General features: G+C 63.9%; 54 protein-coding genes and 2 tRNA genes (2 of these 56 running past the window's edge). 25 read left to right on the top strand and 31 right to left on the bottom strand.

Annotation, left to right across the window (positions count from 1 at the left end):
- From BLR75_RS10190 to BLR75_RS10180, 3 genes are all read right to left on the bottom strand, one after another.
- On the bottom strand, positions 1-1103 hold the 5' portion of the coding sequence (locus tag BLR75_RS10190) for a nitrate reductase subunit alpha (RefSeq protein WP_084310774.1). 2662 nt of this gene lie to the left of the window's left edge; only the first 1103 of its 3765 coding nucleotides appear in the window; the start codon lies at positions 1101-1103; its stop codon lies off the left edge, out of view.
- A 31-nt stretch (positions 1104-1134) separates the two neighbouring features.
- On the bottom strand, positions 1135-3783 hold the full coding sequence (locus BLR75_RS10185; RefSeq protein ID WP_084310773.1) for a nitrate/nitrite transporter: 2649 nt from the start codon (positions 3781-3783) through the stop codon (positions 1135-1137).
- Positions 3784-4174: 391 nt separating this feature from the next.
- Positions 4175-5188, bottom strand: a complete 1014-nt coding sequence (locus BLR75_RS10180; RefSeq protein ID WP_084310772.1) for a catalase family peroxidase — start codon at positions 5186-5188, stop codon at positions 4175-4177.
- 341 nt (positions 5189-5529) lie between these two features.
- On the opposite strand from BLR75_RS10180, the gene BLR75_RS10175 reads away from it, so the two are divergent.
- Positions 5530-6819, top strand: a complete 1290-nt coding sequence (locus BLR75_RS10175; RefSeq protein ID WP_084310771.1) for a dicarboxylate/amino acid:cation symporter — start codon at positions 5530-5532, stop codon at positions 6817-6819.
- A gap of 406 nt (positions 6820-7225) precedes the next feature.
- Here BLR75_RS10175 and BLR75_RS10170 read toward each other — a convergent pair whose 3' ends face one another.
- The 9 genes from BLR75_RS10170 to gcl all read right to left on the bottom strand — a co-directional run bounded on the left by BLR75_RS10170 (position 7226) and on the right by gcl (position 19494).
- The gene (locus BLR75_RS10170) at positions 7226-8617 is read right to left on the bottom strand and encodes an adenylate/guanylate cyclase domain-containing protein (protein ID WP_084310770.1); all 1392 of its coding nucleotides are present in this window, start codon (positions 8615-8617) and stop codon (positions 7226-7228) included.
- A gap of 377 nt (positions 8618-8994) precedes the next feature.
- The gene (locus tag BLR75_RS10165) at positions 8995-9993 is read right to left on the bottom strand and encodes a sulfate ABC transporter substrate-binding protein (protein ID WP_084310769.1); all 999 of its coding nucleotides are present in this window, start codon (positions 9991-9993) and stop codon (positions 8995-8997) included.
- 128 nt (positions 9994-10121) lie between these two features.
- Positions 10122-11366 (bottom strand): serine/threonine transporter SstT, encoded by a 1245-nt coding sequence (sstT, locus tag BLR75_RS10160; RefSeq protein ID WP_084310945.1) that lies wholly within the window; start codon positions 11364-11366, stop codon positions 10122-10124.
- A gap of 156 nt (positions 11367-11522) precedes the next feature.
- On the bottom strand, positions 11523-12392 hold the full coding sequence (locus BLR75_RS10155; RefSeq protein WP_084310768.1) for an urea transporter: 870 nt from the start codon (positions 12390-12392) through the stop codon (positions 11523-11525).
- A gap of 429 nt (positions 12393-12821) precedes the next feature.
- Entirely contained in the window at positions 12822-14240 is a 1419-nt protein-coding gene (gene pyk / locus BLR75_RS10150) for a pyruvate kinase (RefSeq protein ID WP_084310767.1), read from the bottom strand.
- Entirely contained in the window at positions 14237-15511 is a 1275-nt protein-coding gene (locus tag BLR75_RS10145; RefSeq protein ID WP_084310766.1) for a glycerate kinase type-2 family protein, read from the bottom strand. The genes pyk and BLR75_RS10145 overlap by 4 nt, the downstream gene beginning before the upstream one ends.
- A 242-nt stretch (positions 15512-15753) precedes the next feature.
- A complete protein-coding gene (locus BLR75_RS10140) occupies positions 15754-16644 on the bottom strand; it encodes a 2-hydroxy-3-oxopropionate reductase (RefSeq protein ID WP_084310765.1) in 891 nt (296 codons plus the stop codon).
- 149 nt (positions 16645-16793) lie between these two features.
- Positions 16794-17576, bottom strand: a complete 783-nt coding sequence (gene hyi, locus BLR75_RS10135) for a hydroxypyruvate isomerase (RefSeq protein ID WP_084310764.1) — start codon at positions 17574-17576, stop codon at positions 16794-16796.
- A 142-nt stretch (positions 17577-17718) separates the two neighbouring features.
- Positions 17719-19494, bottom strand: a complete 1776-nt coding sequence (gene gcl, locus BLR75_RS10130; protein ID WP_084310763.1) for a glyoxylate carboligase — start codon at positions 19492-19494, stop codon at positions 17719-17721.
- Between the two features lie 329 nt (positions 19495-19823).
- Here gcl and BLR75_RS10125 point away from each other — a divergent pair, with 329 nt between their 5' ends.
- The gene (locus BLR75_RS10125) at positions 19824-20255 is read left to right on the top strand and encodes a GlcG/HbpS family heme-binding protein (protein WP_084310762.1); all 432 of its coding nucleotides are present in this window, start codon (positions 19824-19826) and stop codon (positions 20253-20255) included.
- A gap of 640 nt (positions 20256-20895) precedes the next feature.
- Here BLR75_RS10125 and BLR75_RS10120 read toward each other — a convergent pair.
- On the bottom strand, positions 20896-21549 hold the full coding sequence (locus BLR75_RS10120; protein ID WP_084310761.1) for a TetR/AcrR family transcriptional regulator: 654 nt from the start codon (positions 21547-21549) through the stop codon (positions 20896-20898).
- A gap of 175 nt (positions 21550-21724) precedes the next feature.
- Here BLR75_RS10120 and moaA point away from each other — a divergent pair, with 175 nt between their 5' ends.
- From moaA to BLR75_RS10100, 4 genes are all read left to right on the top strand, one after another.
- On the top strand, positions 21725-22720 hold the full coding sequence (moaA, locus tag BLR75_RS10115) for a GTP 3',8-cyclase MoaA (protein ID WP_084310760.1): 996 nt from the start codon (positions 21725-21727) through the stop codon (positions 22718-22720).
- Positions 22721-22841: 121 nt separating this feature from the next.
- Positions 22842-23741, top strand: coding sequence for a formate/nitrite transporter family protein (locus tag BLR75_RS10110; RefSeq protein ID WP_084310759.1), 900 nt, complete (start codon positions 22842-22844; stop codon positions 23739-23741).
- Between the two features lie 122 nt (positions 23742-23863).
- Positions 23864-24259, top strand: a complete 396-nt coding sequence (locus tag BLR75_RS10105) for a PA2779 family protein (protein WP_084310758.1) — start codon at positions 23864-23866, stop codon at positions 24257-24259.
- The gene (locus BLR75_RS10100; protein WP_084310757.1) at positions 24247-25212 is read left to right on the top strand and encodes a PA2778 family cysteine peptidase; all 966 of its coding nucleotides are present in this window, start codon (positions 24247-24249) and stop codon (positions 25210-25212) included. The genes BLR75_RS10105 and BLR75_RS10100 overlap by 13 nt, the downstream gene beginning before the upstream one ends.
- Before the next feature lie 44 nt (positions 25213-25256).
- Here BLR75_RS10100 and BLR75_RS10095 read toward each other — a convergent pair whose 3' ends face one another.
- Positions 25257-26540 (bottom strand): NAD(P)/FAD-dependent oxidoreductase, encoded by a 1284-nt coding sequence (locus tag BLR75_RS10095; RefSeq protein ID WP_084310756.1) that lies wholly within the window; start codon positions 26538-26540, stop codon positions 25257-25259.
- Positions 26541-26726: 186 nt separating this feature from the next.
- Here BLR75_RS10095 and BLR75_RS10090 point away from each other — a divergent pair.
- Positions 26727-26803 (top strand) — tRNA-Val (locus BLR75_RS10090).
- A 266-nt stretch (positions 26804-27069) separates the two neighbouring features.
- Here BLR75_RS10090 and BLR75_RS10085 read toward each other — a convergent pair.
- The gene (locus tag BLR75_RS10085; RefSeq protein WP_084310755.1) at positions 27070-27279 is read right to left on the bottom strand and encodes a cold-shock protein; all 210 of its coding nucleotides are present in this window, start codon (positions 27277-27279) and stop codon (positions 27070-27072) included.
- 312 nt (positions 27280-27591) lie between these two features.
- On the opposite strand from BLR75_RS10085, the gene BLR75_RS10080 reads away from it, so the two are divergent.
- Entirely contained in the window at positions 27592-27960 is a 369-nt protein-coding gene (locus tag BLR75_RS10080; RefSeq protein WP_084310754.1) for a DUF2946 family protein, read from the top strand.
- A gap of 105 nt (positions 27961-28065) precedes the next feature.
- Positions 28066-30123, top strand: coding sequence for a TonB-dependent copper receptor (locus tag BLR75_RS10075; RefSeq protein ID WP_090416050.1), 2058 nt, complete (start codon positions 28066-28068; stop codon positions 30121-30123).
- Positions 30124-30216: 93 nt separating this feature from the next.
- Here BLR75_RS10075 and BLR75_RS10070 read toward each other — a convergent pair whose 3' ends face one another.
- Positions 30217-30441, bottom strand: a complete 225-nt coding sequence (locus BLR75_RS10070) for a hypothetical protein (RefSeq protein WP_084310752.1) — start codon at positions 30439-30441, stop codon at positions 30217-30219.
- A gap of 438 nt (positions 30442-30879) precedes the next feature.
- Entirely contained in the window at positions 30880-31230 is a 351-nt protein-coding gene (locus BLR75_RS10065; protein ID WP_084310751.1) for a histone-like nucleoid-structuring protein, MvaT/MvaU family, read from the bottom strand.
- A 254-nt stretch (positions 31231-31484) separates the two neighbouring features.
- Between BLR75_RS10065 and BLR75_RS10060 the strand changes: the two genes are divergently transcribed.
- The 10 genes from BLR75_RS10060 to BLR75_RS10010 all read left to right on the top strand — a co-directional run bounded on the left by BLR75_RS10060 (position 31485) and on the right by BLR75_RS10010 (position 40006).
- Positions 31485-32318, top strand: a complete 834-nt coding sequence (locus tag BLR75_RS10060; protein WP_084310750.1) for an alpha/beta fold hydrolase — start codon at positions 31485-31487, stop codon at positions 32316-32318.
- A gap of 248 nt (positions 32319-32566) precedes the next feature.
- Positions 32567-34489: a threonine--tRNA ligase gene (gene thrS, locus BLR75_RS10050; protein ID WP_084310749.1), complete on the top strand. Its 1923-nt coding sequence runs from the start codon at positions 32567-32569 to the stop codon at positions 34487-34489.
- A 17-nt stretch (positions 34490-34506) separates the two neighbouring features.
- On the top strand, positions 34507-35040 hold the full coding sequence (infC, locus tag BLR75_RS10045) for a translation initiation factor IF-3 (protein WP_084310748.1): 534 nt from the start codon (positions 34507-34509) through the stop codon (positions 35038-35040).
- A gap of 60 nt (positions 35041-35100) precedes the next feature.
- The gene (gene rpmI / locus BLR75_RS10040; RefSeq protein WP_084310747.1) at positions 35101-35295 is read left to right on the top strand and encodes a 50S ribosomal protein L35; all 195 of its coding nucleotides are present in this window, start codon (positions 35101-35103) and stop codon (positions 35293-35295) included.
- A 21-nt stretch (positions 35296-35316) separates the two neighbouring features.
- The gene (gene rplT / locus BLR75_RS10035; protein WP_003099086.1) at positions 35317-35673 is read left to right on the top strand and encodes a 50S ribosomal protein L20; all 357 of its coding nucleotides are present in this window, start codon (positions 35317-35319) and stop codon (positions 35671-35673) included.
- 97 nt (positions 35674-35770) lie between these two features.
- A complete protein-coding gene (gene pheS, locus BLR75_RS10030) occupies positions 35771-36787 on the top strand; it encodes a phenylalanine--tRNA ligase subunit alpha (protein WP_084310746.1) in 1017 nt (338 codons plus the stop codon).
- A 35-nt stretch (positions 36788-36822) separates the two neighbouring features.
- Positions 36823-39201, top strand: coding sequence for a phenylalanine--tRNA ligase subunit beta (gene pheT / locus BLR75_RS10025; protein WP_084310745.1), 2379 nt, complete (start codon positions 36823-36825; stop codon positions 39199-39201).
- Positions 39202-39204: 3 nt separating this feature from the next.
- Complete coding sequence (gene ihfA, locus BLR75_RS10020) at positions 39205-39507, top strand: integration host factor subunit alpha (protein WP_003090661.1); 303 nt, start codon at positions 39205-39207, stop codon at positions 39505-39507.
- The gene (locus tag BLR75_RS10015; RefSeq protein WP_084310744.1) at positions 39488-39844 is read left to right on the top strand and encodes a MerR family transcriptional regulator; all 357 of its coding nucleotides are present in this window, start codon (positions 39488-39490) and stop codon (positions 39842-39844) included. The genes ihfA and BLR75_RS10015 overlap by 20 nt, the downstream gene beginning before the upstream one ends.
- Positions 39845-39929: 85 nt before the next feature.
- Positions 39930-40006, top strand: a tRNA-Pro gene (locus BLR75_RS10010).
- Positions 40007-40079: 73 nt separating this feature from the next.
- Here BLR75_RS10010 and BLR75_RS10005 read toward each other — a convergent pair.
- Positions 40080-41279, bottom strand: coding sequence for a tyrosine-type recombinase/integrase (locus tag BLR75_RS10005; RefSeq protein WP_084310743.1), 1200 nt, complete (start codon positions 41277-41279; stop codon positions 40080-40082).
- A 35-nt stretch (positions 41280-41314) separates the two neighbouring features.
- Here BLR75_RS10005 and BLR75_RS26720 point away from each other — a divergent pair, with 35 nt between their 5' ends.
- The 6 genes from BLR75_RS26720 to BLR75_RS09975 all read left to right on the top strand — a co-directional run bounded on the left by BLR75_RS26720 (position 41315) and on the right by BLR75_RS09975 (position 45593).
- Positions 41315-41551 carry a hypothetical protein gene (locus tag BLR75_RS26720; protein WP_169720227.1) on the top strand — a complete coding sequence of 79 codons (237 nt, stop codon included), beginning with the start codon at positions 41315-41317 and terminating at the stop codon, positions 41549-41551.
- A 292-nt stretch (positions 41552-41843) separates the two neighbouring features.
- Positions 41844-43052, top strand: a complete 1209-nt coding sequence (locus BLR75_RS27020; protein WP_245726128.1) for a hypothetical protein — start codon at positions 41844-41846, stop codon at positions 43050-43052.
- 51 nt (positions 43053-43103) lie between these two features.
- Complete coding sequence (locus BLR75_RS09985; RefSeq protein WP_084310943.1) at positions 43104-43925, top strand: type IV toxin-antitoxin system AbiEi family antitoxin domain-containing protein; 822 nt, start codon at positions 43104-43106, stop codon at positions 43923-43925.
- Positions 43909-44088, top strand: coding sequence for a hypothetical protein (locus BLR75_RS27015; RefSeq protein ID WP_245726127.1), 180 nt, complete (start codon positions 43909-43911; stop codon positions 44086-44088). The genes BLR75_RS09985 and BLR75_RS27015 overlap by 17 nt, the downstream gene beginning before the upstream one ends.
- Before the next feature lie 57 nt (positions 44089-44145).
- Positions 44146-44397: a helix-turn-helix transcriptional regulator gene (locus BLR75_RS09980; protein ID WP_084310740.1), complete on the top strand. Its 252-nt coding sequence runs from the start codon at positions 44146-44148 to the stop codon at positions 44395-44397.
- Positions 44397-45593: a type II toxin-antitoxin system HipA family toxin gene (locus tag BLR75_RS09975; protein ID WP_084310739.1), complete on the top strand. Its 1197-nt coding sequence runs from the start codon at positions 44397-44399 to the stop codon at positions 45591-45593. The genes BLR75_RS09980 and BLR75_RS09975 overlap by 1 nt, the downstream gene beginning before the upstream one ends.
- 309 nt (positions 45594-45902) lie before the next feature.
- Here the strand turns inward: BLR75_RS09975 and BLR75_RS09970 are convergent, their stop codons facing one another.
- The 13 genes from BLR75_RS09970 to trbB form a co-directional block, all read right to left on the bottom strand.
- The gene (locus BLR75_RS09970) at positions 45903-46190 is read right to left on the bottom strand and encodes a HigA family addiction module antitoxin (protein WP_084310738.1); all 288 of its coding nucleotides are present in this window, start codon (positions 46188-46190) and stop codon (positions 45903-45905) included.
- 17 nt (positions 46191-46207) lie between these two features.
- Positions 46208-46486 carry a type II toxin-antitoxin system RelE/ParE family toxin gene (locus tag BLR75_RS09965; RefSeq protein WP_084310737.1) on the bottom strand — a complete coding sequence of 93 codons (279 nt, stop codon included), beginning with the start codon at positions 46484-46486 and terminating at the stop codon, positions 46208-46210.
- A gap of 94 nt (positions 46487-46580) precedes the next feature.
- A complete protein-coding gene (locus BLR75_RS09960) occupies positions 46581-46814 on the bottom strand; it encodes a DUF2274 domain-containing protein (RefSeq protein WP_084310736.1) in 234 nt (77 codons plus the stop codon).
- Positions 46811-48076, bottom strand: a complete 1266-nt coding sequence (locus BLR75_RS09955; protein ID WP_084310735.1) for a TraB/TrbI/VirB10 family type IV secretion system protein — start codon at positions 48074-48076, stop codon at positions 46811-46813. The genes BLR75_RS09960 and BLR75_RS09955 overlap by 4 nt, the downstream gene beginning before the upstream one ends.
- Positions 48077-48078: 2 nt before the next feature.
- Positions 48079-49065, bottom strand: coding sequence for a P-type conjugative transfer protein TrbG (trbG, locus tag BLR75_RS09950; RefSeq protein WP_084310734.1), 987 nt, complete (start codon positions 49063-49065; stop codon positions 48079-48081).
- Positions 49062-49769 (bottom strand): conjugal transfer protein TrbF, encoded by a 708-nt coding sequence (gene trbF / locus BLR75_RS09945; RefSeq protein WP_084310733.1) that lies wholly within the window; start codon positions 49767-49769, stop codon positions 49062-49064. Before trbF ends, trbG begins: the two co-directional genes overlap by 4 nt.
- 12 nt (positions 49770-49781) lie before the next feature.
- A complete protein-coding gene (gene trbL / locus BLR75_RS09940; RefSeq protein ID WP_084310732.1) occupies positions 49782-50942 on the bottom strand; it encodes a P-type conjugative transfer protein TrbL in 1161 nt (386 codons plus the stop codon).
- Positions 50939-51124: a hypothetical protein gene (locus BLR75_RS09935; RefSeq protein ID WP_371858114.1), complete on the bottom strand. Its 186-nt coding sequence runs from the start codon at positions 51122-51124 to the stop codon at positions 50939-50941. The genes trbL and BLR75_RS09935 overlap by 4 nt, the downstream gene beginning before the upstream one ends.
- 21 nt (positions 51125-51145) lie before the next feature.
- The gene (gene trbJ, locus BLR75_RS09930; protein ID WP_084310730.1) at positions 51146-51880 is read right to left on the bottom strand and encodes a P-type conjugative transfer protein TrbJ; all 735 of its coding nucleotides are present in this window, start codon (positions 51878-51880) and stop codon (positions 51146-51148) included.
- Positions 51877-54306: a conjugal transfer protein TrbE gene (gene trbE, locus BLR75_RS09925; protein ID WP_084310729.1), complete on the bottom strand. Its 2430-nt coding sequence runs from the start codon at positions 54304-54306 to the stop codon at positions 51877-51879. Before trbE ends, trbJ begins: the two co-directional genes overlap by 4 nt.
- Before the next feature lie 10 nt (positions 54307-54316).
- Positions 54317-54589 (bottom strand): VirB3 family type IV secretion system protein, encoded by a 273-nt coding sequence (locus tag BLR75_RS09920; protein WP_084310728.1) that lies wholly within the window; start codon positions 54587-54589, stop codon positions 54317-54319.
- Positions 54586-54927: a TrbC/VirB2 family type IV secretion system protein gene (locus BLR75_RS09915; RefSeq protein ID WP_084310727.1), complete on the bottom strand. Its 342-nt coding sequence runs from the start codon at positions 54925-54927 to the stop codon at positions 54586-54588. The genes BLR75_RS09920 and BLR75_RS09915 overlap by 4 nt, the downstream gene beginning before the upstream one ends.
- An 11-nt stretch (positions 54928-54938) precedes the next feature.
- Positions 54939-55653, bottom strand: partial view of a P-type conjugative transfer ATPase TrbB gene (gene trbB, locus BLR75_RS09910; protein ID WP_139207013.1) — the 3' portion only. It continues 278 nt past the right edge of the window; only the last 715 of its 993 coding nucleotides appear in the window; its start codon lies beyond the right edge, outside the window; it ends in the stop codon at positions 54939-54941.

Below are 55653 nucleotides of genomic sequence, written 5' to 3'. Positions count from 1 at the left end.
TGCGCGAGGTTGCCGTCGAAGTCGCTGGCGCGCAGCTGCTTGCCCGGCACCAGGCTGCCGTCCTCGCGCTGCTCCAGTTCCACCAGGATCGGCATGTCGGTGTAGCGGCGGATGTAGTCGGTGAAGTAGGCGCTGGGCTTTTCAAGGTGGAATTCCTTGAAGATCACGTGGCCCATGGCGATGGCAAGGGCCGAGTCGGTGCCCTGCTTGGCGCTCATCCACTCGTCGCAGAGCTTGGAAATCTCCGCGTAGTCCGGGGTGATGGCGATGGTCTTGGTGCCCTTGTAGCGCACCTCGGTGAAGAAGTGCGCGTCGGGGGTGCGGGTCTGCGGAACGTTGGAACCCCAGGCGATGATGTAGCCGGAGTTGTACCAGTCGGCGGACTCGGGCACGTCGGTCTGCTCGCCCCACACCTGTGGCGAGGCCGGCGGCAGGTCGCAGTACCAGTCGTAGAAGCTCAGGCAGACCCCGCCGATCAGCGACAGGTAGCGGGTGCCCGAGGCGTAGGAAACCATCGACATGGCCGGGATCGGCGAGAAGCCGGCGACGCGGTCCGGGCCGTACTGCTTGATGGTGTAGACGTTGGCGGCGGCGACCAGCGTCTGCATCTCGTCCCAGTCGGCGCGGACGAAGCCGCCGCGGCCGCGGATGGACTTGTACTGCCTGGCCTTCTGCGGGTCCTCGACGATGCTCGCCCAGGCCTCCACCGGGTCGCTGTGGGTCGCCAGCGCCTCGCGCCACAGCTGCACCAGCGCCTTGCGCACCATCGGGTACTTCAGGCGGTTGGCGCTGTACAGGTACCAGGAGTAGCTGGCCCCGCGCGGGCAGCCGCGCGGTTCGTGGTTGGGCAGGTCGGGGCGGGTGCGCGGGTAGTCGGTCTGCTGGGTTTCCCAGGTCACCAGGCCGTTCTTCACGTAGATCTTCCAGCTGCACGAACCGGTGCAGTTCACCCCGTGGGTGGAGCGGGCGATCTTGTCGAACTGCCAGCGCTGGCGGTAGCCGTCCTCCCAGGCGCGGCTCTCGTCGCGGGTTTCGCCGTGGCCGCCGGCGAATTCCGGCGGACGCTTGACCAGGTAGCGCAGGCGGTCGATGAAGAAGCTCATGTTTCTCCTCCTTGGCTGGGGGCTCTTACGGCTAGCAGCGCACCTCGGCGTTACTGCGGGTGTAGAAGAACCAGGTCAGCACGATGCACAGCAGGTAGAACAGGATGAAGCCGTAGAGCGCCCATTCGGGGCCCCCGGTGAGGTCGAAGGAACTGCCGAACGACTTCGGAATGAAGAAGCCGCCGTAGGCCGCCACCGCCGAGATGAAGCCCACCGCGGCGGCGGATTCCTTCTCGCTCTGCAGCGCCTGCTGTTCGGCGGGCAGGTTGGGGAACAGGCGCGGCGTCATGCTGCGGAAGATCGCCGGGATCATCTGCGTGGTGCTGGCATTGCCCACGCCGGAGAAGAAGAACAGCAGCAGGAACACCACCAGGAAGCCCCAGAAGGCGCCCGGCTGGTCCTTGCCGGCGATGAAGAACAGCACGCCGCCGACGCACACGGCCATGGCGACGAATACCCAGAGGCTGATCCGGCCGCCGCCGAAGCGATCCGCCAGGCCGCCGGAGAAGGCGCGGCTGAGGGCGCCGATCAGCGGGCCGAGGAAGGCGAACTTGAGCACGTCGACACCGGGGAACAGGTGCCCGGCCAGCAGCGGGAAACCGGCGGAGAAGCCGATGAAGCTGCCGAAGGTGCCGGTGTAGAGCACGCTCATCAGCCAGGTGTGCTTGCGCTTGAAGATCGCCATCTGGTCGGCGAACGAGGACTTGGCGCTGGCGATGTCGTTCATCCCGAACCAGGCGGCGAGGGTGGCGACGATGATGAATGGCACCCAGATGAAGCCTGCGTTCTGCAGCCACAGCGGGGTGCCCTCGGTGGTCATCTGAGGGGGGCCGCCGAGGCTGCCGAACACCGTCATGGTGATCGCCAGCGGCACCAGGAACTGCATGACGCTCACGCCCAGGTTGCCCAGCCCGGCGTTCAGCCCCATGGCGGCGCCCTTGGCCTGTTTGGGGAAGAAGAACGAGATGTTCGCCATGCTCGACGAGAAGTTGCCGCCGCCCAGGCCGCAGAGCAGCGCCAGGATCAGCATCACCAGGTAGGACGTCTGCGGGTTCTGCACGGCGAAGCCGATCCACAGCGCCGGCACCAGCAGCGAGGCGGTGGACAGCGCGGTCCAGCGCCGGCCGCCGAAGATCGGCACCATGAAGCTGTAGAAGATGCGCAGGGTGGCGCCGGACAGGCCGGGCAGGGCGGCCAGCCAGAACAGCTGGTTGGCGCTGTACTCGAAGCCGGCCAGCGGCAGCTTGGCCACCACCACCGACCAGACCATCCAGATGGCGAACGCCAGCAGCAGGTTGGGGATGGAGATCCACAGGTTGCGCGTGGCGATGCGCTTGCCGGTATCCGCCCAGAACGCCGGGTCCTCCGGATGCCAGTCGCGCAGCACGAAGCTGCTGGGCGTGGACAGTTCCGGCAGGTCGCGGGATTCCAGGTGCTCGGCCCATTCCACGCGCTCGGCCATGCGGATCGCGTAGTGCATCCACAGCAGGGCGCCGGCGGCGATCAGGAACAGCAGCATGAAGCAGCTCTGCCAGATGCCGACCACGTCGTTGAGCATGCCGAAGGTCAGCGGCAGCAGGAAGCCGCCGAGGCCGCCGATCATGCCCACCAGGCCACCGACCACGCCGACGTGGTTCGGGTAGTAGGTGGGGATGTGCTTGAACACCGCCGCCTTGCCCAGGGACATGAAGAAGCCCAGCACCGCGATGACCAGGGTGAAGCCGACCAGGCCGAGGGTCATCGAGAACTCGATCTCGCTGCGTATCCCGGTGACCGCGTAGCGGGTCGGCGGATAGCTGAGCAGGAAGGTGCACAGCGCCGATATGCCCAGGGTCCAGTACATCACCCTGCGCGCGCCGTAGCGGTCGGACAGCCAGCCGCCGAGGATGCGGAACACCGACGCCGGCACCGTGTAGAGCGCGGCGATGGTGCCGGCGGCGGCCAGGCCCAGGCCGTACACCTCCATCAGGTAGTGCGGCAGCCACAGCGCGAGGGCGACGAAGGCGCCGAAGACGAAGAAGTAGTACAGCGAGAAGCGCCAGACGCGCAGTTCGGTCAGCGGCGCCAGTTGCTCGGCCAGCGGAATGGCGCGGGCCTGGCGGGTAGCGGCCTGGGGATCGGTCTTGGCGAACAGGATGAAGCCGATGCCCATTGCGCCGAGCACCGCCGCGTACACCAGGGCGGCGCCGCGCCAGCCCAGGGCCAGCAGCAGGAGCGGGGCGGCGAGGTTGGTCAGGCCGGCGCCGACGTTGCCGGCGCCGAAGATGCCCAGCGCCGTGCCCTGCCGGCCGGGCTCGAACCAGGCGGCGGTATAGGCCGTGCCGACGATGAAGCCGCCGCCCGCCAGACCCACGCCCAGCGCCGCCACCAGCAGCATCGCGAAGCTGTCGGCGAAGGTCAGCAGGTACACGCAGACGGCGGAGGCCAGCATCAGGATGCCGAACACCCAGCGTCCGCCGTAGCGGTCTGTCCACAGGCCAAGGAAGATCCGCGAGACGGAACCGGTCAGCACCGGCGTGGCCATCAGCAGGCCGAGCTGGGTGTCGGTCAGGCCGAACTCTTCGCGGATCTGCAGGCCGAGGATCGAGAACAGCGTCCAGACGGCAAAGCAGAGGGTAAAGGCCAGTGTCGAGAGGCCAAGGGCCCGATACTGGTCACGGGCTGGAACCTTCGTTGTCATGAGCACTCTTCCCCTGGGTGCGTCACGCGACTTTTTTCACCAGCCGGGTACCTTCCCGCATCGACTCATGGATCGATGCACTCCCTGGGAGAGCGGTAGCAAGGCTGAATCACGGTTCGGTGTTGCTTTTGATAGTTATGGCCGCACCCCATGGGTGCGTCGTTTGAGCCTAGACGGGAAGATGTCGCGCTGCCAGTTCGACGCGGCTGGGCATGGTTCCTACAGGTCGAGGCAGTCATATCGTTCCCGCGCTCCTGCGTGGGAACCATGAAAGCGCATGCGGTTGCCACGACTGTAGGAGCGGGCCATGCCCGCGACCTGGCGCAACGCGGATTTCATATCGTTCCCACGCTCCTGCGTGGGAACGCCGCCCCCGACGCTCCCGCGTCTCCTACTGCCCACTCAACCGCTTGGCGAAGGACACCGCATAGGCCGGCGAGCGGAAGCGCAGGACCGGGTCGTTGGTAGCGGAGATGCCGTCGGCCATCACCATCGGGTCGAAGTTGATCTTCTCGCACTCGGCGCCCTTCTGTGGCATGGCCTGGGTCAGCGTCAGGGTGCCGAGCTGCACCTGCTTGCGGTCGTCCGGCCAGGATCTGGTCGGGTCGTCCTGCGGATCGCCCGGCTGGCCGACGGCGATCCACATGTCCCACTTGATCGGTCCCTGGCCGGCGCGTTCGATCAGGCGCTTCTCGAGGAAGTCGGCGGGCAGCGTCTTCATTTCCTCCGCGGTCAGCTGCTTCTCGCCATCGGCCGGGACGAAGCGCCAGCGTACCGGTGTGACCTCGCCCCTGGCATTGGTGAACCTGAAGGTGTGGATGCCGAAGTAGGCGGCGTTGGCGTAGCTCGGCGGCGGGTTGTGGCTGGCCATGAACTGGCCCAGGGCGTGGCTGTCCGGATGGCTGGCGGCGAAGGCCTTGAGCTTTTCCGGATCGGACTTGCCGGTCTGCGGATCGGGCACCAGCGCCTGCAGCTGGTCGAAGAAGGTCTGCGGCACCGCCGCACCGAACACCGGGACGTTGAGCATGGTCATGTGCTGCAGGGCGCTGTCCGGCAGGCGGAATTCCAGGGCCATGCCGCGCGGGCTCTTGCCGGCGTCCGAGGCCTTCGGGTTGCCGCCGCCGAGGGAGAAGCGCGCCACCACCGGCACCGGCTTGCCGGAGAACATCGCCGAGCGCGTGTAATCCGCCGCCGCAGGCAGGCCGACGAATTCGCCCACCGCGCAGGTGCCCTTGGTGTGGTTGCGCCGTTCGCCCTTGGTCACGCCGAACAGCTTCTCGAAGGCGCCGACCACCTGGTCGGGGGTTACCTCGTCGTCGGCGGCCAGAGCCTGGGGGCTCATGCCGACCAGCAGGGCGGCCAGCGTTCCGTACAGGATCGGGCGTGGACAGGGCTTGCTCTTCATGGCGGCTCCTCTGGCTCGTTCACGGAAAAGGCAAGCATAGCCAGCCGTTTCGCCCGGGCGGAAAAGCGGGTCGGCGAGCCTGGCGGATATCCGCCAACAGGCGGGAAATCCGCCGCCGGGCAGGCGGATATCCGCCATCCTTTTCCTCCCCGGAGCTTTGTGTTTTTTATAAGTCATTGAATTTAAATAAAAATAATATTTTGGCGAGTTTGGCACAGCGCTTGCCATAAGGGGTAAGGGCCTGCCTGCGGGCAGTCCCCAAAAACAAATTCTCCCAGCCAGGGAGATAACGCTTTCGGTGTCGCGCGGCCAACGCGCATACCCGTGAGGACCCAGCTGCCATGACCAAGCAACCCTTCTACAAGAGCCTTTACGCCCAGGTGCTGATCGCCATCGCCATCGGCATCGCGCTCGGCCACTTCTACCCGCAGGTCGCCGTGACCATGAAGCCCCTGGGCGATGGTTTCGTAAAACTGATCAAGATGGCCATCGCGCCGATCATCTTCTGCACCGTGGTGACCGGTATCGCCGGCATGCAGAGCATGAAGGCCGTGGGCAAGACCGGGGGCATGGCGCTGCTGTACTTCGAAGCCGTCTCCACCATCGCCCTGATCATCGGCCTGGTGGTGGTCAACGTCGCGCAGCCGGGCGTCGGCATGCACGTCGATCCGGCCAGCCTGGACGCCAGCAAGATCGCCGCCTATGCCGCGGCGGGCGAGAAGCAGAGCACCATCGACTTCCTGCTGAACGTCATCCCCAACACCGTGGTCGGCGCCTTCGCCAACGGCGACATCCTGCAGGTGCTGTTCTTCTCCGTGCTGTTCGGCTACGCCCTGCATCGCCTGGGCAGCTACGGCCAGCCGATCTTCCAGTTCATCGAGCGCTTCACCCACGTGATGTTCAACATCATCAACGTGATCATGAAGGTCGCTCCCATCGGCGCGTTCGGCGCCATGGCCTTCACCATCGGCGCCTACGGCGTCGGCTCGCTGGTGCAATTGGGCCAATTGATGGCGTGCTTCTACATCACCTGCCTGCTGTTCGTGCTGGTGGTGCTGGGCGGCATTGCCCGCGCCCACGGCTTCAGCATCCTGAAGTTCATCAAGTACATCCGTGAAGAACTGCTGATCGTGCTCGGCACCTCGTCCTCCGAGTCGGCCCTGCCGCGCATGATCGCCAAGATGGAGAAGCTCGGCTGCGACAAGAGCGTGGTCGGCCTGGTGATCCCCACCGGCTACTCCTTCAACCTCGACGGCACCTCGATCTACCTGACCATGGCCGCGGTGTTCATCGCCCAGGCCACCGACACGCCGATGGACATCACCCACCAGCTGACCCTGCTGGCGGTGCTGCTGATCGCCTCCAAGGGCGCCGCGGGCGTCACCGGCAGCGGCTTCATCGTCCTCGCCGCGACCCTGTCCGCCGTCGGCCACCTGCCGGTCGCCGGCCTGGCGCTGATCCTCGGCATCGACCGCTTCATGTCCGAAGCCCGCGCGCTGACCAACCTGGTGGGCAACGGCGTGGCCACCGTGGTGGTGGCGAAGTGGTGCAAGCAGCTCGACGAGAACACCCTGCAGGAAGAGCTGGCTGCGGGTCCGGTCACCGTCGAGGCGCAGGAGGCTGTCAGCTGAGGCGCCCCCTCTTCGGCAAATGCGAAGCCCGCTCGAAAGAGCGGGCTTTTTTGTGAACGGGGGCGGGAGCCAGCTTGGTGGCGAATGCTGGCTGGAACATTGCTTCGCGAGCAAGGACTGGGCGTCCCCCTCGGTCCTATGAAGAGCGCGATGCACCCTCCAGCGTTCCTCACGCTCCTGCGTGGGAATGCATCCATGGACGCTCCTGCGTCCGGACGCGGGCGGGAGGGTGGGAGCGAGCAGGGATAGGGCGAATGAAGCGGAACGCTTCATCCGCCGATGAGACCGTGCCGATGTGGTGGCGGATAACGCTGGCGCGTTATACGCCCTACCCGGATGGTTACGCCGAACCTGTAGGAGCGGGCCATGCCCGCGAAATAGCGCGCCTGGCGCGTTCCTGCCGGGATCAGAGAATGATCTTGTCCTTCAGTTTCTCCACCGCCTGCTGCAGCGCCTGGATCACCCGTTCCTTGTCGAAGTTCTGCACGTTGTTGGTATCCAGGTACATGGAGAACCCTGGCAGCTCGGTCTCGATGAAGCTGGAGCTGGCGCCCAGGTCGCGGCGGAAGTCGACCACCTGGTAGATCTGCACCGGCCGGCTGAAGCCCTTCACGCTGATCTGGCCCTTGTCGCGGCACATGATCACGTCCTTGGCCAGCGAGTAGGTCTCGTGGCTGATGAGGATCTCGCCGGCCTCGGCGGCGCTTTCCAGACGGCTGGCGAGGTTCACCTCGCGGCCGATGATGGTGTAGTCCATGCGCGTCGCCGCGCCGAAGTTGCCCACCGTGCAGTAGCCGGTGTTCACGCCCATGCGCACTTCCAGCGGCTTGGTGATGCCCTGGGCGCGCCACTGCTGGCGCAGCACCTTCATGTGCTTGCGCATGGCGATGGCCATGGAGACGGCGGCCACCGCGTCCTTCTTCGCGCCCTGGGTGGCCGGGTCGCCGAAGAACACCATCACCGCGTCGCCGACGAACTTGTCGATGGTGCCGCCGAATTTCAGGGCGATCTTCGACATCTCGTTCAGGTAGGTGTTGAGCAGGTCGGTCAGCGCCTCGGCTTCCAGCTCCTCGGACAGCTCGGTGAAGCCCTTGATGTCGGAGAAGAACACCGTCAGCTTCTTGCGCTGGGTTTCCAGGCGCACGCTCTTGCGCCCGCTGAAGATCGACTCCCACACCTGCGGCGACAGGTACTTGGCGAGGTTGTGCGCCAGCCGCGCGGCCTTTTCCTGTTCGCGGGTGATCGCCTCCTGGGCCTGGGCCAGGCGCAGCCCCTGCTGGTGGACGAAGTAGGCGATGATGCCGATGTACAGCCCCGAGAGCAGGATGCTGACCAGCGACACCAGCACCGGCGTCTCGCCCTTGAAGCCGGGCATGGTCAGCGCCCCGGTGAACATCGCGGCGCTCAGCGCGATCAGCAGGATCAGGCCGAGCGAGCGCAGGCCGCCGAGCACCAGCGCGGAAAAGGCCAGCACCAGAATCAGCATCAGGCTGGGCACCACCGAATAGCCGAGCAGCGCCGCGCTGGCGCCGGCATGCACGGCGTCGATGTAGAGCAGCAACTGGCGGGTGCGGTCGGGGTTTTCGGTCTTGAAGCGGCGGCTCAGGTAGTAGGCCAGGTGCGGGTAGAGCAGGGCGTACGGGACCATCCAGAGGATCTCGTAGCCGAAGTAGCCGCTCAGGGTGCCCGCGGCGATGCTGGCGGCGACGGTGATGTAGGCCAACACGCGGGAATGGTGCTCACCCAGGGTTACAGCGATATCGGGGCTGCCCGATTGTTCCGAGACGATGGGCTTCATGCGCTGAATATCCCTGTGGCGTGTTGGCAGTCGCGGACTTGCGACTCGAAGAATCTTAACCAAGCCCCAGCCGGCGAGCCAGCCGGCCGTCGCTGGAATCATGACGGTTGCGCGTCAGGGGTTCTCCGGGGACTGGATGAACAGCGGGAACGGCTCCGACCGAGCCTGGTGCAGGCGGCGCTGCGCGAGTCTGGATGGCGGGGTTGCAGGAGCGGGCCATGCCCGCGACCGTGACTGTCGCGCGCATGGCGCGCTTCTGCGGCCCAGTTGCTTCTCCGGGACGTGACGGCGTAATGCGCTTCGCGAACAAGCTCGCTCCTGCAAAAAAGCCGGAGACGCTGGGCATCTCCGGCTCTTGCCATTCCCGTACGGATGGATCAGTTCGGCGTGTAGATCTGGTCGAACACGCCGCCGTCGACGAAGTGGGTCTTCTGCACCGAACGCCAGTCGCCGAAGGTCTTCTCCACCGAGAAGAAGTCCACTTTCGGGAAGCGGTCGGAGAACCTGGCGAGGATTTCCGGGTTGCGCGGGCGCAGGTAGTTGTTCGCCGCTATGGTCTGGCCCTCGTCGGACCACAGGTACTTCAGGTAGGCCTCGGCCAGCGCGCGGCTGCCCTTCTTGTCCACCACCTTGTCGACCACCGCTACCGGCGGTTCGGCCTCGGCGGAGACGCTCGGGTAGACCACCTCGAAGCCGCCGCGGCCGAATTCGCGGGCGATCATCTCGGCTTCGTTCTCGAAGGTGATGAGAACGTCGCCGATCTGGTTCTGCATGAAGGTGGTGGTGGCGGCGCGGCCGCCGGTATCCAGCACCGGTACGTGCTTGAACAACTGGCCGACGAATTCCTTCGCCTTGGCCTCGTCACCGCCGTGCTTCAGCGAGTAGCCCCAGGCGGACAGGTAGGTGTAGCGGCCGTTGCCGGAAGTCTTCGGGTTCGGCACCACGACCTGCACGCCGTCCTTGAGCAGGTCCGGCCAGTCCTTCAGGCCCTTGGGGTTGCCCTTGCGCACGATGAACACGGTGGCCGAGGTGAACGGCGCGCTGTTGTTCGGCAGGCGCGTGGCCCAGTCCTGCGGCACCAGGCCGCCGTGGTCGGCGAGGGCGTCGATGTCGGTGGCCTGGTTCATGGTGATGACGTCGGCCGGCAGGCCGTCGATCACCGAGCGGGCCTGCTTGCTGGAGCCGCCGTGGGACATCTGGATGGTGGGCTTCTCGCCTTTCTCGGCCTGCCAGTGCTTCTGGAAGGCGGCGTTGTAGTCCTTGTAGAAGTCGCGCATCACGTCGTAGGAGACGTTGAGCAGGGGCTGGGCGGCCTGGGCAGCGGATGCCAGGGCCAGTCCGGCGGCCAGCAGCGAGGCGCTGAAGAGTCGTTTCACGGGAGCTTCCTTCGGGCAGTGTCGTAGGCCTGGGATTATGCCGTCAGGTTATATGTCGCTTAAATACTTTAAGGCTATTTGCTTATGCGCACCGCCGCCGCTGCCGGATGCAGCGGCGGCGGTCGGGCTCACAGGGCTTCTTCGCCAGCCACTTCGTCCACATCGCCGGCGGCCATGCAGGCCGCGGCGGTGAACAGGGCGTCGGTGGAGGAGTTCAGCGCCGTTTCGAAGGCGTCCTGCAGGATGCCGATGACGAAGCCGATCGCCACCACCTGCATCGCCACTTCGCTGGAGATGCCGAACAGGCCGCAGGCCAGCGGGATCAGCAGCAGCGAACCGCCGGCCACGCCGGAGGCGCCGCAGGCGCAGACCGAGGCGACCACGCTGAGCAGGATGGCGGTGGGCAGGTCCACCGGGATGCCCAGGGTGTGCACCGCAGCGAGGGTGAGCACGCTGATGGTGACCGCCGCTCCGGCCATGTTGATGGTCGCGCCCAGCGGAATGGAGACCGAGTAGGTGTCCTCATGCAGGCCCAGGCGCTCGCAGAGTTGCAGGTTGATCGGGATGTTGGCCGCCGAACTGCGGGTGAAGAAGGCGGTGATGCCGCTCTCGCGCAGGCAGGTGAAGACCAGCGGATAGGGGTTGCGGCGGATCTTCGACCAGACGATGACCGGGTTGACCACCAGCGCCACGAACAGCATGCAGCCGACCAGCACCAGCAGCAGGTGCAGGTAGCCGAGCAGGGCGTCGAAGCCGGATTCGGCGAGGGTGCTGGCGACCAGGCCGAACACGCCCAGCGGGGCGAAGGCGATCACCACGCGGACGATCAGGGATACGCCGTTGGACATGTCCTCGAGCATGTCGCGGGTGCTCTGCCGCGCATGGCGCAGGGCGATGCCGAGGCCGACCGCCCAGGCCAGGATGCCGATGAAGTTCGCGTCCAGGATGGCCTTCGCCGGGTTGCTGGTGACGCTGAACAGCAGGCTGTTGAGCACTTCGCCGATGCCGCCGGGCGGTGCCAGTTCCTGGGCCGCCGCGTTCAGCACCAGGGTCGACGGGAAGGCGAAGCTGGCGATCACCGCCACCACCGCCGCCGAGAAGGTGCCGATCAGGTAGAGCAGCAGGATCGGCCGGATATGCGTGCGCTGGCCTTGCTTGTGGTTGGCGATCGACGACATCACCAGGACGAACACCAGGATCGGTGCCACCGCCTTCAGGGCGGAGATGAACAGCTTGCCGAGCAGGCCGACCGACAGGGCCGCCTGTGGCGAAAGCCAGGCGAGGGCGATGCCCAGGAGCATGCCGATGAAGATCCGCATGACCAGGCTGGTACGCTTGAGTCGCTGCAGAAGGGTGGGGGCTGGAAGAGTCATGTTTTCCATCGCTGCAGGTGGAAGGGCTTCCGCCTTGTGGGCGAAAGAGCAGGGGGGCGGATTATGCCGGCAGCGGAGGCATTTGTGGGGTCGCTCGTCGCCGCGCCGACAGGTTTGCCGAGTATGCGCGGCGTCGGCGCGGACGACCTTGATCCATTACGGCAGGGCGCCGGATGAGCGGGCGCGCTGCTCCCGGCGCTCCAGCAGGCGCTGGCCGGCGATCACCAGCCAGCAGGCGAGGACGAACGGCGCGGTGAGCGGCGGCAGGCCGAGCGCGGCGAGACTGGGATGCAGCAGCACCGCCAGCGTCACGGCGCAGACGCCGCTCCAGGGCCGGGTCAGGCCGCGGCCCAGGGCGATGCCGGCGAGGGCGCCGTTCAGGCCGAGCAGCCCGGCCTGCGCCGACGCCTGCGGCAATCCGGCGAGATGGGCGATCAGCAGGGCGCCCGCCGAACCCGCCAGCGCCCAGCTGGCGCAGCGCCGGTCGGCCAGCAGCAGGCCGAGCCAGAGCAGCAGGCCGGCCAGCGGCTCGCCGAGGAAGATCACTTCGCCGATGCCCAGGGCCACGGCGTCCAGTTGCGGAACCAGGCAGCTCCAGCAGGCCGCCGCGGGCGCTTCCTGCAGTTGCAGCGCGCCGTCCAGCGCCAGCAGCAGCCAGCCGAGGCCGATGAAGGCCGTGGTGTAGGCGGGCAGGCGGCGCGCCTGGAGCAGGTGCTGCACGATCACGCTGGCCACGCTGGCGGCGAGGATCAGCAGCACCAGGGTGACCGACCACTGGAAGCGGAACGGCAGCAGCAGGCCGAGCAGGATGGCGTTGTAGCCGTACAGGCCGGCATCGATGTCGTCCCGCGAGCGCCGCAGCAGCCGCGCGGCCAGCGGACCGGCGACGGCGCCGAGCAGGGCGCCGGGCAGCAGGCGCGGAGCGGCGAGGGCGATGCTGGCGAGGATGACCAGGCCGAAGCGCTGGTCGGTCTGCAGGAAGATCTGGCTGAAGCCGAGCAGGTATCGGCGCAGGACGTGATGCATGGTGTGGTGTGGGCGGTTTCCGGAATAAAAAGAGGCTGCCAGTCGGCAGCCTTCAATGTCCATAGCCTGCGTGGGAGCCGTGTGACGGCGGCTATGGGCCGACAGCGTTCGTGGCCATTCAAGGCCAATCCCGGACGGACGGGGTCGCGGCCCCGTTTTCCCGGCCCCGTCCGTCCGGGAGTGACTCGGTTGAGGCTGCTGCCTGGGGCAGGAGCCTGTGTTCGTTGTTTCCTCTCTCACCCTAACCCTGGCTGCGCGCCCCGCTCCTGAGGGAGAGGGGACCGTTCGCTGTTGCCGGTTGGCACGGCATTCATCCCGACGCCGTGGCGCCCCCTCTCCCTCTGGGAGAGGGCTGGGGTGAGGGCTTCGGCGCGCCGCCGGCCCGCAATGGTGGATGAAAAAAGCCTCATCCACCCTGCGTCTGCCGATCTAGCTCGCCACCGTCTCGATCCGCAGCATGTTGGTGCTTCCCGGCGTCCCGAACGGCACGCCCGCGGTGATCACCACGGTATCCCCGCGTCGCGCCATGCGCTGGCCGAGGGCGATGTCCAGGGCGGTGGCGCAGATCTCGTCGACGTGGGCGAGCTGGGCGTTGACCACCGAGTGCACGCCCCAGGCCACGGTCAGGCGGCGGGCCGCGCGCAGGTTCGGAGTCAGGCTGAGGATCGGCGCGGTCGGCCGTTCGCGGGAGGCACGCAGGGTCGAGCTGCCCGATTCGGTGTAGTTGACCAGCACCGCCACCGGCAGGATGCGGCTGATCCGGCGGATCGCGCAGCTGATGGCGTCGGAGACGGTGGATTCCGGCTCCGGGCGGTTCAGTTCGAGCTGGGCCTGGTGATCGGGCTCGCCTTCGACCTGGCGGATGATCTTCGCCATCATCTCCACCGCCTCGCGCGGATACTGGCCGGACGCGGTCTCGGCGCTGAGCATCACGCAGTCGGCGCCTTCGCTGACGGCGGTGGCGACGTCGGTCACCTCGGCGCGGGTCGGCGCCGGGGAGAAGCGCATGGATTCGAGCATCTGCGTCGCCACCACCACCGGCCGGCCGAGCTGGCGGCAGACCTGGATGATGCGTTTCTGGATGCCCGGTACGTTCTGCGCCGGCACCTCCACGCCGAGATCGCCGCGGGCGACCATGATGGCGTCGGCCAGCCTGGTGATCTCCTCGATGTACTGCACCGCCGAGGGCTTCTCGATCTTCGCCATGAGGAACGCCTTGTCGCCGATCAGCGCGCGGGCCTCCTCGATGTCTTCCGGCCGCTGCACGAAGGACAGCGCCACCCAGTCCACGCCCAGCTCCAGGCCGAACGCCAGGTCACGGCGGTCCTTGGCGGTCAGCGGGCTGAGCTTGAGCACCGCCTCGGGGACATTGACACCCTTGCGGTCGGACAGCTCGCCGCTGTTCATCACCCGGGTCTCGATGGCGTCGCTGCGGGCTTCGAGCACCTGCAGGCGGATCTTGCCGTCGTCCAGCAGCAGGCTCATGCCCGGCTCCAGCGCGGCGATGATTTCCGGGTGGGGCAGGTTGACCCGCTTGTCGTCGCCCGGCGCATCGTTCAGGTCGAGGGTGAAGGTCTGGCCCTGCTGCAACTGCACCGCGCCGCTGGCGAAGCGGCCGACGCGCAGCTTCGGCCCCTGCAGGTCCATGAGGATGCCGATCGGGTAGCTCAGCTCCTGCTCGACCTCGCGCACCCAGGCGTAGCGCTGGGCATGGTCGGCGTACTCGCCGTGGCTGAAGTTCAGGCGGAACAGGTTGGCGCCGGCTTCCACCAGGGCGCGGATGTCCTCGCGGCTTTTGATCGCCGGGCCGAGGGTGGCGAGGATTTTTACCTTTTTATCTGGAGTCATTTTTCGCTGGCCTCGAGGATCAGGATTGCGCGGAAGTCGTTGACGTTGGTGCGGGTCGGGCCGGTGGTGACGAGGTCGTCCAGCTCGGCGAAGAAGCCGTAGCCGTTGTTGTCGTCCAGCTCGCGCAGCGGGTTCAGGCCGGATTCGAGGGCGCGGCGGTAGCTGCACGGGCTCATCAGGGCGCCGGCGTTGCTTTCCATGCCGTCGATGCCGTCGGTGTCGCCGGCCAGCGCCCAGATGCCGGGCTCGCCCTTGAGATCGGCGGTGAGGCTGAGGAGGAATTCGGCGTTGCGCCCGCCGCGGCCCTTGCCGCGCACGGTCACGGTGGTCTCGCCGCCGGAGAGGATCAGGCAGGGTGCCGCCAGCGGCTGTCCGTGCTTGCGCACCTGGCGGGCGATGCCGGCGTGGACCTTGGCCACTTCCCGCGATTCGCCTTCCAGATCGCCGAGGATGATGGTCTCGATGCCGGCGGCGCGGGCCTTCTCGGCGGCGGCGTCGAGGGCGCGCTGCGGCGTGGCGATCAGGGTGAAGTGGCTGCGCGACAGGCGCTCGTCGCCGGGCTTCACGGTTTCCGAGCGCGGGTCTTCCAGCCAGGTGCGGACATGCGCCGGCACGTCGATGGCGTAGCGCTTGAGGATTTCCAGGGCGTCGGCGGAGGTGGTCGGGTCGCCCACGGTGGGGCCGGAGGCGATCACCGTGGCCTCGTCGCCGGGCACGTCGGAAATCGCGTAGGTGTATACGCTGGCCGGCCAGCAGGCGCGGGCCAGGCGGCCGCCCTTGATCGCCGAGAGGTGCTTGCGCACGCAGTTCATCTCGCCGATGGCGGCGCCGGACTTCAGCAGCGCCTTGTTCAGCGCGCGCTTGTCGTCGAGGCTGATGCCTTCGGCGGGCAGGGCGAGGAGGGCGGAACCGCCGCCGGAGAGCAGGAAGACCACGCGGTCGTCTTCGGTGAGGCCGCTGACCAGCTCCAGCACGCGGCGGGCGACGCGCTCGCCGGCGTCGTCCGGCACCGGGTGCGCGGCTTCCACCACTTCGATGCGCTTGCAGTCGGCGCCGTAGCCGTAGGGTGCGACCACCAGGCCTTCCACCTCACCGTTCCAGTGCTGCTCGGCCACTTCGGCCATGGCGCCGGCGGCCTTGCCGGCGCCGATCACGATGGTGCGCCCGCCGTGCACGCGCGGCAGATGGCGGGCCAGCACCTGGGCCGGGTGGGCGGCGGCGATGGCGGTGTCGAACAGGTCGCGAAGGAAGACGCGCGGGTCGAGGGTCATGTCGGGCTCCTGTGATTTTTGTTTGGTCCCATGGCTCAGGCGCCTGTGGACAAGCGCCTCAGCGATGGCTTCGAACGCCCCGGCCGGCGAGGCCGTGAATCCCGCCGGCCGGGTGTTCGAAAACTCTTGGCAGTGCTTCATGCCTTCGTAGGATGGGTTGAGCCTGCGAAACCCATCATCCGGGTTCGAGCCTGGCTCGATGGGTATCGCTTCGCTCAACCCATCCTACGGAAGCCCCCGCGTTATTCCTTGCGGATCGAGAAGTTGGCCATGTGCTCCAGCCCCTTGATCAGGCCGGAGTGGTCCCAGTTGCTGCCGCCGATGGCCGCGCAGGTGCTGAACACCTGCTGGGCGTTGGCGGTGTTGGGCAGGTTCAGGCCCAGCTCGCGGGCGCCGGCCAGTGCCAGGTTGAGGTCCTTCTGGTGCAGGCTGATGCGGAAGCCCGGATCGAAGGTGCCCTTGACCATGCGCTCGCCGTGCACTTCGAGGATGCGCGAGGAGGCGAAGCCGCCCATCAGCGCCTCGCGCACCTTGGCCGGATCGGCGCCGTTGCGCGCGGCGAACAGCAGGGCCTCGGCCACCGCCTGGATGTTCAGCGCGACGATGATCTGGTTGGCGACCTTGGCGGTCTGGCCGTCGCCGTTGCCGCCGACGCGGGTGATGTTCTTGCCCATCGCCTGGAACAGCGGCAGGGCGCGTTCGAAGGTGTTCGGGCAGCCGCCGACCATGATGCTCAGGGTCGCCGCCTTGGCGCCGACCTCGCCGCCGGAAACCGGGGCGTCGAGGTACTGCGCGCCGGTGGCCTTGATCTTGTCGGCGAAGACCTTGGTGGCGGTGGGGGAGATCGAGCTCATGTCGATCACCACCTTGTTCGGGCCGACGCCCTCGGCGATGCCGTCCTTGCGGAACAGCACGTCATCGACCTGCGGGGTGTCCGGCACCATGACGATGATGAACTCGGCTTCCTGGGCGACTTCCTTCGGGTTGGCCAGGGCGACGGCGCCGGCTTCCAGCAGGGCGGCAGGGGCCTTGTCGTGGTGGGTGGAGAGGAACAGCTGGTGGCCGGCTTTCTGCAGGTTCTGCGCCATGGGCAGGCCCATGATGCCGGTGCCGATGAATCCGATCTTGGCCATGAGAATGTCTCCTGGTTTCGTGATGTTGTTGTGCCGGCGTGTGGCCGTAGGATGGGTTGAGCCTGCGATACCCATCACTGGGGTTCGGTTCAGGCTCGATGGGTATCGCTTCGCTCAACCCATCCTACGAACGGCAGGCCGTCGATAAGTCAGATGGCGTTGTGCGCCTTCAGCCAGCCCAGCCCCGCCTCGGTGGTGGTGGCGGGCTTGTATTCGCAGCCGATCCAGCCCCGGTAGCCGATGCGCTCGAGGTGCTGGAACAGGAAGCGGTAGTTGATCTCGCCGGTGCCTGGCTCGTGGCGGCCCGGGTTGTCGGCCAGCTGGATGTGGTTGATCGCAGCCAGGTTCTTTTCCATGGTGCGGGCCAGGTCGCCCTCCATGATCTGCATGTGGTAGATGTCGTACTGCAGGAACAGGTTGGCGCTGCCGACCTTCTCGCGAATCTCCAGCGCCTGTCTGGTGTTGTTCAGGTAGAAGCCAGGGATGTCGAGGGTGTTGATCATTTCCATGACCAGCGTGATGCCCGCGGCTTCGAGCTTGTCGGCCGCGTACTCCAGGTTGTTCAGGAAGGTGTTCTCGATGGTCGCGCAGTCATGGCCCTGCGGGCGGATGCCGGCCAGGCAGTTGACCTGGGTGTTGCCCAGCACCTTGGCGTAGGCGATGGCCTTGTCCACGCCGGCGCGGAATTCCTCGACGCGGTCCGGATGGCAGGCGATGCCGCGCTCGCCCTTGGCCCAGTCGCCGGCAGGAAGGTTGAACAGCACCTGCTCCAGCTTGTTGGCATCCAGCCGGGCCTTGATCGTCTCGGCTTCGAAGTCGTAGGGGAACAGGTACTCGACACCGCTGAAGCCGGCCTTGGCGGCGGCTTCGAAGCGGTCGAGGAAGTCCACCTCGGTGAACAGCATGGACAGGTTGGCGCAGAAACGGGGCATGTCAGGGGCCTCCAGTTGTGTATTCGGCAAAACTGTTCATTGGCCCCCCGCGTTCGCGGGGGCGACGTTGCGCCTGGGGTCGCCTGGGCTCCCGTCATCCCCGCGAACGCGGGGATCCAGAAAACATCAGTCCAGCAGCGGCTTAATCCAGGAGAGAGATTGCAGTCGGCGCGTCGGCGCCGGTCTTCGCCAGGTCCTCGAACTCGTTGATCGCGTTGATCTCGGTGCCCATGGAAATGTTGGTCACCCGCTCCAGGATGACTTCCACCACCACCGGAACCCGGTGCTGCTGCATCAGCTCGCGAGCCTGGGCGAGGGCGGCGCCGATCTGGTTCGGATCGAACACGCGGATCGCCTTGCAGCCGAGGCCCTCGACCACCGCGACGTGGTCCACGCCGTAGCCTTCCAGCTCGGGGGCGTTGATGTTGTCGAAGGCCAGCTGCACGCAGTAGTCCATGTCGAAACCACGCTGCGCCTGGCGGATCAGGCCCAGGTAGGAGTTGTTCACCAGCACGTGGATGTACGGCAGCTTGAACTGCGCGCCGACCGCCAGCTCCTCGATCATGAACTGGAAATCGTAGTCGCCGGACAGCGCCACCACCTGGCGGCTCGGGTCGGCCTTGACCACGCCCAGCGCTGCCGGAATGGTCCAGCCCAGCGGGCCGGCCTGGCCGCAGTTGATCCAGTGGCGCGGCTTGTAGACGTGCAGGAACTGCGCGCCGGCGATCTGCGACAGGCCGATGGTGCTGACGTAGCAGGTGTCCTTGCCGAAGAACTCGTTCATCTCCTCGTACACGCGCTGCGGCTTGACCGGCACGTTGTCGAAGTGGGTCTTGCGCTGCAGGGTGCGCTTGCGCTGCTGGCAGGATTCCAGCCAGGCGGCGCGGCACTTCAGCTTGCCGGCGGCTTTCCACTCGCGGGCCACTTCCAGGAAGGTATCGAGCGCTTCGCCAGCGTCGGAAACGATGCCCAGGTCGGGCATGAACACGCGGCCGATCTGGGTCGGTTCGATGTCGACGTGGATGAACTTGCGGCCTTCGGTGTAGACCTCGACGGTGCCGGTGTGGCGGTTCGCCCAGCGGTTGCCGATGCCGAACACCAGGTCGGATTCCAGCAGGGTGGCGTTGCCGTAGCGGTGCGAAGTCTGCAGGCCGACCATGCCGGCCATCTGCGGGTGGTCGTCGGGGATCACGCCCCAGCCCATCAGGGTCGGGATGACCGGAACGCCGGTCAGCTCGGCGAATTCCTGGAACTTGTCGGCGGCGTTGGCGTTGAAGATGCCACCGCCTGCGACCAGCAGCGGGCGCTCGGCGTCATTCAGCATCGCCAGGGCCTTCTCGGCCTGTACGCGAGTGGCTTTCGGCTTGCTCACCGGCAGCGGCTCGTAGGCGTCGATGTCGAACTCGATCTCGGCCATCTGCACGTCGAACGGCAGGTCGATCAGCACGGGGCCGGGACGGTCGCTGCGCATCAGCTGGAAGGCCTTCTGGAACACGTAGGGCACCTGGGCCGGTTCCAGCACGGTGGTGGCCCACTTGGCGACCGGCGCGGCGATCTTGGAGATGTCGACGGCCTGGAAGTCTTCCTTGTGCAGACGGGCACGCGGCGCCTGGCCGGTGATGCAGAGGATCGGGATGGAGTCGGCCGAGGCGGAGTACAGGCCGGTGATCATGTCAGTGCCGGCCGGGCCGGAGGTGCCGATGCACACGCCGATGTTGCCGGCCCTGGTGCGGGTGTAACCCTCGGCCATGTGCGACGCGCCTTCGACGTGACGGGCCAGGACGTGGTCGATGCCGCCGACTTTCTTCAGCGCAGCGTACATGGGGTTGATGGCGGCGCCCGGCACGCCGAACGCGGTATCCACGCCTTCACGACGCATTACCAGTACGGCAGCCTCGATTGCTCTCATTCTGGCCATATTTTGTTCCTCGGTTTTTATACTGATTGTGTACAAAAGTGAGGTGATAATAGCCATGCGTTTTGCCGAGGGTCAAGAGCGGCTGTATACGCTTCCAATCGTCGGGATTTTCATTTTATTTCAATAAAATCAATATTTTGAGCGCAACGATAGCGAGCTTATAAAACTGTCGTTTGAAAAAATGTATACAAAATTTCCTTAAAATCGTCGTTTTTCGTTGCCTGCGGATGGCCGATGGGCTACTAGATTGTGGCCAATTCCGGATTCCACCCCGCGCCCTGCGCAAGGTGGGCAACACGCTTCCTTTCATCATTCAGGAGACAACGACAATGAGCTCGATCAACCTGGAAACCGCCATCGGCATCACCCGCACCGCCTTCGCCGCCGCCCGCGAACTGTCCGCCGCGCCGCTGACCGTCGCCGTGCTCGACGCCGGCGGCCATCTGGTCGCCCTGCAGCGCGAGGACGGCGCGAGCATGCTCAGGCCGCAGATCGCCATCGGCAAGGCCTGGGGCGCGGTGGCCCTGGGAAAACCGTCGCGGGTGCTGGCGGCGGACGCGCAGCAGCGGCCGTCGTTCATCTCGGCGGTGAACACCCTGGCCCAGGGCAACCTGATCCCGGTGCCGGGCGGCGTGCTGATCCGCAATCAGGCCAATGAAGTGGTCGGCGCCGTCGGCATCAGCGGCGATACCTCGGACATCGACGAGCAGTGCGCGGTGCGTGGGGTGCAGTCGGTGGGGCTGGTGGCGGATATCGGTTGATCGTTACGGGAGATGGTTCCCGCGCTCCCGCGTGGGAACCATCCGTGAACGCGATCTCCGGCTACTGTAGGAGCAACTGTCTCGCTCCATGGCCAATCGCTGGTGTAGGGCGAATGAAGCGGAACGCTTCATCCACCGACCAGGCCACGCCGATGGGATGGCGGATAGCGCTGGCGCGCTATGCGCCCTACGTGGCTGCTCATGGTCCACTTGACGCCATACCTGTAGGAGCCAGGGGGACGCCTAGTTCTTGCTGGCGAACCAGGTTTTCCCTCAACGTCGGCGTGGAAGGAGAACACGGCAATCGCCAGCAAGCTGGCTCCTACAGGTCCGCTGTCAACCGGGGCATCTCTGCGAACGCAGGGGAAAACCTGTAGGAAGCGGGCCATGCCCGCGACATCGCGGTCGGTCGTGGGCATGGCCCACTCCTACAAGAAGCACTATCCGGCCACACCGGCGCTGAAGGAAAACCGGATCGCCAGTCGGTAGGGCGGGTGCAACCCGCCGATTCTGGTGCGAAATTACCGGCGGGTTTCACCCGCCCTACGTCCAGCCGTTATTTGAGTGCACGTGGGTAAACCTGTAGGAGCGGGCCATGCCCGCGAAATGGCGCGGATGGAGCGTGGGAACGACGGCCGCCCTACAACGGCAACGGCCGCAACCTGCCTTCGCTCTTGCGTTCGCCCGGCTCGTCCGGCGAGGTGCCGCGCAGCACCAGGCGGGTGATGGTCTCGGCCGCCGCTTCGAAATCGGCGTCGCTGAGGCTGTCCTTGCCGGTGACCATGGAGATCTGCCAGTCGAAGTCGGCGTAGGTCTGGGTCGCCGCCCAGATGGTGAACAGCAGGTGGTGCGGGTCCACCGGCGCCAGCAGGCCGCGGTCGATCCAGCTCTGCAGGCAGGCGATGTTGCGCTGGGCCTGGGCGTTCAGTTCGTCGAGGTATTCCCTCGGCAGGTGCGGCGCGCCATGCATCAGTTCGCTGGCGAACACCTTGGAGGCGTGCGGCAGTTCCTGGGAGATCTTCACCTTGGAGCGGATGTAGGCCTTCAGCGCCTCGCTCGGTTCGTCGTCCTCGCGGAACGGCGCGGAGGCCTGCAGCAGCGGCTCGACCACGCTCTCCAGCACGCTGCGGTAGAGGTTTTCCTTGGTCTGGAAGTAGTAGTAGACGTTCGGCTTGGGCAGTCCGGCGCGCGCGGCGATGTCGCTGGTCTTGGTCGCTGCGAAGCCCTTTTCGGCGAACTCTTCGCTGGCGGCACGGAGAATGAGGCGCCGGTTGCGCTCGCGAATGCTGGTCATGGTAACTATCTTCTTGCTACGGGCTGCCGCGGAGGCGGGCCGGGGATGGTAGCACCGCGTCGCGCGGCCTCTCAACCCGCGGCCGGCAAGGCTGCCAGGGTTTTTGTATACATTCTGCGCGGGCTGGTGTATTCGTAGACGACCCTGTCCGGGCCATTACAAGAAAGCCACCGCCATGTCCGATACCCAACTGGTCGATCCCTTCGGCCGCCGCATCACCTACCTGCGCCTGTCGGTCACCGACCGCTGCGATTTCCGCTGCACCTACTGCATGAGCGAGGACATGCAGTTCCTGCCGCGCGACCAGGTGCTGAGCCTGGAAGAGCTGTACGCGCTAGCCGATGCCTTCATTTCCCTCGGCGTGCGGCGCATCCGCGTCACCGGTGGCGAGCCGCTGGTGCGCAAGGGCGTCACTTCGCTGCTGGAGCGGCTGGGCGCGCGCGGCGAGCTGGAAGACCTGGCGATCACCACCAACGGCTCGCAACTGGTCGAGCGCGCCGCCGAGCTCAGGGCCGCCGGCGTGGACCGGCTGAACATCAGCCTCGATTCGCTGCGCCGCGAGCGTTTCGCCGCCTTCACCCGCAGCGACCGCCTCGAACAGGTGCTGGCCGGCATCGACGCGGCGCGGGCGGCCGGTTTCCAGCGGATCAAGCTCAACTGCGTGGTGCAGAAGGGCCGTAACGACGACGAAGTCTGCGACCTGGTGGAGTTCGCCCTGGCGCGCGGCCTGGACATCAGCTTCATCGAGGAAATGCCGCTGGGCAGCGTCAGCAGCCACAGTCGCGCGCATACCCTGTGCAGCAGCGACGAGGTGCGGCGGATGCTGTCCGAGCGCTGGAGCCTGACGCCGAGCCTGGAGCGCAGCGGCGGGCCGTCGCGCTACTACCGCATCGACGGCCACGGCAGCCGGATCGGTTTCATCTCCCCGCACAGCCACAACTTCTGCGGCGACTGCAACCGCGTGCGCGTTACCGCCGAAGGCAAGCTGGTGCTCTGCCTCGGCCACGAAGGTGCGCTCGACCTGCGTTCGCTGATGCGCGCCCATCCCGGTGACGGCCAGCGCCTGCGCGATGCGCTGATCGAGGCGTTGCGGCTGAAGCCCGAGCGGCATCATTTCGACGCTGCCGAGCAGGTCCAGGTGATCCGCTTCATGAGCATGACCGGCGGCTGATCTGCCGCAGTGTCGATTCGCGTCTCACCCGTGAACAGGACGGATCGGCGCAGCCGAATATTCAGGGAACTGGCGCAGTGCTGGCGCAGCCTAAGCTATTACCGCGCCTGGAGGCTGCCCAATGGGAAACCGCAAGACTTCGCCGCCACCTGCCTTCGCTGAGCCAGCCCCCTCCGATTTCGAACTCGACCGGAAAGACGGGAATGCGGACACGGCCGCCGATCTTTCCCCGGAAGAGCGCAGGGCGGTCAAGGAAGGTCAGCCGCCACGAGCCCTGGTGTTGCACGAAGTCATCCGCGTGCAGGGCAATCACGAACTGGAGCGCACGGTCGCGGCGCTTGGCTGGTCGGCACTGGCCGCCGGCCTGACCATCGGCCTTTCGCTGATGGCGATGGGACTGTTCCGCGCCAGGCTGCCGGAGCATGACGGCGCAGTCATCGTCACCAGCCTGGGATATCCGGTCGGATTCCTGGCGGTCATCCTGGCGCGCCAGCAGCTGTTCACCGAGAACACCCTGACCGCCGTGCTGCCCCTGATGAGCGAGCCATCCGGGTACCGGGCCTTCCAGTTGCTGCGGCTGTGGACCGTGGTGCTGATCGGCAACGTGATCGGCGCGCTGGCGTTCGCCTACGCGATGCTGCATCTGCCGATCTTCGATGCGCAGACCGACGAGGCCTTCCTGGAAATCGGCCGCGAGTTGATGAAGAACGACAGCGCGCAGATGCTCTCCAAGGGCATGGTGTCCGGCTGGATGATCGCCACCATGGTCTGGCTGGTGCCGGCAGCCGAGAATGCGAAGGTCTGGATCATCCTTCTGGTGACCTATGTGATGGCGCTGGGTGGTTTCAGCCACATCGTGGTGGGCACCTGCGAAGCGGGCTATCTGGTCTGGGCCGGCGAAGTGGACTGGAAGGCCTACTTCATCGATTTCGCGCTGCCTACGCTGACCGGCAACATCATCGGCGGCAGCGTGATTTTCGCCCTCATAAGCCACGCGCAGATTCGGAGCGACGTCAGTTGAGCGACGCAATCTTCGTGGAGGGACCTAATCTTCAGCTCAGGACGTAGAGCTGATGCCCCCGCGGCGGAACCAAGGGTACGTCCGCGGGTCTACGAGCCGGTCCAATGAGGAGGTGACCAAGAATGACCATAACAAAGAAGATGAGAAGCATTGCGGCAATCCTGGCCTTCGCGCAGTTGGGTCTGGTGGTCCAGGTGCCGGTGGCGCAGGCTTCGATGGTAGGGACGGCCGAGGTACTGCAGACGCAGGCGCAGCATTATGACCGCCAGCAACTGCTGCAGATGCTCGACGACGAGGGCGTGCAGAACAAGCTGAAGGAGCTGGGCGTCGAGCGCAGCGTGGTCGAGAAGCGCATCAGCAGCCTGACCAATGAAGAGCTGGCGCAGTTCAACCAGCAGCTGGACAAGGCACCGGCTGGCGGCATCGTCGGGGTCATCCTCCTGGTACTGCTGATCTTCGTGATCACCGACCTGCTGTGCATCACCCATATCTTCACCTTCGTCAGATGCCAGCGCTGAGGCCGCGCGGCCTCGCCGTCGTTCTCGCTGCAGCGCTCCTCGGAGCCTGCGCGAGAACGCCGCAGTTGCCGCCGGAAACCTCGGAGCTGCCGCCGCGCGTCGAGCTGAGCGATGTCCAGTTCTTCCCGCAGCAGGAGTTCCAGTGCGGCCCGGCGGCACTCGCCACCATGCTCAACCAGCGCGGCGTACGGGTGACTCCACGGCAGCTGAAGGAGCGGGTGTATCTGCCCGGACGCCAGGGCAGCCTGCAGGTCGAGCTGGTGGCTGCGGCGCGGGAGCAGGGGATGCTGGTCTATCCGCTGCGGCCGCGGCTGGAGGATGTGCTGAGCGAAGTGGCGGCCGGCAATCCGGTGCTGGTGTTGCAGAACCAGGGGCTCGACTGGCTGCCGATGTGGCATTTCGCGGTGGTGGTCGGCTACGACCTCGATCGCAAGGAACTGGTGCTGCGCTCGGGCATCACCAAACGGCTGGTGATCGACTTCACCAGCTTCGACCTGACCTGGGTGCGCAGCGACCGTTGGGCCGTGGTGACGGTGCCGACGGATCGTCTCCCCGCGACGGCCGAGCCGACCCCGTGGCTGAAGGCCGCCCATGATCTGGAAGAAACCGGCCGCCCGGCGCTGGCCACCCAGGCCTACCAGAGCGCGACCCGCGCCTGGCCGGACGATCCGGTCGGCTGGTTCGCCCTGGCCAATGCCCGCTACGCATCCGGCGACCTGGGCGAGGCGGAGCAGGCCTTGCGCCATAGCGTGGCGGCACGTCCGGACTTCGCCGCGGCCTGGTACAACCTGGCCAATGTGCTGGGAGAGAAGGGATGTGCCGTGCAGGCGAAGGAGGCCGGGCAATGCGCCCGGCAACTGGCGCCGCTGGACAGCCGCTTTTCCACGCTGCCCGCCGCGGGAGCTGCAGGAGGCGGTCGCTGCGAGGTGTTGCCGGCCTGTCCGGATAGCTGAAACGAAAACGGCGCCATTTCAGGCGCCGTTTTCGTCTTTCCGGGCTACACGCCCAGCTTGTCGCGCATGTTGTAGTACCAGGCGCCCATGGCGGTGAACGGTACGCGGAACAGCCGGCCGCCCGGGAACGGGTAGTGCGGCAGTTCGGCGAAGGCGTCGAAGCGCTCGGCCTGGCCGCGCAGGGCCTCGGCGATGACCTTGCCGGCCAGGTGGGTGTAGGTCACCCCGTGGCCGCTGCAGCCCTGCGAATAGTAGATGTTGTCGCCGATCCGGCCGACCTGCGGCAGGCGCGACAGGGTCAGCAGGAAGTTGCCGGTCCAGGCGAAGTCGATCTTCACGTTCTTCAGCTGCGGGAAGACCTTGAGCATCTTCGGCCGGATGATCGCCTCGATGTTCGCCGGATCGCGTGCGCCATAGACCACGCCGCCGCCGAAGATCAGGCGCTTGTCGCCGGACAGCCGGTAGTAGTCGAGCAGGTAGTTGCAGTCCTCGACGCAGTAGTCCTGCGGCAGCAGGCTCTTCGCCAGTTCGTCGCTCAGCGGCTCGGTGGTGATCACCTGGGTGCCGCACGGCATCGCCTTGGAAGCCAGTTCCGGCACCAGGTTGCCCAGGTAGGCGTTGCCGGCGACCACCACGAACCTGGCCTTCACGCGGCCCTGCGGGGTGTGCACGACCGGATTGGCGCCGCGCTCGATGCGGGTCGCCGGGCTCTGCTCGTGGATCACGCCGCCGAGGGATTCCACCGCCGCCGCTTCGCCCAGGGCGAGGTTCAGCGGATGAATGTGGCCGCCGCTCATGTCGAGCATGCCGCCGACGTAGCTGTCGGTAGCCACGACTTCGCGGATGCGGCGGGCGTCCATCAGCTCCAGCTGGGTGTGGCCGTAGCGCTCCCACAGCTTCTTCTGGGCTTCCAGGTGGCCCATCTGCCTGGCGCTGAGCGCGGCGAACACGCCGCCGTCCTTCAGGTCGCACTGGATGTCGTACCTGGCGATGCGCTCACGAATGATGCGGCCGCCTTCGAAGGCCATCTGGCCCATCAGCTGCGCCTGTTTCGGGCCGACGGTGCGTTCGATGGTATCGATGTCGCGGCTGTAGCTGTTGACGATCTGCCCGCCGTTGCGCCCGGACGCGCCGAAGCCGACCTTGGCGGCTTCCAGGACGGTGACCTTGAAGCCGTTTTCCAGCAGGAACAAGGCGGTCGACAGGCCGGTATAACCAGCACCCACGATGCACACATCGGTTTCGGTCTCACCCTTGAGCTCGGGGCGAGCGGGGACCGGATTGGCCGACGCAGCATAGTAGGAGGAGGGGTATGGAGTGTGCGGCATATTGCACCTGTGTTTGTTATTTTTTACGAGATGTGCCGATGCTACCCGAGTCCGAATCGGTCGGCTAGAGGCTGTGCAAAATTTTTGACGGCCGGCCGAACATAAAAAAATTCACTTTTTCATAGGGTTAGCTGAAAAAAGCGCTTGACGCATGAATTTCATCGCGTAGAATGCGCCCACATCGACAGGCACATAGCTCAGTTGGTTAGAGCACCACCTTGACATGGTGGGGGTCGTTGGTTCGAGTCCAATTGTGCCTACCAAATCGAAGCCGTCTACGACGGTACTTGAAGGGCGATCCGAAAGGATCGCCCTTTTTGTTTTGGGAAAATCTTGGGAAAACGCCCCGGATTCTTCAAGCTGACCCGCGTGCGCTGATCTTCGATCTGCTTCTCCTTATGACCCTTCTGGTCATCTCCCACTTGGCGTGCCCATCGGTGCCTGCACGTAGAAATCCCAGCCAATCCAGATCGCGCAGACAGCAAAAAGCCCCGCAATGCGATGCGGAACTCCTTGCGTTGAAGCCTCGTTACAGAATCTGTACTTGCTCGGCCTGCGGGCCTTTGGCGCCTGCAGTCACGATGAAGCTGACGCGTTGGCCTTCGTCGAGGGTCTTGTAGCCGGTGGTCTCGATCTGGCGGAAGTGAACGAACACGTCCGGCCCGCTTTCCGGGGTGATGAAGCCGAAGCCTTTTTCAGCGTTGAACCATTTGACGGTACCGGTTTGGCGATTTGCCATGGTGTGAATCTCCAGGGGGTGAGAGGTGCAGGCAGGAGGCCTGGCCGGGGCTGGATGCGAAGTGAAGGGAAACCGAGGAGATGGCGATCGAGCAGACTGGGCATCAGGACGGAACCACTAAACAGGGCAGGCAGCGGGTTAAGCATAGCGCTTTCGCGGACAGTCATTGATAAAGGCTGACCGGCCCTTCGCCCGCCCTCGGCGTCGAACACCTTCGCCAAAGCGCCCGCCGATTTGCTTCTCGGCCTCCTGCGACACCGTGTCTGGCAGGCGTTTGCTGCTCGCGCCTCTAGAATGCGCGGATTCAGAAGGATGCTGACCCTGAATCCGCTAAGCCGAAATTTCCGCGACTGGCTTTATGCCTTTGCCCTGGTGGGCATGCTCCTGCGTGTGAGCATGCCGCTGTGGGCGTTGCCGCAGATGAGCGCGGACGGCTTCATGCTCATGTGCACTTCGCAGGGGATGCAGTGGCAGCTTGGCGAGAAGGACGATTCCATCAGTCCGCAGCTGCCCTGTGCCCAGTGTGGCGTGCAGGTGGCTGTCCTGCAGAGCTTCCTCTTCAGTCCGCCACCGCCGCCGCTGGTCCAGGCGGTCCAGCGTCCGCGCTTCGCCGAGCCGCTCGGCCTGGCGCCGCCGTTCCTGGTCGCGCCGCCCAATCGGGCTCCGCCAGCGATTTCCTGAGTTCATCGCAACTCGCCCTCGTCGCGAGGGCGTTCCGCTGTCTCTGAATTTCAGGAAAGTCCCATGAAATACCTTTCTTTCGTGCCGGCGCGCGCCGGCCGCTGCATGCCGTTCGCTTTCCAGGCCCTGGCGCTGGCCATCTCCGCATCCGCCCTGGCCGATGATCCACAGAAGGACGAGATCGAACTGCCGCCCACGGTGATCACCGCCGTGCAGCAGAGTTCGCCGTTGACCATCGTGGCCGATCCGCGGGAGGCGCGGCAGCCGGTGCCGGCCAGCGACGCCACCGATTACCTCAAGACCATTCCCGGCTTCTCCGCCATCCGCAGCGGCGGCACCAATGGCGATCCGGTGCTGCGCGGGATGTTCGGTTCGCGCCTGAACCTGCGCACCAACGGCGGCCTGATGCTCGGCGCATGCCCGGCGCGCATGGATGCGCCGAGTTCCTATATCGCGCCGGAAACCTACGACAAGCTGACGGTCATCAAGGGGCCGCAGAGCGTGCTCTGGGGCCCTGGCGCCTCGGCGGGCACCGTGCTTTTCGAGCGCGAGCCCGAGCGTTTCGGCGAACTTGGCAGTCGCATTCGCGGCAGTCTGCTGGCCGGTTCCAACGGGCGCCTGGACAAGCTTGTGGATGGCGCCGTCGGTGGCGAGCGGGGCTATCTGCGCGTGATCGGCAATCATGCGCAGGCCGATGACTACGAGGATGGGAATGGCGATACCGTGCCCTCGCGCTGGCGGAAATGGAATGGCGACGTGGCCCTGGGCTGGACTCCGGATGCCGACGCCGTCGTGGAACTCAGCGCCGGGCGGGGCGATGGCGAGGCGCGCTACGCCGGGCGTGGCATGGATGGCGCGCAGTTCCAGCGGGACAGCCTGGGGCTGCGCTTCGAGAAGGCCAATCTGGGCGGTGTCCTGGACAAGCTGGAGGCGCAGCTCTACTACAACTACGCCGACCACGTGATGGACAACTTCAGCCTGCGCACGCCCGATCCGGCCAGCATGATGCCCATGCCGATGGCCTCGGAGGTCGACCGCCGCACCCTGGGCGGGCGTTTCGCTGCCACCTTCAAATGGAGCGAGATGGAGCTGGTCGCTGGCCTGGACGCCTTGCGCAGCGAGCATCGTGGGCGCAAGTCCGCCTACGACATGATGAGCGGCCGCTATACGGATGCCGATCGGTTCCCCTGGGACAAGGATGCAGTGATGCACAGCTACGGCGCGTTCGCCGAGGCTACCTGGTATGCCGCCGAGCGTGACCGTCTGGTGAGCGGTGTGCGTCTGGATCGTTCTTCGGCCAAGGATTACCGGCAGGTCCGCAGTGGCATGATGGGCAGCATGCCCAATCCGACGGCCGACGAAACCCGTGCAGACACCTTGCCCAGCGGCTTCGTTCGCTACGAGCACGATCTGGCGGGCATGCCTGCCACTTTCTATACGGGCCTCGGTCATGTGCAGCGTTTCCCCGATTACTGGGAGCTGTTCTCGCCGAATTCCGGTCCCGCGGGCAGCGTCAATGCGTTCGATGGTATCGAGCCGGAGAAGACCACTCAGCTCGACATCGGCATGCAGTATTCAGGAGCCGACCTGCAGGCCTGGGCTTCCGCCTATGTCGGCCAGGTGCGCGATTTCATCCTGTTCGACTACACCGGCGGCATGGGGGGCATGCGCCGCTCCAGCGCCGACAATATCGATGCGCGCATCATGGGTGGCGAGCTGGGCGCCAGCTATCGCCTCGACGAGCACTGGAAGACCGATGCCACCCTGGCCTACTCCTGGGGCAAGAACAGCTCGGATGATGAAGCCTTGCCGCAGATGCCGCCGCTGGAGGTTCGCCTGGGGGCGACCTACGAGCGCGATGACTGGAGTGCCGGCGCCCTGTGGCGCCTGGTGGCGGAGCAGAATCGGGTGGCCGAGGGCAAGGGCAACGTGGTCGGCCAGGATTTCGACAAGAGCCCGGGCTTCGGCGTCTTTTCCCTGAATGGCGCCTATCGGGTCAGCGAGCACGTCAAGCTGAGTGCCGGTATCGACAACCTGTTCGACAAGGATTACGCCGAGCATCTCAATCTCGCCGGCAATGCCGGATTCGGCTATCCGGCCGAGGCCGTGGCGATCGACGAGCCCGGGCGGACCCTGTGGACAAGGCTGGATCTGAGTTTCTGATGTCGTTGTGAAGGGCGGCCGGCTGTCGGCCAGGTGGACGTCGTCGAGAGGAATCAAGGCCCCTGGAGGATCAGGGGCTCTTTTCCGCGCCTCTCAGGCGGTGAGCGAATTCTGTACGCGCTCGATCACCGCCTGCAGCGGCTGCGGGTCCCTGTATTGCTGGGGGTACAGGCGTTCGCTGTGCCGGGCGATGCCGTGTTCGTTCACCAGGGTGAAGCTGAAGCTGTCTTTGCGCTTGGCCATGATGATGCAATGGAGCGGGGCGAATGCCTCGGTGAGAGTGCCGATCGCCTCCTGGATCTGAATGGAAGTCTTCATATTGTCGTTCTCGTGTTCATATTCAACGGTACTGGGACCGCATAAAACGTAAAAAGCTCCGGTGCAAGAATGCAAGGATTGTGTGACCGGAATATGGCAGCGAATGGTAACTGGAAGTGTGGGGTCAGGATGCTTGCCGGTTGGCGTCAGTCCTGGGCGGGGCGCTTTTCGCTGGTGGCGATATCCCAGTCCATTCCGGATTGGCCGGGGAGGAATTGAATCGCGGGAAAGTGCGCTGACCGTGGCCCTGTGGTGCCCAGTTGAATGCCCGGAAGAGGGTTTTGCTGGGAGGGGCGGTCTTCTGTTCGATATTCGCAGGGGGCGATTCTAACCGACTATCGATGGTCGGGGAAAGTCTTGGTCGTTGCCGTTGGTCTGATTATTGCTAGGGCGAATATTCCCGCGACAGCGCTCGATCTGCCGCGGGGTGGCCGGGGATTACTGCAGCCAGGATTCCACGGTTTCTGCGCCGTATTGCTGTTTCCAGGCTTTCAGGGTCTTGTGGTTTCCGCCTTTGGTTTCAATGGTTTCGCTGCTGTGCGGGTTCCGGTAGACCTTGAGCTGGCGGCTGCGGCGCTGTTGTACGGGTTCCGCGGCGACCGGGGTATGCGGGTCGAGAATCTCGATCACGTTGCGCAGATTCATGCCGTACTCGTCCATCAGGGACTGCAGCTTGTCCTTGAATTCCAGTTCCTTCTTCAGGGAACTGTCGCTTTTCAGTTTTTCCAGCAGGGCGAGTTGTTCTTGAAGCAGGCGTTCGGCGGCACGGAATTCCGCGAGTTTGGACATCGTTCACTCCCAGGGTTGTGTTTGAGTTATCAACCGATTTTCCAAGTTTGTACGGGAATACGTCAACTCTGATTGTTCGGTTGAGTTTTGAATCTCCATTCAAGGGCGATAAATATCCGGCCATTATCGTGGGTCGGGCAATTTGGCACATATCGCGGTCGGCATGGATAATACGGCGCCGCGCAATATTCCACTCGATTTGTGGGTGATTGATCGGGTCGGCTATCCGATAAACAAGTTGTCGAAGGTGTTCGATGGGCTCGACGATCTTTTCGTATAGGGTCAACGGTTATGAACTCGCCTGCCTGGACGAGGGGGAAGGGGTGCCGCTGGTGCTGGTGCATGGTTCGCTGTGCGATTACCGCTACTGGCAATGGCAGATGCGCGGGCTGGGGCAGGACTACCGCCTGATCGTACCGAGCCTGCGGCATTACTACCCGGAGGCCTGGGATGGGCGCGGCGGGGATTTTTCCACCCGGCAGCATGTGGACGACCTGCTGGAATTGCTGGATCGGCTGGGTGAGCCGGTACATCTGCTCGGTCACTCGCGCGGCGGCAATATCTGTCTGCGCGCGGCGCTGGCGGCGCCCGAGCGTTTGCGCACGCTCTCGCTGGCCGATCCCGGCGGCGATTTCGCCGATGAGGTGTTTCATTTCGCAGGCCTGGAGCCTCCGGTTTCCCCGGGTGAGCGCAATCAGTTCAGGGCGCGGGCGCTGCAGTTGATCCAGCAGGGCGATATCGAGGAAGGGCTGCGGTTGTTTATCGATACCGTCAGCGGCCAGGGTATCTGGGCGCGCTCCTCGAAGCACTTTCGCGAAATGGCGGCGGACAACGCGATGACCCTGGTCGGCCAGGTTCGCGATCAACTGCCGCCGCTGGGGCGCCGGGAGCTGGCGGGCCTGGCGGTGCCGGTCTTGCTGCTGAGTGGCGAGTTGAGTCCGGTGCCGTTCCCGGGCATCGCCGAAGCCTTGCGCAGGAGCCTGCCGGATGCCCGCGTCAAGGTTATCGCCGGCGCTTCCCATGGCATGAATGCGATGCGCCCGGCGGCCTTCAATCGGGCGGTTCTGGAATTCATCGGGCAGTTCTGATCCGGTCGCCCGATGTGCCGCTCGTCAGTTCGGCAAAGTTGCAGTACCATTGCGCCTTTTCGCGGGCCGGTTCGGTCCGCGAGATGTTCACCGAATTCTTTCCAGTGATCTCCGTCCGCGCGCGTCAGCGCAGGGTGCCGAACAGGCGCCTGCCACTGTGAGGCAGGCATGCCCGGCGGGCGACGCTTACTGGCACATCCCAACCCATGTGGCCTTTCGTAGGGGTCACCACTAGGAGAGGAGGCGCCATGCCCATCATTACTCTTCCCGACGGTAGTCAGCGTTCCTTCGATCGCCCGGTCAGCGTGGCCGAGGTGGCTCAATCCATTGGCGCAGGCCTGGCCAAGGCGACCCTCGCCGGCAAGGTCGACGGCCGCCTGGTGGATGCCTGCGACCTGATCGACAGCGACGCGTCCCTGCAGATCATCACGCCGAAGGACGAAGAGGGGCTGGAGATCATCCGCCACTCCTGCGCGCACCTGGTTGGTCATGCGGTCAAGCAGTTGTACCCGACCGCCAGGATGGTGATCGGTCCGGTCATCGACGAAGGTTTCTACTACGACATCTCCTACGAGCGCCCTTTCACGCCGGAAGACATGGCGGCGATCGAGAAGCGCATGATGGAGCTGATCGAGAAGGACTACGACGTCATCAAGAAGATGACTCCGCGTGACGAGGTCATCGAGGTCTTCAAATCCCGCGGCGAGGACTACAAGCTGCGCCTCGTCGACGACATGCCCGACGAGAAGGCCATGGGCCTCTACTACCACGAGGAATACGTGGACATGTGCCGTGGTCCGCACGTGCCCAATACCCGTTTCCTCAAGGCCTTCAGGCTGACCAAGATTTCCGGCGCCTACTGGCGCGGCGATTCGAAGAACGAGCAGCTGCAGCGCATCTACGGCACCGCATGGGCCGACAAGAAGCAGTTGGCCGCCTATATCCAGCGTATCGAAGAGGCCGAGAAGCGCGATCACCGCAAGCTCGGCAAGCGCCTGGACCTGTTCCACACCCAGGAAGAAGCGCCCGGCATGGTGTTCTGGCACCCGAACGGCTGGACCGTCTACCAGGTGCTCGAGCAGTACATGCGCAAGGTGCAGCGCGAGAATGGCTACCTGGAGATCAAGACTCCGCAGGTGGTCGATCGCAGCCTGTGGGAGAAATCCGGGCACTGGGCCAACTACGCCGAGAATATGTTCACCACCGAATCGGAAAGCCGCGACTACGCGATCAAGCCGATGAACTGCCCGTGCCACGTGCAGGTGTTCAATCAGGGCCTGAAGAGCTACCGCGAGCTGCCGATGCGTCTGGCCGAGTTCGGTGCCTGCCACCGCAACGAGCCGTCCGGTGCGCTGCACGGCATCATGCGCGTGCGCGCCTTCACCCAGGACGATGCGCACATCTTCTGCACCGAAGAGCAGATGCAGGCCGAGGCCGCGGCGTTCATCAAGCTGACCCTGGATGTCTATTCCGATTTCGGCTTCACCGATATCGAGCTGAAGCTGTCCACTCGTCCGGACAAGCGCGTCGGTTCCGACGAGCTGTGGGATCAGGCCGAAGCCGCGCTGGCGGCCGCGCTGGATCATGCAGGTCTGAAGTGGGACCTGCAGCCGGGCGAGGGCGCCTTCTACGGTCCGAAGATCGAGTTCTCCCTCAAGGACTGCCTCGGCCGCGTGTGGCAGTGCGGTACCCTGCAGCTCGACTTCAACCTGCCGACGCGCCTCGGCGCCGAGTACGTCAGCGAGGACAATAGCCGCAAGCACCCGGTGATGCTGCATCGCGCCATCCTCGGTTCCTTCGAACGCTTCATCGGCATGCTCATCGAACACTACGAGGGCGCGTTCCCGGCATGGCTCGCTCCGACCCAGGCTGTGGTGATGAACATCACCGACAAGCAGGCCGAATTCGCCGAGGAGGTGGTTCGCCGTCTGGAGGAAAGCGGATTCCGTGCCAAGTCCGACTTGAGAAACGAGAAAATCGGCTTTAAAATCCGCGAGCATACTTTGCTCAAGGTTCCCTATCTGCTGGTCATCGGTGATAGGGAAGTTGAATCGCAAGCCGTCGCTGTACGTACGCGCGAAGGGGAAGACCTCGGCTCGATGCCGGTTTCCCAGTTCGCCGAGCTGCTGGCTCGGACGGTATCCCGGCGTGGTCGCCAAGACTCGGAGTAAATATTATTAAGCGTGAAATGAGGCAGGATAAGCGAGCGGTACCCAAGCCCCCGATCAACGAGAACATCTCGGCCAGAGAGGTTCGATTGATTGGCGCCGACGGCGCTCAGATTGGCGTGGTCTCTATCGATGAGGCGCTTCGCTATGCTGAAGACGCCAAGCTGGATCTGGTAGAAATTTCTGCCGATGCGGTACCTCCTGTCTGCCGCATCATGGACTATGGCAAGCACCTGTTCGAGAAGAAGAAGCAGGCTGCTGCGGCCAAGAAGAATCAGCACCAGCAACAGATCAAAGAAATCAAGTTTCGTCCAGGGACGGAAGAAGGGGATTACCAGGTAAAACTACGCAACCTGGTACGTTTCCTTAGCGAAGGGGACAAGGCCAAGGTATCGCTTCGATTCCGTGGTCGTGAGATGGCTCACCAGGAGCTGGGCATGGAACTGTTGAAGCGGGTCGAACAGGACCTTGCTGAATACGGTGCCGTTGAACAGCATCCCAAGCTGGAAGGACGCCAGCTGATGATGGTCATCGCTCCCAAGAAGCGTAAATAACCTCCCGGGCACTGGCAGGCCTGATGGTTATCAGTTGTTAACGAATGCGGAGTACCAAACATGCCAAAGATGAAGACCAAGAGTGGCGCTGCGAAGCGCTTCAAAGTGACTGCTGGTGGCATCAAGCACAAGCACGCTTTCAAGAGCCACATCCTGACCAAAATGACCACCAAGCGTAAGCGTCAGCTGCGCGGCTGCTCGCTGCTCGCCGCTTCCGACGTGCGTCGTGTAGAACGCTCCCTGCGTCTGCGTTGATTTCTGGTAGAGGATTTATAAATGGCTCGTGTTAAGCGTGGCGTCATTGCTCGTCGCCGTCACAAGAAAATTCTGAAGCTCGCCAAAGGTTACTACGGTGCACGTTCGCGCGTGTTCCGCGTTGCCAAGCAAGCGGTAATCAAGGCTGGCCAATATGCCTACCGTGACCGCCGTCAGCGCAAGCGCCAGTTCCGCGCCCTGTGGATCGCCCGTATCAACGCTGGTGCTCGTCAGAACGGTCTGTCCTACAGCCGTCTGATCGCCGGCCTGAAGAAGGCGGCCATCGAGATCGACCGTAAGGTACTGGCCGATCTGGCTGTGAACGAAAAAGCGGCGTTTACCGCGATTGTCGAAAAAGCTAAGGCAAGCCTGGCTTAAGCCCTAAGACAATCACCGAGTTTCGGCTCGGACGTAACGTCACCGATAGGGGAAGAGCCTAACCGCTCTTCCCCTATTTTGTATCTGGAGTTGGTACATGGAAAACCTGGACGCGCTGGTCTCCCAAGCCCTGGAGGCTGTGCGACACACCGAAGACGTCAACGCCCTGGAGCAGATCCGGGTTCATTATCTCGGCAAGAAAGGCGAGCTGACCCAGGTGATGAAGACCCTGGGCGACCTGCCGGCCGAGGAGCGCCCGAAAGTCGGCGCGCTGATCAACGTTGCCAAGGAAAAGGTTCAGGATGCCCTGAACGCGCGCAAGTCCGAACTGGAAAGCGCAGCCCTGGCGGCAAGGCTGGCAGCCGAGCGTATCGACGTGACCCTGCCCGGTCGCGGCCAGTCTTCCGGTGGCCTGCATCCGGTCACCCGTACCAAGGAACGCATCGAGCAGTGCTTCACCCGCATCGGCTATGAAGTGGCCGAGGGTCCGGAAGTCGAAGACGACTACCACAACTTCGAAGCGCTCAATATTCCGGGTCACCACCCGGCTCGTGCCATGCACGACACCTTCTATTTCAATGCGAACATGCTGCTGCGCACCCATACCTCGCCGGTACAGGTCCGCACCATGGAAAGCCAGAAGCCGCCGATTCGCATCGTCTGCCCGGGCCGCGTGTACCGCTGCGACTCCGACCTGACCCACTCGCCGATGTTCCACCAGGTGGAAGGCTTGCTGATCGACGAGGACGTCAGCTTCGCCGACCTCAAGGGCACCATCGAGGAATTCCTTCGCGCGTTCTTCGAGAAAGAGTTCGCAGTACGCTTCCGCCCGTCCTTCTTCCCTTTCACCGAGCCTTCGGCGGAAGTCGACATTCAGTGCGTGATCTGCAGTGGCAAGGGCTGCCGCGTATGCAAGCAGACCGGCTGGCTGGAAGTCATGGGCTGCGGCATGGTGCACCCGAACGTGCTGCGCATGTCCGGCATCGATCCGGAGAAGTATCAGGGCTTCGCCTTCGGTATGGGCGTCGAACGCCTGGCCATGCTGCGCTATGGCGTGAACGACTTGCGCCTGTTCTTCGACAACGATCTGCGGTTCCTCGGGCAATTCCGCTAGGCCGCACGAACGTCAACGAATTCTAGGAGAGCAGGATGAAATTCAGTGAACAGTGGCTGCGGAGCTGGGTAAATCCGCAGGTTTCCCGTGACGAGCTGGTGGCTCGTCTGTCCATGGCCGGCCTCGAGGTCGATGCCGTGATTCCGGCCGCGGGCGTATTCAGCGGCATCGTCGTGGGTGAAGTGCTTGCCACCGAGCAGCACCCCGATGCCGACAAGCTGCGTGTCTGCCAGGTCAGCAACGGCAGCGAAACCTTCCAGGTCGTGTGCGGCGCGCCCAACGTGCGCCCGGGCCTGAAGATTCCGTTTGCCATGATCGGTGCCGAACTGCCGGGCGACTTCAAGATCAAGAAGGCCAAGCTGCGCGGCGTCGAATCCAACGGCATGCTCTGCTCGGCGAAAGAGCTGGAGATCAGCGACGACAACTCCGGCTTGATGGAACTCGCTGCGGACGCTCCGGTGGGGCAGGACATTCGCACTTACCTGCAACTGGACGATGTCACCATCGAGCTCGGCCTGACGCCGAACCGTGGCGATTGCCTGTCGCTCAGCGGCCTGGCGCGCGAAGTCAGTGCGCTTTACGCCGCTCACGTCACTCCGCTGCAGATCGACAACGTAGCGCCGGCTCATGACGAAGTGCGTCCCGTCGAACTGCGGGCACCCAAGGCCTGTCCGCGCTATCTCGGTCGCGTGATTCGCAACGTCGACCTGAGTCGTCCGACCCCGCTGTGGATGGTCGAGCGCCTGCGTCGTTCGGATATCCGCAGCATCGATGCGGCTGTGGACATCACCAACTACGTGATGCTTGAACTGGGCCAGCCGATGCATGCCTTCGATCTGGACGAGATCAAGGGCGGCATCCGCGTGCGCATGGCGGAAGAGGGCGAGAAGCTCGTCCTGCTGGATGGTCAGGAGGTCACCCTGCGTGCCGACACCCTGGTGATCGCCGACCACGAGCGCCCGCTGGCGATAGCCGGCGTGATGGGTGGCGAGCACAGTGGCGTCAGCGCCAAGACCCGCGACCTGTTCCTGGAAAGTGCCTTCTTCGACACCATCGCGTTGGCTGGCAAGGCGCGCTCCTACGGCCTGCATACCGACTCTTCCCATCGCTTCGAGCGTGGCGTGGACTGGCAACTGGCTCGCCGTGCCATGGAGCGGGCGACTGCCCTGCTGCTGGAGATCGTCGGCGGCGAGGCCGGTCCGATTGTCGAGCAGGTTAGCGAAGCCGATCTGCCGGCGGCAAGCTCGGTGACGCTACGTGCCGAGCGCGTCAGGCAGATGCTCGGCATGGATATGGATGCAGCCGAAATCGAGCGCCTGCTGACTGCGCTGGAATTCGAGGTTCAGGCCGATGGAGAGGGGCGTTGGCAGGTAGGTGTACCGAGCCATCGCTTCGACGTGTCCCTGGAAGTCGACCTGATCGAGGAACTGGCCCGCCTGTACGGTTACAACCGTCTGCCGGTCCGTTATCCGCAGGCACGCCTGGCGCCGAACACCAAATCCGAGTCCCAGGCTGAATTGCCGGCACTACGCCGCCTGCTGGTCGCCCGTGGCTATCAGGAAGCGATCACCTACAGCTTCATCGATCCGAAGCTGTTCGAGCTGTTCCATCCTGGCGTCAAGCCGCTGACTCTGGCCAACCCGATCTCCGCGGATATGGCGGCGATGCGCGCCTCGCTGTGGCCGGGCCTGATCAAGTCGCTGCAGCACAACCTGAATCGCCAGCAGCCCCGTGTTCGCCTGTTCGAGAGCGGCCTGCGTTTCATCGGCCAACTCGAAGGCCTGAAGCAGGAAAACATGCTGGCTGGCGTCGTTTGCGGCAGCCGTCAGCCGGAAGGCTGGGCCAACGGTCGCGACAGCATCGACTTCTTCGACGTAAAGGCCGATGTGGAAGCGCTTCTTGGCAGCGCTGGCGCCCTGGAAGCGTTCACCTTCGTGCCCGGCGAGCATCCGGCACTGCATCCGGGACAGACCGCCCGGATCGAGCGCGATGGTGCGCTGGTCGGCTATCTCGGTGCGCTGCACCCCGAGCTGGCCAAGGTGCTGGGTCTGGATCACCCCGTCTATCTCTTCGAGCTGGTATTGGCCGAAGTGGCGCGCGGGCTCCTGCCGAAGTTCAGCGAACTGTCCCGATTCCCTGAAGTGCGCCGCGATCTCGCTCTGCTGGTGGACCGCGACACCCCGGCGGAATTCGTCCTCGCAGCGATCCGCGAGAGCGCAGGGGAGTGGCTCACCGACCTCAGGCTGTTTGATGTCTATCACGGAAAAGGCATTGATCCGCTTAGAAAAAGCTTGGCCGTCGGCTTGACCTGGCAGCATCCATCACGCACTCTTAACGATGACGAGGTGAATGCCACTACGCAAAATATCGTCGCCTCGCTGGAGCAAAGGTTCAACGCCACGTTAAGGAAGTAGCGTATGGGGGCTCTGACGAAAGCTGAAATTGCCGAACGTCTATACGAAGAGCTGGGCCTGAACAAGCGGGAAGCCAAGGAACTGGTGGAGCTCTTCTTCGAAGAGATCCGCCAGGCGCTGGAGCATAACGAGCAGGTGAAGTTGTCCGGTTTCGGCAATTTCGACCTGCGCGACAAGCGCCAGCGCCCCGGACGCAACCCAAAGACGGGAGAGGAAATCCCGATCACGGCCCGTCGCGTTGTCACCTTTCGTCCAGGGCAGAAACTGAAAGCCAGGGTTGAGGCCTATGCTGGAACCAAGTCATAACGACGAGCTTCCGCCAATTCCGGGCAAGCGCTACTTCACCATCGGCGAAGTCAGCGATCTCTGCGCGGTGAAGCCGCACGTGCTGCGGTACTGGGAACAGGAATTCCCACAGCTCAACCCGGTCAAGCGCCGCGGAAACCGCCGCTATTATCAGCGCCAGGACGTGCTGATGATCCGCCAGATCCGCGCGCTCCTCTACGACCAGGGCTTTACCATCGGCGGTGCCCGCCAGCGCCTCTCCAGCGACGACGCCCGCGAGGATGTCACGCAGTACAAGCAACTCATCCGGCAGATGATCACCGAGCTGGAAGATGTCCTGCAGGTGCTGCGCAAGTAGCTGAAAAAAATGAAAAAAGCGCTTTCCGGGCAGAAATGCTTGAGGTATAGTGCGATCCGCTTCCAAGGAGACTTGTAAGCATTGTCGGGGCGTAGCGCAGCCTGGTAGCGCACTTGCATGGGGTGCAAGGGGTCGAGTGTTCGAATCACTCCGTCCCGACCAACAAATCCCTACATTAGAGCCTGGTCAGTGATGATCAGGCTTTTTTGTGTCAGGGACTTTTGCGGGACTTTTTTCATCCTGCCATCCTCCTCAAAATTGTCAGGGCCGGCCCGCGCGAGTCGGTAGCCGAAATCCTGTTGGCTTCATCGATCAGTTTGCCCAGCTCGGCGGCTGAGTAGTGACTGGTGATGCTGCCGTTCTTGTGGCCCAGCAGAGCCTTCCTGTCTTCCTCCGTCACACCCGCTGCTCGCAGCCTTCGACCGAAGGTGTGCTTCAGATCGTGAACGCGGATCGAAGCAAACCCAGGTGGAGCAGGGCGCAGAAAGCGTTCCTGGAACTTCTTCGCGGCTCTAACCCGGGCTTTCTTCCATGCCGAGTCGTTCATCCGATGAACGGGAGTGGCCCTACCATGTCGATCGGGTTGTCCGTAAGGAAACACCCAGATCGGATCCAGCCCGCGCTGCCCCTCGATGACCGACTTGGCCACGTTGTTGAGCACCACGAGCCGCTCGTCGCCGTTCTTGACCCCGGAACTCTCATGTCGACCACCAAAATTCGCCGGTATGAGAAACACGCTGGTGTTGAGCTCTGGGATTGGTATCTCCCAATCCCAGCGAAGCTTCACGACCTCCTGCTCGCGTGAGCCGCTGTTGACCTTGTACAGGGCCATGCGGCGCAAATGATCGGGCAGTTCGGCGAAGAGAATGGACTGCTCTTCCCATGACATCGGGTAGGGCATGCGTCTGGTTTTCTTCTCTTCCAGCTTGGTGATCATTGGCACTACGTCGAGCCAGGGACGCTTCTGCTCATCACGCCATTTTCGGGCGCACAGGTTCAGAATGCGTATGACGCGCTCCAGGGCAATGTTCACCGTGCGGTGTGAAACTCCAGGCTTCAACTTGCCATCGCTGGTTCTGGTGCTCTTGAGTCGATCCCTGATGTAGGGAGCCAGGGTCTCGTCGTCGACATGAGTCAGAGGCTGGTCGCCAATATAAGGGTCCAACTGCTCCAGATAGATGGCTGTGAGGCCTATCGACGGCTGATCCTTGTACTCGACCAGGTAACGCGTAGCGGCTTCCCGCCAGGTTCTGATCGTGCGGACGCCGTAGATCTTCTGTTCCCGGAGCTTCTCCAGCTTGTGTATCAGGTACTGCTCTGCCTCCTTCCTATCGCTTGATCCAGTGCTTTCCTGAATTCGCTGACCTCTGAAGACCTTGTCGATGTGCCAGATCCCGTTCCTTTGGTAGAGGCCGCTAATGGTTTTTCGCGCCATGGTTTTTCTCCTTGGCGCTCGCTGCGGGAGTGATCATGTCCCTTGGCACCTTCCTTTTCAATGATGGCCCGGTCGATGTAGGCGTCTGCCCAGGCATCCAGTTCTTCGCGATCAAAGCCGATACCTTGCACTCCAATGCGGAATTCCCGCACGTAAGGCCGGACGGATTTGTTGAACTCCGTGCGGCACATGCCGAGGTAGGCGGGGGCCGCACTGGCTCGCAGGATTCGGGGTGGGCAGGTGATCAAGCGTGCGGCTATCTGTTCAGATGATGCGGGCATGAATGTCGCCTCCTTATCGGCCCTAATCCGTGCTGCAGATGCTGTTCGCTGCTCGCTGGGTGAACAACGTGGTGGAGGGGGCTGCGGAGGGTTTGGTACAACAACCGTTTTGGCTCGGTTTGACCTGATGGATCGTGACGTAGGGTCAGTCGTTGGCTGGTCCGGCGATCTCAGGCTTAAGGATTGAAGCGTGTCTTCCGAAGAGGTATCCCAGCAACCTGGTTCCAGCCCTGGTGGCCCGGTCAGTCGTGAGGAGATGTACGCAGAGGTGTGGCGGCGTCCCATGACCAAGATCGCGGATCACCACCATGTTTCTTCCAGCTTCTTGGCGCGCGTGTGTGCCCGCATGAATGTCCCGCGGCCGCCGCGTGGACACTGGGTAAAGCTGGAGAATGGAATGCCAAGTCCTCAGCCACCGCTGCCTGAGGCTGGGCCTGGTGATCTTCAGGTCTGGCGCAGGGGAGATGCTCTTGGTGCTGTTTCTCGACCGTTACCGAAGGCACCCGCACCGCGCAAAATAAAACCCGAACAGCTCCGCATATCACGATCAAGGCAGCATCCTGTTGTCGTGGGGGCGCATGAAATCTTTGAGCGGGGGCGCGTCATCGACCAGGGCTTCCTCAAGCCCGGGAAGCAGCGCCTGGTGGATGTTGTGGTGACCAAACCGCAACTGGAGCCTGCCCTCAAGCTGGCTAATCAGCTGTTTCTCAAGCTGGAGGCTGCTGGTCATCGCGTGATGTTTGCTCCGAGTGACCGCACCTATGCCCGTGCCTCGTTTGATGAGCATGAGCACCCACCCAAGAAACCAAAGCACCGGTATCCGGCGTTGTGGTCACCTTCCAAGCCCACAGTGGTTTTCGTCGGGACGGTTGCCATCGGGCTGACACTGTTTGAGATGACTGAGGAATTGGAGGCTCGGAATATCGATGGTGAGTACATCCCTACCTCTAAGATCTCGGCGCAGCAACTGCGCCGCTTGAGTTCAACCTGGAACTGGACGACCCGAATGGACTTCGCGACGGGCCGTCTATGCATAAGGGCTTTCTCTCCCTACCCAGGTGCGGATTGGTCTCAAAGTTGGAAGGAGGTCAAGCAAAGCCAGCTGCGTGGCCAGTTGGATGATATCGTTCAGCAGCTCACAGACGCCGCGCCTGTAATTGCTCGATTGGTAGAAGAGGCCGAGGAGCAGGCCAGGATTCGGCAGCAGGAGTGGAGGGAGCAGTTATGCCGGCTCGAGGAAAGAGAACGGATTCGACTGCAAAACGAGGCAAGGGAGCAGGCGAGGGCTGACTTGCTGTGTGCCATCAAGCAGTGGGATGACATAAAGCGGATCCAGGCCTTTTTCAGTGATGCGGAGAGCTCCGTATCGAATCTGCCCGAAACCGAGCGATGCATTGCGATGGACAAGCTCGCCCAAGCGCGTGAGCTTGTTGGCGAGCTGGATCCGCTACAGGCGTTGCTGGAATGGAAGGGGCCTAGGGAGCGCCTATAGCAATGTTCAAGAGTTCCTTGTGTGGTTTATAAAAACTAAATTTTGCTCACTATGAGTGTGCAAAAATCTGAAAAACTAAACTCCTTGCTTGCAGGGCTCGGCGACAGCGACCTGGTATCCAGTGGCTGGTTGAAGGCTCATGGCTACAGCAGCAACCTGGTAGCGCGATATATCGCGAGCGGCTGGCTGGAATCGCCTGCGCGTGGAATATATCAACGACGAGGCGGACGTCTCACCTGGGCTGCTGTAGTGCACGCGCTGCAGGAAGGAGAGCGATTGCCGCTGCATGTTGGCGGGCGTTTTGCCTTGGCTTGGCATGGGCACGAGCACTACCTGCGGTTGGGCGAGCGTGAGAGGGTCACTCTATATGGCCCTGGAAGCCTCCCTGGCTGGGTGGAAAAACTTCCCTTGAAGGCTGAGGTGGTGCTGTGCGGCAAAAGCCCATTCAATCTGTCGGCATTGTCATTCCAGGCCGACATGGATGACGAAGCCCTAAGGGGGCTTGGGCTCGAGTGGGTGGATGCTGATGGCGACCGCGGCCGCATCGTAGTCGCGACACCTGAGCGCGCAATCCTCGAGTTGTGTGATGGCGTGTCAGACGCGTCGCTCGTTTATGAAGTGGATGCGCTGATGCAGGGCGCGGACAACCTTCGTCCCCAAAGGGTAAGCATGCTGCTGCGACATTGCTCCAGCATAAAAGCCAAGCGCTTGTTCCTAGCCCTCGCAGAACGCCACCAGCACGCCTGGGTGGATCATCTCTCGTTGGACGGCGTCTATCTAGGGAAGGGAAAGCGTTGCCTGGTTCCCGGTGGTCGCTTGAACCCAACCTACCAAATAACCTTGCCGGCGGATCTTGATGAGCACCTTGGGTAAACGCTACAACGATCGCGTCCAGTTATTGGTGGTGGACATTCTGCCGACCTTGGCGAAGGAACCGCGATTTGCAGCGGCGATCAACTTGTTTGAGAGCTTAACGTTGGTTCGCTACATGGCCGGGCAGCGTCAATTCTTGGTCTTATCAGCCCATTCGCTTTGATTTCTCCGCTGGTTCGGTATACGTTACATATAACGTAAGTTGTCTCGTATACAGAACATGGACTATACCCTCATCACACAGCGACTTGGCGAGCAGCTGCGGCAGCGCCGCCTGAATCGAGGGCTGACGCAGGCCGCGCTCGCTTCCCTGGCGAGCATCACCCGGCAAAAGGTTATCGCCATCGAGAAGGGCGACCTCTCGGTGGGGATGATTGCCTATGCGAGAGTGCTGGCCGCCCTCGACTCTGAACTCAACGTGGTGCCGGCAGCCATGCCCACTCTGGACGAAATCAATGGAGTATTCGACTGATGACGGCCGTGCTGCAGGTTGTGACGCCTGAGGGTGACAGCGGGAAGATTCTTACCAGCGGCACAGACTATCTGTTCCGTTACCATGAGGACGCCAAGACGCAGGCAGCGATCAGCTTGCTAATGCCGGTGCGCCTGGACGAATATCGCCATCGGGAGCTGCACCCCATTTTCCAGATGAACCTGCCTGAAGGTTACGTCCTGGAGCAGCTGCGCAACCGTCTGGCCAAGGTGGCGAACGTTGACCCGATGTTGCTGTTGGCGCTGTCTGGCAGCAGTTCGCCTATCGGGCGGGTGGCGGTCAGTTCGCCTGAGGTCGATGCGCTGTTGCGCAGGCAGCAGTTTCCGGGAGAAAAACTGGAAGAGATCCTCGCCTGGGACGGTGCAGAAGATATTTTTGCCGGCCTGGTGGATCGCTACATCCTACGTGCTGGTATATCGGGCGTTCAGCCTAAGGTATTGGTGCCGGAGCATCAGGACTCAGCGCCACAACGCTTCACCTCGAAAACCTCTGACCTGATCATCAAGAGCGGTCGGGATGAGTTTCCGGGGCTGGCGATCAACGAGTTTCTTTGCATGTCCGTGGCAAAGGAGGTGGGCATTGCTGTGCCGGAATTCTACCTCTCCGATAACGCCAAGCTGTTCGTCATGCGCCGCTTCGACCGGGATAAGCAGCTCAATCCTATCGGCTTCGAAGACATGGCCGCATTAATGGGGCTGGCTGCGGAGCAAAAGTACAGCAAGAGCTATTCGGCCATCGCCAAAGCCATACGCCTGTTCTGCGGGCCTGAGCAGGTGCAAGAATCGCTGGCACAGCTTTTCGCCATCGTGACCTTGAGCTGCATCGTTGGTAACGGCGATGCTCATCTGAAAAACTTCGGACTGCTGTATTCCAATCCGACCCAGCGCGACGCGCGGCTCGCCCCAGCCTACGATATCGTCAACACCACTGCCTATATTCCTGGGGACGTATTAGCGCTGGATCTCGTGGGCAACAAATCGCTCTTTGCGTCGCGCCAAGGGCTACTGGACTTCGCCCAAGTCTGTGATGTAGTGCGGCCAGAGGAAGTAATCCGCGGGCAGTTGAGCGCGCTTGAGCGGGTACTGGCACGCTCAACCGAACTGGGCGAGCAAGCACCGCATGTGGTCGCGGCAATCAGACATTGTGCTGAGCCGTTTATGAAAACCTTTGGCTAGAATGGCAGTGCAGGCCTCGATATATGGCAGGCTTTCGCCAAAGGTTTTTAAGCGCAATATCGCATACCGCTCAAGGTCGGCCTCCAACCGGTCGTACTAGTAGAGTCAACTCTCTTATGCGTTTCGCTTCGTCGAGTACCTTGCGCTGACTTTCGATAGCACGCTCAGCTGCTGCGCCGTAAGCAGCGCGCTTGGCCGTATCAGAGCTGCTCCTGAAAAAGGTCGATAGCGGGCTTGAATTGGTTCCAAAAGCCTTTCCTCTCATCGAAGTCGCCTCCCTCGTTATCAGTCGTCACCTTCCATAAGGAACTAAGCAATCACAGCAAAGCGTTCGATGTGCGGCTGTTCGCGATGCCTGGCTTGCCACAGATCGTAGTCGGCTTGCACGCCTAGCCAGGTGCGCGCTTTACCGATGCCGGCCAATTCCAGCCGAACGGCCAAGTCTGGGCTGACCGGTGCATGGCCGTGCAAAACTCGAGACAGGGATTCCCGCGCAAAGCCAAGGCGGCGGGCAAGTTCGGCAATGCTGATGCCCAGTTCGGGAAGCACGTCCTCAAGCAGGGTTGCACCAGGATGCGGCGGGTTGAACATGGTCATGGATAACCCCCTCCCATTCAGGGGTAGTCAAGGTAGTCGACGAGTTCGATGTCGCTACCCACGAATCGAAAGATCACTCGCCAGTTTCCATTGACGGTGAGTGACCAGAACTCTTCCAGTTCCCCTTTGAGGGGATGTAGCCGCCAACCGGGGATGTCGAGGTCGGCGGGTTCATTGGCTCTATCCATAAAACTCAGCATTCGGCCCAGGCGCTTTGCGTGGTCGCCCCGGATGCCTTTGGTTGAGCCAGATTCAAAGAAAATGCGTAGACCTTTGTGCCGGAAGCTTACGATCATGGTAATGAGTGTGATGTATTAGGTCACGGTTTTCAATCGTGTGTGGATATTCTGCCGTCGCCATCACGGCTACTGCGGGGCGGATGTAGGCCCATCAGTTACCGGAGCCTTGTTTAGTATTCGTTCTCCTGAATACTCGATCCCTCGCCATAAACGCCTCCAGCATGTGCGGAATGAGCGTCAGGGCGTCGACCTCTTCACCGTAAGTCTGTGAGTGCAGCGCCGCGTAGCGCTCGAGGTCGGCCTTCAGGCTGGCCGGACAGGTGAAAGTCAGCTTCAGGTTCTCAGTTTTCGGCAGCGGGCCGAGACGCAGTTTGGTCGTGCTCATTCCGGGCTCCCTTGTTGAACTGTGACGGGTTGGTAGGGGCGCAGCACCAGATCTCGGTTGACGATCACGCGCAGGGGCAGGCCAGGGCGCTGGGTCAGCGTGGGCTGGATGTCGAGGTTGCGTCGGGTGATCTCCTGGCCGACCTGGTTCACCGTGTCCTGCAGGCTGTCGCGACCGGCGATGATGATACGATCGCCGTCGGTGCGACTCGTTGGTGCCGCTAGCTCGGCACCGATGCCCAGCAGGCTGGTCATGGCCGCGCCGGCGACGATCCGATCCCAATGCCAGTCGACGCCATCCTCGAGACCGGCATAGCCGGCGGCGTCCGTACCGACCAGGTTGTCGAGCTGGAAGGATGAGGTGTCCGGCAAGATCACCCGCTGCCACACCACCTGCACGCGGCTTTGCCCGTAGGTCACCTGGCTGTTGTAGCGGCCCAGCAGGCGCGCACCTTGGGGGATCAGCACGTGCTGGCCGGTGGCGCTGTCGTAGACTGGTTCGGTCACCGTGGCGATCACGTCGCCGGGTAGATCTGACTTGATGCCGGTGACCAGCGCTGCCGCGATGACGGTGCCGGCCATCACCTGGTAGGGCGACTCAGGCATCTGCAGCAATCCGGAATTACGGATTTGTGCGTTTACGGATTTACTGAGAAACGCCTCGTTTCGTTCCTGCTGGGTCGGCGTTCCTGCAGTTGGGGCTAACGTGCCTGACGAGGCCATACCCAGGGTCATGGGATCGGGTTGGGCACTCCCAGCGGATGCAGCGTTCGATTTCCTCGCGCTGCTGGTCTGGAAAAACACCGAGGACTGCGCGGCTTCCTCGGCTTCCTTGAGCCGGGCAAGGCGCTCGGTTTCAGCGGCATCCGGACCATGACCATAGCCCTGCGCCCACTGTTCGGCCTTGAGGATCGGGCCGCCCAGATCACCGGGCAGCGGCGGCCCCAGTTGCGGTACCTCGGGCTCAGGTGGAGGCGGCAACTGCGAGTAGTCTGCCGGCAACTGCTCCAGCCCCTCGGAGCGCGCCACACGGTCGACGTTGTACAGCTCGCTTTGCTCGGTGCCCTGGCGGCGCTGCTGAGGCTGCAGCGACCACAGCATGGCGCCGAGCACTGCGGCCGATAGGCCGCCGACCACTACGGCCAGCATGCGCGGATTGAGTCGGGTGACAGGGCGCGGCTTGGCGCGCAGCTCCAGCGATTCAGGTGCTTCCTTCGGCGGAAGCGAGTTAGTCGGGCTTTGGATGTCGTCCTTGGCCGCCATGCTCAGGGCCTCCGTGCCACGACATCGGTGCGCTCGATCCGCACCACGTCACCTTTGTCGGCGCCCAAACGCAACTCGGCTGCACCGAACAGACGGTCGACGATGTAGTAGGGCGAGCGGAAGCGGTAGTTGACCAACTGTCCGTCGCCTTCCGGGCCGATCACGAACAGCGGCGGCAGCTCGCCCTGGGCGATACCGGCGGGGAACTGGATATACACCTTGCGGCCGTCGTCGAAGGCGCGCAGCGGCTTCCAGGGTGGATTGCTGCCGCTGATCGCATAGCGAAAGCGCAGCTGCTCCAGCGCCAGGCCGACATCCACCGGTGCTGCGGCATGGGCGGCGCTGGCGCGGCGTTGCAGCGCGAGCATGCGGTCCTGGGGGTAGTCCCAGGACACCGACGCCATCCAGGCGTGTTCGGTGGAGGTCAGCTCAATAAGGTAGGTACGGCGCGTGGTGGTGATTACCAGGTTGGTCTTGAGGTCAACGCGCGTCGGCTTGATCAGCACGCTGGTGCGCAGCTCGTCACCGCTACCACTGGTGGTATCGCCGACGATCCAGCGCACGGTGTCGCCGGCGGCCACGGTGATCAGCTCCTCGCCGGGCTGCAGGTTGATCGTCGTCACCCTGCCCGGACTGGCATAGACTTGGAACAGCGCGCCATCAGAGTAGGGCCAGACCTGGATGGCGTTGATGTAGCCTTCCCGGCTCGGCGCGACTCGAGCCTCGCGATTGGCGCGCGAGACCCGCACGCGCTCATCGGCCGGTTCCTTGGCCGGCTTGCTGCGCTGTGTTCCCGGCAGCGGCTTCAGCTGCGCTGGCAGGGCCAGGGGCTTGGGGACTTCCACCACCTCGATGGGCTTGGGCGGCTCCGGCAGGCGCTGCGCTTCTACCGGTTCATCCAGCGCGATCACTGGCGGTTCCTGGCTGGCGCAGCCGGCCAGCATGCTCAGCAGCAGAGGGCAGATGCAGAGGTTCAAGGCGGTCTTCATGGGTTCTTGGCTCCTTCCGTAGTGTCCAGCTCACGGCTCCAGGACAGGCCGTTGACGTAGATGCCGAGCGGGTTGCGGCGCAGCTTTTCCTCGGTGCGTGGAGGCTGTAGCACCAGCGAGATCACCGCCGTCCAGCGCTCCAGCCCGTCCGCTGACCCATTCACGAAACGGCGTTCGATCCAGCGCACCTGGAACGAGCTGTCGCTGGCACGCACCACGCTGGTGACCTCAACCGATATCGACTCCTTGCCGACCCGGGTGAAGGGATCATTGGCGCGGGCATAGTCGTTGAGGGTGGCCGCGCCTCGGTCGGTGGTGGAGTGATAGGCCTCCAGCCAGTTTTGCCGCACCACCACTGGATCAATCGACAGCGAGCGCACCTGCTCGATAAAGCGCGCCAGGTGGTGCGCGATCTGCGCATCCTGGGGCTGGTAGGGGCTGGCGGCTTCGCCGACGGCGCGTACCTGGCCGAGGTTGTCGACCTCCACCACATAGGGCGTCACCGTCGACTGCGCCGAACGCCAGACCAGCCCGCCGGCCATCAGCAGCGCCAGGCCCAGACAACCAAAAGCCATCAGCCGCCAGTTGCGCGCCTGTGCCAGGCTGCTGCCCATACGCCTATCCCAGGCCTGTGCCGCCGCCTGGTAGGGCGTGCTCGGTTGCGGGCTGTCGCTGTAGCACGCCCGCGGACGTCTGAATCGCATCCTCGTTCTCCTTCACGAATTCGACGGGTCGCGGATCTGCGGCCCAGGTGATGAACCACCGCCATCGCCACCGCGCAGGCTGTGGGCGACCGTGCTGGTGGCCTGTGAGAGTTGTTGTCTGCGCTGCAGGCGTCTGGCCCAGTCGGGCTGTTTGGCTGGGGCGGTTGCAGGATCGGAAGCGGCGGGCGCGCCACTTGTTGCAGCGCCGGAAGGGGCTCCTGCCAGAGAGCGAGCGCCACCCATTGCCAAGCGCGCCGCACCGGGCGCCATGCGGGCACCGGCCACTACCGCGCCACCGACACCTGTGGCTACTGCAGCGGTCCCCGCCGCCATGCCCGCTGCACCCAGCGCAGTACCGGCCGCGGCACCAGCACCAAGTTGCGGTGCGCCGGAGACCAACCCGGTGGCAATGCCCGGCCCGAAGATGCCCAGGCCGAGCAAGGCCAGCGAGGCGAGCATGACCACCAGCGCATGGTCGATGGAGGGCTCGTCCGGCACGGCCTGGAATTCGGCGAACAGCCCGCTGCCAATGCCGACGATCACCGCCAGAACCAGCACCTTGATGCCGGACGCGACCACATTGCCCAGTACCTTCTCGGCGAGAAAGGCGGTCTTGTTCCAAAGCGCAAAGGGCACCAGCACAAAGCCTGCGAGGGTGGTCAGCTTGAACTCGATTAAGGTGACGAACAGCTGGATGGCCAGGAAGAAGAAGCTGACGATCACCACCAGCCAAGCCAGGAACAGCACCAGGATGCTGTGAAGGTTCTCGAAGACTTCCGGAAATCCGCTGAGCATGCTGATCTGCTCGAGCAGAGGGCCTCCAGCGTCGATACCAATAGCAGCCAGCCGGCCCGGCTTCAGGAACTCCGCAGGGCTTAGCGCGGATCCCGCCGCCAGTAGCCCTAGCCCAGCGAAGGAGTTGAAGATGATCTTCGCCAGTGCGTTGAAGTTGCCGATGATGAACGCGAAGGCACCGACATAGAGGATCTTGCGGATCAGCTTGGCGCTGACGTCCTCACCGCCCATGGCCCAGAACAGCCCGGCCAGGGTCATGTCGATCACCACCAGGGTCATGGTGAGAAAGGCCACCTCACCGCCGAGCAGGCCGAAGCCGGTGTCGATATATAGCCCGAACACCTCGAGGAAGCGGTCGATAACGCTGACGTCGTTCATTGCACGTCCTCGTCGAAGCTTGGCGGGATCGCGGGCAAGTCGGTAAGCCGGAGAAACTCGCCGTGCCGGGCACAGCCGGAGTAGAAGCGCTCAGTCGCATCGTCTTGCTTAGCCATGACGCCGTTGTCAGCCTGTCCGCAGGCGGCTAGCACCAGCAGCGGCAGCAGTGTCAGCAGTGTCAGGAATCTCATGAAGCCGCCTCCCTAGCGATAGAACTGCACGGGGTAGGGGGTGTAGGGCGTGCCGTTGCCCATAAATCGGCGTCGCCGTTCGCGTGCTTCCTCGGCCGCAGCAGACTGGCGGGCAAGCTCCAGGGCGACGGCGCGGTTCTGGGTGATCTGCAGTTGCTGAGCCTGGATCGACTGCTTGGCCTGCAGGGCCAGCAACTGGTTGGTGGCCTGAGCAGCCTGCAAGGCACCCCCCGCGGATTGGCTCTGCTGCACCAGCGCCGCCAAGGCGCTTTCATCCTCGGCTAGGTTCTGCGTCACCTGAGCCTGCACGCGCAGCGCCGTATGCAGCCCGTCGAGGCCCTGCTGCCAGCGCTCCCGCGCCTCTTCTGCCAGGCGCTGGCTGCTGACGTCGCCGGTGTACTCGCTCGGGTAGAGTCGGCTGAACTCCTGATCCAGGCGCTGCACTTCGTAGGCCAGCCCTTGCGCCTTGGCGAGCAGCCGCTCGGTATTGGCCAGGCTCGCGCGCAACTGGCTGACCACGTTGTAGTCCAGCCGCTGCAGATGACGGGCCTGGTTCAGCAGCATCTGGGTCTCGTTCTGCAACTGGCGAACCTGGTTGTTCGCCATCTCCAGGGTGCGTACTGCAGTCAGGGTGTTCTGCACCAAGTTGGTCGGATCGATTACGGTGAAAGCGTTGGCCGGCTTCACGGCTAGCAGACCCAGTACCAGCAGCGTTGCGCAGGGGAAATTGTGGACAGGGGATCTCATGGCAGGCACTCCTTGCGTGACGAGGGATAAGCGGTGAGCAGGTCTGCGGCCCAGTTCAGGCTGCGGTGTCGCAGCCAGGCAGGGGCAAAATCGGCGGCACCGGACGTGTGCAAAATGCGGTCGATCTCGCGCTGCTCGGCCGGGCTGGCCGAGGCGGCGAAGGCCAGCGCTACCTGCCCCAGGTCGAGGTCGAACAGGCGGTTGCCCAGGCGCGACTGGTAGTAGTAATCACGCTTGGGCGTGGCCTGGGCGACGATCTCGATCTGTCGGTCGTTGAGGCCGAAGCCTTGGTAGATGCCTCGGATCTGTGGCTCGCCCGCCTGCGGGTTGGGCAGGAAGATGCGGCTGGCGCAGCTCTCGATAATCGCCGCAGCGATGCTGGAGTCCTTGATGTCGGCCAGCGACTGGGTGGCGAAGATGACGCTGACGTTCTTCTTGCGCAGGGTCTTGAGCCACTGGCGGATGCGCGCGGCGAACAGCGGATCATCGAGAAACAGCCAGGCCTCGTCGAGGATCAGCAGGCTCGGCGCGCCATCGAAGCGCTCCTCGAAGCGGGCGAACAGATAACTCAGCACGGCGGCCACCGCCGCCTTGCTGTGCATCAACTCCTCCATCTCGAAGCACTGCACGTCGGCGCTGCCCAGCCGATCCTGATCGGCATCCAGCAACGCTCCATGCGCGCCGCCCAGTACGTAGGGCTGTAGTGCCTGGCGCAGGACGTTGTCCTGCAGCAGCACCGACAAACCGGTTAGTGTGCGCTGCGCCTCGGGCGCGCCGGACAGGCTGTCGAGTGCCGTCCACAGTGCGGCCTTCTGCTCGGAGCCGACGGCAACGCCTTCGTGCAGCAGGCGAGCCTCCAGCCATTCTGCAGCCCAGGCGCGATAGCCCGGCTGATCGATGCGCGCGAGGGGCTGGAAGGCCAGGTCGCCATCGCCTCCGAGGTCGTAGTGCTCGCCACCCAGGCCCAGCACAGTCGCGCGCAACGAACGCCCCATATCGAACAGAAACAGTCGCGAGCCCGGGTACCGCCGAAACTGCAGGGCCAGCGTCGCCAGCAACACCGATTTGCCCATGCCCGTTGGGCCAGCCACCAGCGTGTGTCCGACATCGCCAACGTGGGTAACCAGGCGAAAGGGTGTGGCGCCATCGGTGCGGGTGATCACCAATGGTGGGCCATCCAGATGTTCGTTGCGTGCCGGGCCAGCCCAGACTGCCGAGACCGGCATCAGGTGCGCCAGGTTGAGCGTGGAGATCAGCGGCTGGCGGACATTGGCGTAGGCGTTGCCGGGGATCGACGATAGCCAGGCCTCCACCGCGTTGAGACTCTCGGCGATGGTGACGAAGCCGCGGCTCTGGATCACCCGCTCGACCCGGCGCAGCTTCTCGTCGGCGACCTGGGCATCGGCATCGCTCAGTGTCACGGTGGCTGTCACATAGCCGAAGGCGACCTGGTCGGCACCGAGCTCCTGCAGCGCCGCGTCGGCATCGCTGGCCTTGTTCGCAGCGTCGCTGTCGAGCAGTGGGCTCTCCTGCTGGAAGATCGCTTCGCGCAGCAGCGCTAGGACGCCCTTGCGCTTGGCGAACCACTGTCGGCGCAGGCGTACCAGTTCCTTATCGGCCTCGTCCTTGTCCAGGCAGATGAAACGGGTCGACCAGCGATAGGCAAAGCCCAGGCGATTGAGGTCGTCCAGCATGCCCGGCCAGGTCGAGGTGGGAAAGCCGCGTACCGACAGCGCGCGCAGATGCATCTCACCGAGACGCGGCGCTAAGCCAGTCGTTAGAGCACTGTCGGCCAGCAGGGCATCGAGGTGGAAGGGCACCTCGGGTACAGCCACCCGCTGGCGTTGGGTCGAAATCGTGGCATGCAGGTAAGTCAGCGTCTGGCTGTCATCGAGCCAGGCGAGCTCAGGCATCACTCCGTCCAGCAGGTCGAAGAAACGATCCGTCTCGGCGACGAAGGCAGCCAGTCGTTCGCGCCAGTCGACACCACGCTGCGCCCGATGCTCGTAGAGCAGGCCGGCGGCGCGCGAGCGCGACTCCTCCGGTGGCAGGTAGAGCAGTGTCAGGTGATAGACGCTCTCGAAGTGGCTGCCCTGCGCCTCGAAGGTAGCACGGCGCTCCTCGTCCACCAGCCATGACAATGGCTCGGGAAAATCGCTGTCAGGGTAGTCGGCTGCCGCCAGGCGCTCGGCCTCGATAAACAGCGCCCAGCCCGAGCCAAGGCGACGCAGGGCATTGTTCAGGCGCGCCGAGGTGGCCACCAGCTCGCCCTGGGTGGCGCTGTCCAGGTCCGGCCCGCGAAAGCGCAGGCTGCGCTGGAACGAACCGTCCTTGTTCAACGCCACGCCGGGTGCGACCAGGCCGGCCCATGGCAGCCAGTCGGCGAGTTGGGTGGGGCGGCGCTGGTATTCGGTGAGATTCAGCATGGCGGCCTCCTCACACATCCAGCAGCGATGGCTGCTTGATATGCCTGGCAAAGACCTGCAGGAATTGCGGGTCCAGGCGGGCGCCCCACACTGCCAACGAGTGGCCGACCAACCAGAGCGCCAGGCCTGGCAGCCACAGCTGCAGGCCCAGGCCGACTACGGCCGCCAGGGTGCCGTTGAGGATCGCCACATTGCGCGGCGCGCCGCCGAGCAGAATCGTCTCGGCCAGCGAGCGGTGCAGTGGCACCTCAAAGCCGGGTATGAGTTCGCGCTCGCCGTTCATGCGATCACCGCCCCGCCGGCAAAGCTGAAGAAGCTGAGGAAGAACGAGGACGCAGCGAAGGCGATCGACAGGCCGAAGACGATCTGGATCAGCTTGCGAAAGCCGCCGCTGGTGTCGCCGAAGGCCAGCGTCAGGCCTGTGGTAATGATGATGATCACCGCGATGATGCGCGCCACCGGACCCTGTACCGAGTCGAGGATCGATTGCAGCGGTCCTTCCCAGGGCATGCCGGAGCCGGCAGCGAGCACCGGCAGGGAGGCACCTAGGCAGAGGGCGCCGAGCATTAAGCTACTGACGACGCGGTGACGAAAAACAGCTGAAAGCTGAAGGACAGTCATGGCTGAGTTCCCTAGGCAGAGGTGGAGCGAAGGAGGGTGTCGATGGAGCTGAGCTGGTAGCCGCGCTCGTCATGGCCGATGACGCGGGCTATCTGCTGGACATGGCGGGCGCGACCGCGCCCGGCGAGGAACACCACCAGGTTGACCGTCTCGGCGATTAGCGCCCGCGGCGCAGCCAGGGCGATTTCCAGAATCAGTTGCTCCAGGCGCAGCAGCGCACCCTGGGCGGAGCCGGCATGGATGGTGGCGATACCGCCGGGATGGCCGGTGCCCCAGGCCTTGACCAGGTCCAGCGCCTCGCTGCCGCGCACCTCGCCGACCACCACGCGGTCGGGCCGCAGGCGCAGCGTGCTGCGCACCAGGTCGGCCATCGACACCACACCGGGCTTGGTGCGCAGGGCGACGTGATCGAGGGCCAGACACTGCAACTCGACCGTGTCCTCCAGCACCAGCACGCGGTCGCCGCTGCCGGCCACCTCGGCCAGCAGTGCATTTGCCAGGGTGGTCTTGCCGCTGCTGGTGCCGCCGGCCACCAGAATGTTCTGCCGCTCGTGCACGGCCACGCGCAGGTACTCGGCCTGGGTAGGGCTGAGGATGCCGCCGGCCACGTACTGCTGCAGCGGGATGACGCCGGCTGCGCGTTTGCGTAGAGCGAAGGTCGGTCCGGCCACCACAGGCGGCAGTACACCCTCGAAGCGCTCGCCAGTCTCTGGCAGTTCGGCGCTG

The sequence above is a fragment of the Pseudomonas jinjuensis genome, from assembly GCF_900103845.1.
Classification (GTDB): Bacteria; Pseudomonadota; Gammaproteobacteria; order Pseudomonadales; family Pseudomonadaceae; genus Pseudomonas; species Pseudomonas jinjuensis.
The sequence above is the reverse complement of the archived record's forward strand: the minus strand, read 5'-3'. Positions and strand labels throughout refer to the sequence as shown.

Coding starts and splice junctions, on each gene's coding strand:
- BLR75_RS10185 (WP_084310773.1), bottom strand. CDS start 3,783: ATGACAACGAAGGTTCCAGCCCGTGACCAGTATCGGGCCCTTGGCCTC.
- BLR75_RS10180 (WP_084310772.1), bottom strand. CDS start 5,188: ATGAAGAGCAAGCCCTGTCCACGCCCGATCCTGTACGGAACGCTGGCC.
- BLR75_RS10175 (WP_084310771.1), top strand. CDS start 5,530: ATGACCAAGCAACCCTTCTACAAGAGCCTTTACGCCCAGGTGCTGATC.
- BLR75_RS10170 (WP_084310770.1), bottom strand. CDS start 8,617: ATGAAGCCCATCGTCTCGGAACAATCGGGCAGCCCCGATATCGCTGTA.
- sstT (WP_084310945.1), bottom strand. CDS start 11,366: ATGACTCTTCCAGCCCCCACCCTTCTGCAGCGACTCAAGCGTACCAGC.
- BLR75_RS10155 (WP_084310768.1), bottom strand. CDS start 12,392: ATGCATCACGTCCTGCGCCGATACCTGCTCGGCTTCAGCCAGATCTTC.
- pyk (WP_084310767.1), bottom strand. CDS start 14,240: ATGACTCCAGATAAAAAGGTAAAAATCCTCGCCACCCTCGGCCCGGCG.
- BLR75_RS10145 (WP_084310766.1), bottom strand. CDS start 15,511: ATGACCCTCGACCCGCGCGTCTTCCTTCGCGACCTGTTCGACACCGCC.
- BLR75_RS10140 (WP_084310765.1), bottom strand. CDS start 16,644: ATGGCCAAGATCGGATTCATCGGCACCGGCATCATGGGCCTGCCCATG.
- hyi (WP_084310764.1), bottom strand. CDS start 17,576: ATGCCCCGTTTCTGCGCCAACCTGTCCATGCTGTTCACCGAGGTGGAC.
- gcl (WP_084310763.1), bottom strand. CDS start 19,494: ATGGCCAGAATGAGAGCAATCGAGGCTGCCGTACTGGTAATGCGTCGT.
- BLR75_RS10125 (WP_084310762.1), top strand. CDS start 19,824: ATGAGCTCGATCAACCTGGAAACCGCCATCGGCATCACCCGCACCGCC.
- BLR75_RS10120 (WP_084310761.1), bottom strand. CDS start 21,549: ATGACCAGCATTCGCGAGCGCAACCGGCGCCTCATTCTCCGTGCCGCC.
- moaA (WP_084310760.1), top strand. CDS start 21,725: ATGTCCGATACCCAACTGGTCGATCCCTTCGGCCGCCGCATCACCTAC.
- BLR75_RS10110 (WP_084310759.1), top strand. CDS start 22,842: ATGGGAAACCGCAAGACTTCGCCGCCACCTGCCTTCGCTGAGCCAGCC.
- BLR75_RS10105 (WP_084310758.1), top strand. CDS start 23,864: ATGACCATAACAAAGAAGATGAGAAGCATTGCGGCAATCCTGGCCTTC.
- BLR75_RS10100 (WP_084310757.1), top strand. CDS start 24,247: ATGCCAGCGCTGAGGCCGCGCGGCCTCGCCGTCGTTCTCGCTGCAGCG.
- BLR75_RS10095 (WP_084310756.1), bottom strand. CDS start 26,540: ATGCCGCACACTCCATACCCCTCCTCCTACTATGCTGCGTCGGCCAAT.
- BLR75_RS10085 (WP_084310755.1), bottom strand. CDS start 27,279: ATGGCAAATCGCCAAACCGGTACCGTCAAATGGTTCAACGCTGAAAAA.
- BLR75_RS10080 (WP_084310754.1), top strand. CDS start 27,592: ATGCTGACCCTGAATCCGCTAAGCCGAAATTTCCGCGACTGGCTTTAT.
- BLR75_RS10075 (WP_090416050.1), top strand. CDS start 28,066: ATGCCGTTCGCTTTCCAGGCCCTGGCGCTGGCCATCTCCGCATCCGCC.
- BLR75_RS10070 (WP_084310752.1), bottom strand. CDS start 30,441: ATGAAGACTTCCATTCAGATCCAGGAGGCGATCGGCACTCTCACCGAG.
- BLR75_RS10065 (WP_084310751.1), bottom strand. CDS start 31,230: ATGTCCAAACTCGCGGAATTCCGTGCCGCCGAACGCCTGCTTCAAGAA.
- BLR75_RS10060 (WP_084310750.1), top strand. CDS start 31,485: ATGGGCTCGACGATCTTTTCGTATAGGGTCAACGGTTATGAACTCGCC.
- thrS (WP_084310749.1), top strand. CDS start 32,567: ATGCCCATCATTACTCTTCCCGACGGTAGTCAGCGTTCCTTCGATCGC.
- infC (WP_084310748.1), top strand. CDS start 34,507: ATGAGGCAGGATAAGCGAGCGGTACCCAAGCCCCCGATCAACGAGAAC.
- rpmI (WP_084310747.1), top strand. CDS start 35,101: ATGCCAAAGATGAAGACCAAGAGTGGCGCTGCGAAGCGCTTCAAAGTG.
- rplT (WP_003099086.1), top strand. CDS start 35,317: ATGGCTCGTGTTAAGCGTGGCGTCATTGCTCGTCGCCGTCACAAGAAA.
- pheS (WP_084310746.1), top strand. CDS start 35,771: ATGGAAAACCTGGACGCGCTGGTCTCCCAAGCCCTGGAGGCTGTGCGA.
- pheT (WP_084310745.1), top strand. CDS start 36,823: ATGAAATTCAGTGAACAGTGGCTGCGGAGCTGGGTAAATCCGCAGGTT.
- ihfA (WP_003090661.1), top strand. CDS start 39,205: ATGGGGGCTCTGACGAAAGCTGAAATTGCCGAACGTCTATACGAAGAG.
- BLR75_RS10015 (WP_084310744.1), top strand. CDS start 39,488: ATGCTGGAACCAAGTCATAACGACGAGCTTCCGCCAATTCCGGGCAAG.
- BLR75_RS10005 (WP_084310743.1), bottom strand. CDS start 41,279: ATGGCGCGAAAAACCATTAGCGGCCTCTACCAAAGGAACGGGATCTGG.
- BLR75_RS26720 (WP_169720227.1), top strand. CDS start 41,315: ATGTCCCTTGGCACCTTCCTTTTCAATGATGGCCCGGTCGATGTAGGC.
- BLR75_RS27020 (WP_245726128.1), top strand. CDS start 41,844: ATGACCAAGATCGCGGATCACCACCATGTTTCTTCCAGCTTCTTGGCG.
- BLR75_RS09985 (WP_084310943.1), top strand. CDS start 43,104: ATGAGTGTGCAAAAATCTGAAAAACTAAACTCCTTGCTTGCAGGGCTC.
- BLR75_RS27015 (WP_245726127.1), top strand. CDS start 43,909: ATGAGCACCTTGGGTAAACGCTACAACGATCGCGTCCAGTTATTGGTG.
- BLR75_RS09980 (WP_084310740.1), top strand. CDS start 44,146: ATGGACTATACCCTCATCACACAGCGACTTGGCGAGCAGCTGCGGCAG.
- BLR75_RS09975 (WP_084310739.1), top strand. CDS start 44,397: ATGACGGCCGTGCTGCAGGTTGTGACGCCTGAGGGTGACAGCGGGAAG.
- BLR75_RS09970 (WP_084310738.1), bottom strand. CDS start 46,190: ATGACCATGTTCAACCCGCCGCATCCTGGTGCAACCCTGCTTGAGGAC.
- BLR75_RS09965 (WP_084310737.1), bottom strand. CDS start 46,486: ATGATCGTAAGCTTCCGGCACAAAGGTCTACGCATTTTCTTTGAATCT.
- BLR75_RS09960 (WP_084310736.1), bottom strand. CDS start 46,814: ATGAGCACGACCAAACTGCGTCTCGGCCCGCTGCCGAAAACTGAGAAC.
- BLR75_RS09955 (WP_084310735.1), bottom strand. CDS start 48,076: ATGGCGGCCAAGGACGACATCCAAAGCCCGACTAACTCGCTTCCGCCG.
- trbG (WP_084310734.1), bottom strand. CDS start 49,065: ATGAAGACCGCCTTGAACCTCTGCATCTGCCCTCTGCTGCTGAGCATG.
- trbF (WP_084310733.1), bottom strand. CDS start 49,769: ATGCGATTCAGACGTCCGCGGGCGTGCTACAGCGACAGCCCGCAACCG.
- trbL (WP_084310732.1), bottom strand. CDS start 50,942: ATGAACGACGTCAGCGTTATCGACCGCTTCCTCGAGGTGTTCGGGCTA.
- trbJ (WP_084310730.1), bottom strand. CDS start 51,880: ATGAGATCCCCTGTCCACAATTTCCCCTGCGCAACGCTGCTGGTACTG.
- trbE (WP_084310729.1), bottom strand. CDS start 54,306: ATGCTGAATCTCACCGAATACCAGCGCCGCCCCACCCAACTCGCCGAC.
- BLR75_RS09920 (WP_084310728.1), bottom strand. CDS start 54,589: ATGAACGGCGAGCGCGAACTCATACCCGGCTTTGAGGTGCCACTGCAC.
- BLR75_RS09915 (WP_084310727.1), bottom strand. CDS start 54,927: ATGACTGTCCTTCAGCTTTCAGCTGTTTTTCGTCACCGCGTCGTCAGT.